Origin of the sequence: Corynebacterium testudinoris, from assembly GCF_001021045.1 — a bacterium.
Taxonomy (GTDB): domain Bacteria; phylum Actinomycetota; class Actinomycetes; order Mycobacteriales; family Mycobacteriaceae; genus Corynebacterium; species Corynebacterium testudinoris.
Genome location: NZ_CP011545.1, coordinates 1,832,299 through 1,889,969, shown reverse-complemented (window position 1 = coordinate 1,889,969; position 57,671 = coordinate 1,832,299). Strand labels below are relative to the sequence as shown.

Below are 57,671 nucleotides of genomic sequence, written 5' to 3'. Positions count from 1 at the left end.
GATTCAAACGTCGCGTCATCCATGAAGTGAAGCCTCCATCAAGCAGGTAGGGAGAAAAGGGTTAAGGCTGATCGCCGATAGACAAACGCGGCTTCGGCGTACGCCACTTCCGCGGCTGCGTCGCCCGAGAATAAGCGTAGAACCCCATGCCCAAGCCCGCAGCGGACGTACCCGGGAACTTCGCCCGAACCGCACGATTGACCTTCGAACCCAGCCACACGCCCTCGATGAAGAAGAAGATCATCAACACCATCGCAAACATCGACATAATGTTCGCTACCTGCGGCATCCACGTGCCAATGAACAAAATGACCAGCAAGCCAATAGCCACCGGCATCACGTAATTGTTGAGGAAGCGACGCGAATCAATCCAATCGCGCACAAAACGACGCTCCTCACCCCGGTCGCGAGCCATGAGATAACGCTCATCACCACGATCCATCGCCGCCTGCATGTCACGCTGATGCTTACGCGACTCCTCGCGCTCCTTCGCCTTATACGCCTTCCACTCGTCCTTAGACATGGACTTCTTCAATTCCTTCCGCTTCGCATTGCGCTGGGCGGGGGAACGAGGCGTAGATGGATCACGGATAACACCGCGCTCAATCTCTACCTCACGGCGCTTCGGAGTCGGACGGCCCTTCGGCGGCGTATAGCCCTTAGGACGCTGCTCCGACTCCACAGCAGTCTGCTCAGCACTCGTCGTCGACTCAGGATCAGTAGAAGGATTCTCGGATTTCTGCCAGGGGAGTTTCACGAATCCCAGGCTACAAGGCTAGGGCAAAGAAACGGGAATATGGGTCCACCGATCAACGTTGACGTTGAATAAGCGGAGTACCAACCACCCTCAATCCTGCACAGGCAGCCCTGACAACCAAGTGGCCGAATTTTCCACTGCCAGGGTAGGGTGGTCGGCTATACGCCGCATACCGGCAGCACAACAATTTCAAGGAGACCCCCATGACCGCCCCTACCTCCAGCACTGGCGTGATCCTCACCGACGCTGCGGCCGTCAAGGCCAAAGCCCTCCTGGACCAGGAAGGCCGAGATGACCTCGCCCTCCGCATCGCAGTTCAGCCCGGTGGTTGCGCAGGCCTGCGCTACCAGCTCTACTTCGACGACCGCACCCTCGACGGCGACAAAGCCGATGAGGTCGGCGGCGTTCGCCTCGTCGTAGACAAGATGTCCGTCCCCTACCTCTCCGGCGCCCGCATCGATTTCGCCGACACCATCGAGTCCCAGGGCTTCACCATCGACAACCCCAACGCCGGCGGCTCCTGCGCCTGCGGTGACTCCTTCAACTGATCTTTTAACGCGCAGCTGATCCTGCTGCACGGTAGTGGCCGGCTCCCCCTCGCATACGTGGGGGAGCCGGCCACTGCTGATTTCTGGGGGCTGTGTTCTGGCCTGTGTTCTGGCCTGTGTTCTGGACTGGGCGATCGCGACGGGCTGATCGCGACCCGAACCTTGCTCGGGTGCTGAAACCCCAGGTCGCTTGGCGTGGGGGTGGCGGAAATGGGCTAAAAGTCGGGAGGAGGGGTGATCGCGACGGGCTGATCGCGACCCGAGCCTCGCCCGGGTGCTAAAACCCCAGGTGGGATGGTGCGGGGGTGGCGGAAATGGGCTAAAAGTCGGGAGGAGTACTGATCGCGACGGGCTGATCGCGACCCGAACCTCGCCCGGGTGCTAAAACCCCAGGTGGGATGGTGCGGGGGTGGCGGAAATGGGCTAAAAGTCGGGAGGAGTACTGATCGCGACGGGCTGATCGCGACCCGAACCTCGCCCGGGTGCTAAATCCCCAGGTCGCTTGGCGCGGGGGTGGTGGAAATGGGCTAAAAGTCGGGAGGAGGGCGTCGCGATTAAGCGAGGGAGACCACCAAGTTGATCGTGGTAGCCATGATGGCCGTGCCAAAGATAAAGGCGTAGAAGCTGTGGATGAGCACAGTCGTCCTGATCTTGGTGGTGGTGATCGCGGTATCGGACACCTGGTAGGTCATGCCCGTGGAGAATGCCATGTACGCGAAATCGAGATAGCGCGGGGGATCATCCTGGTTGAAGTCGATGCCCTGGGGTGGATCGTTCTCGAAGTATTCGGCTGCGTAGCGCAGGGTGAACACGGTGTGGATGAGCATCCAGCTGGCCACGATGACGGTCAGGGCTACTACTGAGCCGATGGCTCTTTGCAGGTCGGCGGCTCGGGAGGCGTCCATGAGCAGGAGAACGACTGTTGCTAGGGAGAGCACTGTGGCCAGGATGAGTAGGAGGCGGCGGGCGGCGCTGGAGGGAACTTCGCCGCCGGCGTGGGCGGCGGTTCCGGCGGCGTCGAGGTGCGCGAATGATCTCCAGGGGGAGATGTTGAAGGCTATTGCTGCCGCACCCCAGGCGTAGGCCGGGGCGCGGAGCCACTGGCCGGAGAACCCAACGATGAGGAAGACAATGAGGCCCACGCCGAGCATGAGCCAGGCTCGGCGGGTGGCCTGAGTGCGGGCCGTGGGGCCGTGATAGGGGGATCCTGAAGGCATGCTTCTCACTGTAGAGGGAGCACTTTAGAGGGAGACGGGGTAGTCCTTTTCTTCGATCTGCGGGTCGATGCGATGCTCGACGAAGATGCCGTGCCACACCATGAACGCGAGGACGGTCCAGAGGCGACGGGAGTGATCGGAGACGCCGTCGCGGTGTTCTTTGAGCATTTCCAGCACGGCTGCGCGGTTGAAGATGTCGTCGGTCTGGGATTCGTTGATGGTCTCTAGTGCCCAGCCGAAGAGTTCGTCGCCGGCCAGCCAGTGGCGCATGGGTACGGGGAAGCCGAGCTTCTTGCGGTGCAACACGTGCGGGGGCACGATCTGCTCCATGGCTTTGCGCAGTGCGTATTTGGTGGTGCCGTTGGAGATCTTGAGGTCGTGGGGGATGGTTTGCGCCACGGCGAATACTTCTTTGTCCAGGAAGGGGACGCGCAGTTCGAGCGAGTTGGCCATGTTGATTTTGTCGGCTTTGACCAGGATGTCGCCGCGCATCCACGTGAACAAGTCGAGGTGTTGCATCCGCGCGACGGGGTCCATGTCGCGGGATTGGGCGTAGATGGGAGCGGTGACTTCCTTGTGGTCCCATTCTTCCTTGGCCCAGGGGATGACTCGTTGCATTTGTTCGAAGTTGAAGGAGCGGGCGTTGCCGTAGTAGCGCTCTTCCATGGTCTGGGAGCCGCGTTCGAGGAGCGATTTGCCCTTCATGCCGTCGGGTAGGACTCGCGAGAGGTGGCGCAGTCCCTTGCGTAGGGGAGTGGGGATTTTTTCAAAGGGCGCGAGTGACAGTGGTTCCTTGTAGATGGTGTAGCCGCCGAAGAGTTCGTCGGCGCCTTCGCCCGAGAGCACGACTTTGACGTGTTTGCGGGCTTCTTGGGCCACGAAGTAGAGCGGCACGAGCGAGGGGTCGGCTACCGGATCGTCGAGGTACCACATGATTTTCGGGATGGCGTTGGCGTATTCCTCGGGGGAGACGACCTTGACGATGTGTTCGACGCCGATTGCAGCCGCCGATTCCGCCGCCACGTCAACCTCGGAGTAGCCTTCGCGCTCGAAGCCGGTGGTGAAGGTCAGCAGGTTGGGGTTGTGGCGCTTGGCTAGCGTGGCAATGGCGGTCGAGTCGATGCCGCCTGACAGGAATGATCCGACGGTCACGTCGGCGCGCATGTGCTTTTCTACGCTGTCCTCGAGCACTCGGGCAATGCGATCGAATAGGTCTTGCTCTTGTCCCTTCGGGACAGTCTGCACAGGGAAGGTGGGTTTGAAATACCGCTTATCGACGACCTCCCCTCCCGGACGCAGCGTCACCGTGCAACCGGACTCCACCCGGCGAATAGCCGTGTGGAGGGACTCCGGCTCGGGCACGTATTGCAGGTCGACGTAGTGTTCGATGGCCCGCTGGTCAAGGCTGAGGTCGAGACCCAGTTCGGGCGCCATCTCGAGAATTGATTTCTTTTCCGAGGCGAAGACGGTGCCAACCTCAGTGGTGGCGTAGTACAGCGGCTTGATGCCAAACTGATCGCGAGCGTTGAACATCACCTGCTCTTGGGTGTCCCAGATGCTGAAGGCGAACATGCCGCGCAGGTGCTCCACGACCTCTTCGCCCCAGTGGTGGTAGCCCACGACGATTGTCTCGGAGTCGCCATTGGTGTTGAACTGCCATCCGGCGGCGCCAAGTTCTTCGTGCAATTCGAGGTAGTTGTAGATCTCGCCGTTGAAGATAAGGGCGTAGCGCTCGGGGGATTCCGGGGGTCCCCACACGAGCGGCTGGTGGGAGTGCTCTAGGTCCACAATGGACAGGCGGTTGAATCCGAACACCGCGTGCTCGTCGTTCCAGGTGCCGGCTTCGTCGGGTCCGCGATGCCGCACGCACGGTAACGCGCGGGTAACCGCAGCAACATAGTCGTCAGCGTTGCCGCCGCTAGTGAGCAAGCCAATAAAGCCACACATCTAAGAAATTCTCCTCATATATAAGAAGTGGATGGCCCTACGATACGGCCGAAGGGGGAGTCGGCGCTAAATCACCGTGTTGTGATGCGTCGCGGCGCGAGGGTGCAGGGCTGGGAAAATGGGGAAAGGGGTGAACTCGCACCCTAACGGAGGGATACTTTCGGATGATGGGGGCAATTCGTCAATGTGAGTTGGGTTACACCAGTGAAGGAGCCTGTCCAGCTGCTTTCGGAGGTTATCCCACATGGGCTGTAACATCCTGAGTGGTTTATGTGACGTTGGTGGGCAATTGCCCTGCCCGGAGGAAGTGAAACCACTCGGATGAGGTCCGTTGATGAACTATCCTCCTGAGATAGGAATGCTTCACCAGTGTTCAAGGATTTAGTGTGGACAGGAAGGCAGACACACGTGGAACAGCGTAAAAAACGCGGTCTCGCTCGTAAGGCGGGTCTCGGCGGTGTGATGGCTCTCGGCGGCTTGACGCTTGCCGGTTGTGACGTCGCGCCCCCAGAGAGCGTCGGCAAGATTCTAGGCATGGGCTGGCCGACGGGTATCACCCCGGAAGCTACCGCCATGTACAACTTCTGGGTCTGGGTCTGGGCTACCGCCTGGATCATTGGCATCATCATGTGGATTCTCATGCTGGTGGCCGTTTTCAGCTGGAGCGCTAAGAAGGCTGAGAAGAAGGGCAAGGGCGAGTTCCCGAAGCAGCTGCAGTACAACATTCCGCTTGAGCTGGTGCTGACCATCATGCCGATCTTCATCGTCATGGTGCTGTTCTTCTTCACCATTCAGACTCAGCACAAGGTTGTGGCCCTGGATAAGGATCCGCAGGTGACGGTCGACGTGACCGCATTCCAGTGGAACTGGAAGTTCGGCTACCAAAACGTCGCAGCTGAGCTGAGCCCGACCGGCTCTGAGTACAACGGTGCAGACGCTGAGCGCCAGGCCCTCGCGGACCTGTCGAAGGTGGATGATCCGGAGACGGTGAAGAACCCGAACCCGATCCACGGCATGTCGAAGGGCGACCAGTCCTACCTCCACTTCAACCAGATTGAGACTCTGGGCACCACGGAGGAAGTTCCGGTTCTGGTCCTCCCGACCAACACTGCCATTGAGTTCCAGCTGGCTTCCGGCGACGTCGCCCACTCCTTCTGGATCCCGGAGTTCCTCTTCAAGCGTGATGCTTACGCTCACCCGGAGGCCAACCAGCAGCAGCGTGCCTTCCAGATTGAAGCCATCGAAGAGGAAGGCGCCTTCGTCGGGCGCTGTGCCGAGATGTGTGGCACCTACCACTCGATGATGAACTTCGAGCTGCGTGCCGTTTCTCCGGCCGACTTCCGTGCGTACATGCAGTACCGCATCGACAACCCTGATGCCCCGAACTCTGCGGCACTTGAGTCGATCGGCCAGGCCCCGTACGCAGTCTCCACCCACCCGTTCAACTCGTCCCGTCAGACCTGGGACGGCGACAACGTGGTCGACAACAACGCCAACCTCTAAGCGGGGAGAAAAGCAATGAATCCTAGCTCAAAACTGCTGTACGGAATCTCCGCGTTCCTCGGCCTCATGGCTTTGATCTACATCTTCGCCACGGTCAACGTCCAAGATGACGCGTACCTCTACGGTGCAGAGTGGGTCGGCATCGTCGCCCTCGTGCTCTCCTTCGGTCTGGCCATCATGCTCGCTGGTTACATCCAGTTCACCGAGCGTCGCACGGACATCGTTCCCGAGGACTGGGAAGAGGCAGAGGTCGCTGACAAGGCTGGCATCCTCGGTTTCTTCTCGCCGAGCTCCATTTGGCCCGCCGCAATGGCAGGCTCCATCGCGGTCCTCGGTCTCGGCATCGCGTTCTGGCACTTCTGGATGATCGGCCTGGGTGCTGTGCTCCTCGTCTGGTCCGGAACGATGCTCAACCTTCAGTACGGCCTGCCCAAGGAAAAGCACTAACTTCTTAGCCAGTCTGTCTTCATTCCACGCAATCCTTGACGGCGCCTCCCCTCTAGCGGGGGAGGTGCCGTTTTGTGCTGTCCCTACGATGCGCGGCCCAAGGGAGGTTCTGGGCGTCACCAGCTCAGCTCCCGCGCACGAAATGAGGGCGCCCAAGCGCCGAATTTCCCGGGGTTGACGCAGTTCAGAGGGGGTCAACCGAAAGTTGGAAACCGCCCAAAACCGGCGACAACTGTTGTGATTTAGATCTCTTTGGGCGAATATGCGGTTCTCGAGACCGGGACCGAATCATCGGGTATCGTTGCCGGAAACAAGTGTCCCTGAGGGGTCAGGGGCACGAGTGGGGGAGATGACCTGCAGGAATACCTCGTCGGTTCGCAGGGTGCAAAAGTTCCCGGGGGTACGCAGAAAACTTGAAGAAATTTGGCGCATTGCAAAACCGCTGGTCGCGTTCCTAAAGCTGCTTTACGGACGGGGGGATATGAAGTGACTTCCACCTTGTGACCCGTCATACTTACATACGTGACGAGCGCAGTTTCAAACCCAGGTATGGCAGCACCACAGCGTGTTCCGGCACTGAACCGACCCAACATGGTCAGTGTCGGCACCATTGTGTTCCTGTCGCAGGAATTGATGTTCTTCGCCGGACTGTTCGCGATGTACTTCACATCGCGTGCGAATGGCTTGGCAGGAGACTGGGAGTATCAGACTTCCCACCTCAACGTGACTTATGGATTCATCATTACGACGATCCTTGTTGTCTCCTCCTTCACCGCACAGTTCGGCGTCTTCGCAGCTGAAAGGGGTGACGTATACGGTCTTCGACGCTGGTTTGCCATCACCGTGGCATTGGCAGTGGCCTTCCTCGGCTTCCTGTCCTTCGAGTACTACGAGATGATCCACCACGGTGTGACCATCCAGTCCAGCGTCTTTGGCTCTGTTTTCTACATCATTACGGGCTTCCACGCAGCCCACGTGACGGCCGGTGTGATCGCGTTCGTCGTGATCCTCCTCCGTCTCCAAAAGTCCAAGTTCACGCCGGCACAGGCCACTGCGGCCATGGTGGTGTCGTACTACTGGCACTTCGTCGACGTTATCTGGATCGGCGTCTTCATCACTTTGTACCTAGTCCAGTAGGCCGTAGTCAGCCGAGCTACTCGGCCTACAGCCCTTCACTTTCCGTTCACGATTTTCAAAAGGGAAACTGATGGAAAACACTCCTAATACCGCAGCCGCGGACGACAACACGTCGACTTCCTCGGCCAAGAAGGTCCGCAGTCGGCGCAAAGCGCGCCGACTGATCGCGGGCGCCTTCGCTTTGACCCTGGGCCTGACCGGCGCGGGTCTTCTCGCGACCGCGCTCACCCCGGACGCTCAGGTGGCAACCGCACAGCGTGATGATCAGGCTCTGATCCAAGAGGGCAAGGACCTCTACAATCTGGCTTGCATCACCTGCCATGGCGCAAACCTGCAGGGCGTCCCGGATCGCGGACCGTCTCTTATCGGCACCGGCGAAGGTGCCGTTTACTTCCAGGTTCACTCCGGCCGCATGCCGATGATGTCGAACGACGCTCAGGCAGAGCGTAAGACTCCTCGTTACACCGAGCAGCAGACCCTCGCTATGGCGGCCTACGTGGCAGCCAACGGTGGTGGCCCTGAGCTCGTGTACAACGCGGACGGCACCATCGCCATGGAGGATCTCCGTGGAGCCAACTACAACGGCCAAATTGATGCGCAGGATATCGCCCGTGGTGGCGAGCTCTTCCGCCTCAACTGCGCTTCGTGCCACAACTTCACCGGTCGTGGCGGCGCGCTGTCCTCCGGTAAGTACGCTCCGACCCTGGATCCTGCGAATGAGCAGGAGATCTACCAGGCGATGCTGACCGGCCCGCAGAACATGCCTAAGTTCTCTGATCGTCAGCTCTCTGCCGACGAGAAGAAGGACATCATTGCCTTCATCAAGGCCTCCAAGGAGACCCCGTCTCCCGGTGGCTGGAGCCTCGGCGGCCTCGGCCCCGTCTCTGAAGGTATGGCTATGTGGTTCATCGGCATCACCCTCGTCGGTGCAGCCGCTATGTGGATTGGATCGCGCTCATGAGCAACGACAAAAAGAAGTACACCAAGCAGGAACTCAACGCGATGAGCAACGACGAGCTGGCCCGCCTGGGCACTGAGCTCGACGGCGTTACCGTTGCGTACCGCAAGGCGCGCTTCCCGGTACCAAACGACCCGGCCGAAAAGCGCGCATCTCGCAGCGTCGCTATTTGGCTCGGCATCGCCATTGTGGCGGCTATCGCCTTCCTCGGCGTTTACATCTTCTGGCCGTGGGAGTTTAAGAACCTCGGCGAGGAGGGTCACCTCTTCCATACCTTCTACACGCCGCTGCTGGGCTTGACCTCCGGTCTGTCCATCATTGCGCTGGGTATGGCGGTCGTTCTCTACGTGAAGAAGATTGTCCCCGAAGAGATTTCGGTGCAGCGCCGTCATGACGGCCCCTCGGAAGAGGTTGATCGTCGCACCATCACGGCATTGCTGAATGACTCGTGGGAGACCTCCACCCTCGGACGTCGTAAAGCGCTGCAGGGCCTGTTCGGCGGAGCCGCTGTCCTTTTCGGTCTGGTCGTTGCCGCTCCGCTGGGTGGCATGATCAAGAACCCGTGGAAGCGGGGCGAGCTGGGCATCATGGGTGACGGCACCCTGTGGACCTCGGGTTGGACCCTGCACGACGAGGGCGTCAAGCTCTACCTCGCCCGCGACACTGGAGCCATCGCCGAGGAGCACAAGGGGGACTCCGGTACTCACTGGGTCACCGCTGGTGTGTCCCGCCTGGTCCGTGTTCGCCCGGAGGACCTCGACGCTGGTGGCATGGAAACCGTCTACCCGCTCACCGAGGGCGACTGCAACGACGGCGATATCTACGATCCGACCCGCGACGTGTACGAGAACCAAATGCACTCGATCCACGGGCCTCGTAACTCCGTCATGCTCATTCGCCTGCGTTCCGCTGATGCTGAGCGTGCAATCGAGCGCGAGGGCCAGGAGTCCTTCCACTACGGCGACTACTACGCCTACTCGAAGATCTGTACTCACATCGGTTGCCCGACCTCTCTCTACGAGGCTCAGACCAACCGCATTCTTTGCCCCTGCCACCAGTCGCAGTTCGACGCACTGCAGTACGGAAAGCCGGTCTTCGGTCCGGCCGCCCGTGCACTTCCGCAGCTGCCGATCACTGTCGATGAAGACGGCTACTTGGTGGCAAAGGGTAACTTCATTGAGCCCGTCGGCCCGGCATTCTGGGAGCGTAAGTCATAATGAGCAACAAACTTGCCCAAGCTGGCAATAACATCGATTCCCGATACACCATCTCGGGCCTCATTCGCCCGCAGCTGAACAAGGTGTTCCCGACCCACTGGTCGTTCATGCTCGGAGAGATGGCGCTGTACAGCTTCATCATTCTGCTGCTGACCGGTGTGTACCTGGCGCTCTTCTTCGATCCGTCGATCACCAAGGTGATCTACGACGGCGCGTACCTGCCGCTCAACGGTGTGGAAATGTCTCGCGCCTACGCAACCGCGTTGGACATCTCCTTCGAGGTCCGCGGTGGACTCTTCGTCCGCCAGATGCACCACTGGGCTGCACTGATGTTCATGATGTCCATGGTCGTGCACATGTTGCGCGTCTTCTTCACCGGTGCTTTCCGACGCCCGCGTGAGGCCAACTGGATCATCGGCTGCACCCTCATCATCCTCGGCATGGCCGAAGGCTTCATGGGTTACTCCCTCCCGGACGACCTGCTCTCCGGTGTCGGCCTGCGCATCATGTCCGCCATCATCGTTGGTCTCCCGATCATCGGTACGTGGCTGCACTGGCTGATCTTCGGCGGTGACTTCCCGTCGGACCTCATGCTCGACCGTTTCTACATCGCGCACGTGCTCATCATCCCGGGCATCATCCTCGGCTTGATTGCTGCTCACTTGGCGCTGGTCTGGTACCAGAAGCACACCCAGTTCCCGGGCGCTGGCCGCACCGAGAACAACGTTGTGGGCATCCGTATCATGCCGCTGTTCGCCACCAAGGCCATTGGCTTCGGCCTCCTGACCGCTGGCGTCCTGGCCCTCATGTCTGGTCTGACCACCATCAACGCCATCTGGACGATCGGCCCGTACAACCCCTCGCAGGTCTCTGCAGGCTCGCAGCCTGACGTGTACATGCTGTGGACGGACGGAGTCGCCCGTGTCATGCCGGCGTGGGAGCTCTACCTCGGCAACTACACCATTCCTTCCGCCTTCTGGGTTGCCCTGGTCTGTGGTCTGATGGTCGTGGCACTGTTCGCTTACCCGTGGATTGAGAAGAAGGCCACCGGCGATGACGCTCACCACAACTTGCTGCAGCGTCCGCGCGATGTTCCGGTCCGCACCGGCATCGGCGTCATGTCGATCGTGTTCTTCATGCTGGTGACCATCTCTGGTGGTAACGACCATGTGGCTCACTTCTTCCAGATCTCGCTGAACGCAATGACCTGGGTTGGCCGAATCGGCATCATCATCCTGCCGCCGTTGGCTTACTACATCACCCACCGCATCTGTGTTGGTCTGCAGCGCTCCGACCGTGAGGTCCTGGAGCACGGTATCGAAACCGGTGTCATCAAGCAGATGCCGAACGGTGCCTTCGTTGAGATCCACCAGCCGCTCGGCCCGGTCGACTCTCACGGACACCCGGTGCCGTTGCCGTACGCCGGCGCCCGCGTCCCGAAGCAGATGAACGAGCTCGGCTTCGCCGATGTCGTCTCCCGCGGCGGTGCCTTCAGCCCCGACCCGCAGGACGTCACGGATCGTCTCGACTCCATTCACCACGAGAATGAAGCTGAAGAGAAGGCCATGTTCGAGAAGCTGCAGGAGGCCAATCGAGAGGCTGACCGCGACAAGGGTCTGCACGACTAGTAGTTCCTGAACAACCCTGCGCTCACAAGAGGAGCCCGGCACCCAAATACCTGGGGGTGCCGGGCTCCTTCTTTGCGTCCCTCAGGCCCACTGGGTCGATGAAAACCCGCACTTCCTAACAACTTGTTGGGGTGGGAGAGGAGATTGACCCCGGAATTGTTAGGAAGTGCGGGTTTTGGAGTCCCGGCATGGCACCGGGACTCTGCAGCTCTCCAAGATGAGTGCTCGTGGCAGTAGTGGTGATGTGCGGATGGAGGTCGGCCTCTTTAGTCCCCTGACTGATGCGTCACCCCTAGGGGTGAAGGCGACAAAGGTCCGTTATATTTGTGACTCGCGGGACGCATGGGGCCAACCCCCTAGGGGTGTGAGCGGGATCACAATAATCGTTTGCACTGTGTTGCCGGTAGGTGCTTTCGGGGTGGAACGATAGTCGATCGCCAGGGTTGATCGGGCGGGTTGTGCCAGGTAGTGGCAATATCGACCGGCCGCTCCGAGCTCCTTGTTGGCCGGTATCCGTGAGATGACAGCGAGGGGAGATTGTCTCGACAGCTTGATAACGGCTTCATAACATCCCCAGATCGGGCCGCGGGTTGGACAACTTTCGTTGTTGTTTCGTAACCTGATTGAGACATTGAGGTGCTTCACCATGAAGCAGCCACATGATGTGAACTGAAAACACCAAGCCTAATCCGATCCACGGGCAATCCTCTAGGGGAGTTCATGGAAAGGAGCCGGGGAACCACCAGCATTCATCTGGGGTGAATTCCCGCAAGAGCGGCGATCTGATCGCCGTGGAGTGGGGTAGGGAAGCTTCCGTCTCCCAACCCGACAGCTAACCCGGTAGGCGCACAGGAAGATTTGGAGAAATATCCATGGCAAAGCACCGCCGTATCAGCAAGACCGCCACCCGTCGCGCAGCGACCGCATCTGCCGTCGTGATGGGCGCAACCCTTCTGTCCCCCGGCGCTGCTAACGCAGTCGAGGTCGCGATCCCGAACACGGACATCCGTTTCAACGTTCAGGGTCTCGACGCCGTGCCTGGCATTCAGGCCAACCCCGTTGCACAGCAGTTCATCCCGAACCTGCAGGCCGAGGTTGATAACTTCACCGCTAACGTTCCCAACCCGATCGCTGCATCCTCCTCGAATTCCGCAGGCGAAGCCATCGTTGCCGCTGCCCGTTCGAAGATTGGCGCTCCCTATAGCTGGGGTGCTGTCGGCCCGAACGCCTTCGACTGCTCCGGCCTGACCTCCTGGGCCTACCAGCAGGTCGGCAAGTCCATCCCGCGCACCTCTCAGGCTCAGGCTTCTGCCGGCCAGCAGGTCTCCTTGGACTCCCTGCAGCCCGGCGATGTCATCGCCTACTACGGTGGCGCTTCGCACGTCGGCATCTACGCCGGCAACGGAATGATCATCGACGCCCTCGGCTCCGGCACCCCGGTCTCCGAGCGTCCCCTGAACTACATGCCGATCCACTCGGCAGTGCGCTTCTAAGTCGCACCGCACGACGCCGCTCCCGAGCCTGTTCTCTGGGGCGGCGTTGTTGATTCTGAGGTCCATCCGGCAGAGCACATTGGTCACATTCGTCGCTAGAGTCACTACTTACTTGGCAGGTAGCAATGCATCCTCAGGGAGGGCTTATAGTGGGAACGTCCTTTGTGTTTAACCCCGTGGTAGAAAGCGTTCCCTTGTCTCTTCGTCTGCACGTCAATCGTCGTTTCCGCACCGTCGCTGCCAGCGTTATGGCGGTCACGTTGCTGACCTCGGGAGTGGCATTGTCGTCGATGGCGCCGACCGCGTGGGGCGACGACGTCGATACGCTTATCGCTGCGATGGATGAGATTTCCCACGAGGCCACCAGCCAAAGCGAAGAGGTGAAGCAGCTCGAGGTCGACATCGAGGAGAGCCAGCAGCACCTCGATGCCCTCCGGGGCGACGCGGACGCGGCCCACGAACGGGCGCGAGTGGCTCAGGAAGCCGAGCAGGCGTACCAAGGTCAGGTCAATGATATTGCGGGCGCTAAGTACCGCGGTGCGATGATTGATCCGGTAACGAATGCGATCGCGGCGCGCAGCCCCCAAAATGCTATTGACCGTTCGGCTTATTTGGCTACGTTGACGCGTAACACTGAGCGGGCCGTCGAGAAGCTCTCTGACGCCACCGCTAAGGCCGGCAAGGCGCACACTGACGCCTCGCGGGCGTTGGCGGAGGCTGGGTTCCAGCAGTCCCTGTTGGAGCAGCAAAAGCGCGAGCTCGAACAGCAACAGGAAGAGTTGAAGGCGCGGGTGCAGGAGATTGAGGCCAAGGTCAATGGCCTGAGCCCCGAGGATCGAGCCCGGTGGATGGCGAAGAATAACCCGCTCACCGGTTTGGACATCGCATCCTTCGCGGGCAGTGGTGCCGTGTCCGCGGCGCTGAGCAAGCTTGGTTCGCCCTACGGTTGGGGTGCGGCTGGCCCGAGCCAGTTCGATTGCTCGGGTCTGATGTACTGGGCTTATCAGCAGCAGGGCAAGTCCATCCCGCGGACGTCGCAGGCCCAGCTGGCTGGTGGCACTCCTGTGTCACGGTCGGAATTGCAGCCAGGTGACATCGTTGGTTACTACCCGGGCGTGACTCACGTCGGGATGTACATCGGCAACGGGCAGCTCGTCCATGCCTCGGATTACGGCATCCCGGTCCAGGTCGTGTCGGTTGATTCCATGCCGTGGGCCGGCGCCGCGCGTTTCTAGCTCGATGGCGCGCACCCTTGTAGTCACCAATGATTTTCCCCCCACGGTCGGGGGAATCCAGTCTTATGTGCGGGACTTTGTCGCGACGCTAGACCCAGCCGAGGTCGTGGTGTTCGCGTCCACGCAGGAGGCGTCTTTGGCGGCTGCCTACGACGAGGAAGCGGCCTTCACCGTCATCCGGTGGCCCCGGAAGGTCATGCTGCCCACCCCGGCGACAGCCAAGCGCATGGAAGAGATCATCGCGGAAGAAAACATCGATACCGTGTGGTTCGGTGCGGCGGCCCCCCTGGCCGTCATGGCCAACAATGCCCGACGGGCCGGTGCCCGGAGAATCATCGCGTCGACTCATGGCCACGAAGTGGGGTGGTCGATGATCCCGGGGGCGCGCCAGGTGTTGCGGCGGATTGGCAACACGGTCGATGTTGTCACCTATATCTCTGATTACACGTTGCGCCGCTTTCGCTCCGCCTTTGGCAGCCGCCCCCTCTTCGCGCATCTGCCCTCCGGCGTCGATAGTGACTTGTTCACCCCTGCCACGCCGGATGAGCGTGCTGCCACCCGAACAGAATTCAACCTCACAGCCGAGCAGCCCGTCGTGGTGTGTATCTCTCGGCTGGTGCCACGTAAAGGGCAAGACCAGCTCATTCGAGTTCTTCCCCGGCTGCGCCCTCGCTTTCCGACGATGCGATTGCTCATCGTCGGCCGAGGGCGCGACGAACGCCGCCTGCGGCGGCTGGCCAAGGCCAGCGGGGTAGAAGACCTCGTCGTTTTCACCGGGTCGCTGCCCTTCGCCCGCATGCGCGCAGTCCTAGCGGCGGCAGATGTGTTTGCTATGCCCGCCCGCACCCGAGGCAAAGGCCTCGATGTGGAGGGCCTGGGGATCGTCTACCTGGAGGCGCAAGCCAGCGGGGTGCCCGTGGTGGCGGGCACCTCCGGCGGGGCACCGGAGACCGTGACTCCGGACACCGGAATCGTTGTCGATGGCCGAGACCTGACCGCCGTGGCGGGCGCCCTGCAGGATCTCCTGGGGGACGCTGAGCGCCGGGAGGGAATGGGGGCGGCGGGCCGCGCGAACGTCGAAAAGCACTGGACATGGCAGATCATGGGCCAGCGCCTACGCCGCGTGATCCAACCAATGTGACTGTCTTCTGCTCACCCCGATATACTTTCCTGACTGCACTAGTGTGCGTCCAACCAGCTTCCCGTTTGATGAAGGTGCCCCGATGAATTCCACCCCGCCCCGCGTGACGGTCGGCTTCGATATCGGAGGAACCAACATCCGGGCGGGAGTGGTTGATGAGCAGGGGACAATCACCGACATTCGGGTAGCCGCCACGCCAATGGTGGCCTCCGAGCTGGAAGACACCATCGTCGCCATCGTGGCAGATCTGCGCCGCGATCATGACATCGCGGCGGTGGGTCTGGCGGTGGCTGGCTTCCTGGATCCCGAATGCGAAGTTGTCAGGTTCGCCCCGCACCTGCCCTGGCGGGACGCCCCCGTCCGACACATCCTGTCCGATCGCCTGGGGCTGCCGGTGCGCCTCGAGCACGATGCCAACTCCGCCGCCTGGGGGGAATATCGCTTCGGCGCGGCACAGGGCGCCGGGATCTGGGTGTTCTTCGCTCTGGGCACCGGCATTGGGGCAGCCTTGATGATCAACGGCACTTTGTTCCGCGGGGCGTTTGGCACCGCACCCGAATTCGGCCACCTCACCGTCGTCCAGGGCGGGCGGGAATGCTCCTGCGGGAAACATGGATGTTTGGAGCGCTACGCCTCCGGCACCGCTTTGGTTGATACCGCAGTAGATTTAGCCGGAACGGTCAACGCCGAGGACAGCCCGCTTTACCAGGCGATCCTCGCCGATCGGGACAAGGTCAGCGGCCACATGGTGATGGAGGCGGCCCGCCTTGGCGATCCACTAGGCGCCGCCACGGTGGAAAACTTCGCCCGGTGGGTGGGGGAAGGGTTGGCCATCGTCCAAGATGTGCTCGACCCGGCCATGATCATCGTCGGTGGGGGCGTATCCCGTGACGCCGACCTCTACCTCGACCAGGCTGCCTCACACATGGCGGGCAAGATCGTCGGCGCTGGACACCGCCCACTGCCTACCGTTTCGCGGGCAGAGCTCGGAGCGGATGCGGGTATGATTGGCGTGGCTGACCTGGCCCGCCAGCTGGAACAATACTAATTATCAGGCGACAAACCCGGGAGTAGATATGAGCAACAAGTGGTACTGGATGTTTCGGAACGTGCTGATCGGCCCGGCACTGAAGGTCTGGAACCGCGTGGAGGTCACCGGCCTGGAGAACATTCCGGCCACCGGCCCCGTCGTCATCGCCTCCAACCACCAGTCCGTGATGGACTCCTTTTACTTCCCCGCGGTGTGCCCCCGTGAGGTGACGTTCCCCGCCAAGTCGGAGTACTTCACCAACACCGGCGTGCTCGGAGCGGTCCAGCGTTGGTTCTTCAAAGCCACCGCCCAGGTGCCCGTGGACCGCAAGGCCTCGAATGCGGGTGATGCCACCCTGGAGGCGGCGACCCGCATTCTGGACAAGGGTGAGATCTTCGCTATCTATCCCGAGGGCACGCGGTCGCCCGATGGCCGGATTTACAAGGGCCGCACGGGCATGGCGCGCATCGCACTGGCCAATCACGTCGACATCGTTCCCGTCGCCATGATCGGGGCCCGCAATGCCAATCCCATTGGCACGTGGGTCCCCCGTCCGGCGAAGGTGCGGATGAAAGTTGGCGAGCCTATCGACGCCCGCGGCTACGTCGCCTCCCTCGGCATCGACCCCGATTCGCGCGAGGCCAGCCGCCCTCTCACCGATCACGTCATGGCGATTTTGTCCGACATGGCCGGCGAACCCTATGTGGATGTTTACGCCTCCGACGTCAAAGAATCCCTGGCAGCGGGCCATGGATACCCCTACGGAGCCGAACCTAACTCGCGCTAACCTGTTTGTGCGCCGCCACCACCCCGGATAGAGTAGATCGGTGAATTGTTAAGAGCTACTCTAGTGAATTTAGTTATCAACGTGGGGTGATGGGTATGACATCGAGCGCCCAGCAACGCCTCGACTGGCCAGACATCGCCAAAGGACTCTCCATCCTTGGCGTTGTCGTCTTGCACGTCAGCCTCACCATCCCCGGCGGCATGGACACCTTGCTGGCCCACGCCAACCGCATCCTCGATCCCCTGCGCATGCCCCTGTTCTTCTTGGTCAGTGGCTTCTTTTCCGCGAGAGTCTTGCGGATGTCTTTTCTTGACCTCGTAGTCAAACGGCTGTGGTTCTTCCTCGTGCCCTACGTCCTGTGGGGGCCGATCGAGCTGTGGGTGAAATTCCGCGAATACCACATGTTCGATGATGCGCCGATGCCCGGCCCAGGCACCTACGTTGAGTACCTGAGCCAAGGTCGGAGCATGTATTGGTTCCTCCTGGCGCTGGTGGTGTTCAACCTCATCCTGTGGGCGACGCGCAAGCTCAACAAGGGCTTACTCATCCTTGCCTTGGCGGCCGCGTTGCTATTGGTTCCTTTCCAATCGGAGCAGCTCATCGTCGGCCGAGTGCTGTTGTACCTGCCACCATTTCTCATTGGCGCTTACTTCCGGGACCGGGTTGCTAGTTTCGCGGCCGAAGGGGCATCGATCCGCAACATCATGGTCAGCTCCGCCCTCTACGTCGCGGCATATCTGGGCACCCTGTGGTTTGCCATTTACCACGCCACCCATGACCTCGAGCTGCCGTGGATCTTCCCCGGTGCGGATCACGTCACCCTCAGTGAACTCCGGGTCCTCGTTTTGTCGCTAGGCCAAATTGCGATGATTCCGATGGCCCTCGTGGTGGCCGTGCTGCTGGCCAAGCTAGCGCCGATCGCCCGGGCCCTAAAATTCCTGGGCCAGCACACCCTGGTCATCTACCTTGGGCACCCCATTGCCCTGACCATGTTGTACAACTACAACGTCCGCAACACCGACCTCGATATTGCCCGGGACGCCTCGGTGTTCTGGGAGCACACCGCCTTCTGGATGGTCATCGGCCTCATCATCTCAGCGATCGGGGCCTACGGCATGTGGCTGGTGTCAATCGTTCCGGTCCTGGGCTGGACCGTGAAACCACCGGCCTTGAGGAAAGCGCCCTCTTCGGCCCAACCTGCGCCCGTGCGCTCCGATGCCCAGGAACCCTCCCACGCCGGCGGCGGCACGCCCCGACATTCCTAAGCAACCCGGGATGGGACTAGAGTCTGTGAGCAGTACCTAACATTCCACCCAACATTTTCGTCGAAAGGACCAGTGTGAGAAGTCTGTGGCTGTGGAAGATCATTGCCGTCACCGCGCTGATCATTGCTTACTTGGTCGTGGAGGCGCTCGACATGAACGTCTCCATCATCGCCCCGGTGATCGTTGCCGCCATCGCGTTGATCCTGTTCCTGCCGTTCCGTCCCGCCGGTAAGCGCCAGCACGACGCTGAGGTGTGACTATTGGCGCCCCGCGCCTTGATGGACACTAGGCCACAAGCGCGGGGACGATTATCACCAGCGACACCAGGGTTACGAACGTCGCCCAGGCCCGCAGCACAGCCGCTGGGATGGCGGGGGCGGGAAATGGCTCATTGCGCGGGGGCTGCGGCAGCAGGATCTGGGGGACAAGGATCACCGTGACCAGAACCAGCAGGGCTACCACGACGTACGAATTGCCCATCGGCTGTGCCCACCACGGCCAGAGGTATTCCATGTCGCGAGGAACGTCGACGCGCCAGTGGGACCCCAACAGCCCAACGAGGGTGATCACGACGGTGAGCAACCCGGTCAGGGTGCGGAGGATGCCTGGGGCCATGCGGTAGGCGCTGACCCCCATGGTGACGGCGAGCGGCACCAGCCACGTCCAGTGATGTGACCACGACACCGGCGAGCACAGCAGGGCGACGAAAGCGGTCACCAACACTATCGCCAGGGTGGGATCGACGCCGAGGGCGGCTGCGGTGCGCTCGATCTTGAGCAGGGCGACGATGATGATGGTGAGCGCAATAATGACCAGGGCTACCCACCACAGACGGGGCGGTTCCTCTGCCGTCCCGACCACGCGGGAGAGCACCCCCTGGAGTGACTGGTTGGCGGAAAAATACAATTTGCCAATGCGCGTGGGATCAGACAGCGTGTGGAACCAGTAGGTGAGGGAGTTCTGCGGGCTGACCAGTGCTGCGAGCAGCGTGAACCCAATGCCGGAAGCGGTGGTCACGGCGGCGTCTTTCCACTGCCGCCGCACGAGGAAAACGAGGCCAAACACGGCGGGTGTCAGCTTGATTGCGGCAGCCAGGCCGATGAGAACGCCACGGGGCAGCCACGACCGGCGGGTGAGGGTATCCGCCAGGACCAACGCCATGAGGAAGACGTTGATCTGCCCGAAGTAGAGGGTCTGGCTCAGCGGCTCGAACTGCAACGCGAGGGGAAGGATGAACAGTGCCAGCAGCCGCAGGTCAGAGGCGGCAAAGGTGGGCAGGCACGTGCGCAGGACGATGACAATGCACCACCACGTCACCACCGCGGAGGCCACCGTCATGGCGGCCGAGCCGATGGAATAGGGGATGACCGCCAGAGGGGAGAATAGAATTGCCGCGAGCGGGGGATAGGTAAAGGGCAGGTCAATGCCAACCACGGAATACCACTGGGTATACAGATTATCGCCGTCGAGGAATGCCTGTCCGCCAGCCCGGTAAACGTCATAGTCGGTGTGATAGAACCAGCGGGGTCCCGAATCAACAATCCAGATAACGGTGCCGCGGATGCTCAGCAGTAGTGCCACGATGGCGAAGAAAAGGGAGCGGCGGCCCGTCAAACGCGGGGGAGCCAGGACGGGGTCGCCCCCCTGGTTGTTGTCATGCACACGAAGACTATAGCCCTAAACAGCACCGGGACCCTACGCGAAGCCGCAGCATGTGACGGGTTACTCTGTATTTCGTTCCCGCGATGCCCGCGGGGAGGGTGAAGGAAGGAAATCACGGTGCGCTACTTCTATGACACGGAGTTCATCGAGGATGGACGCACCATCGATTTGGTTTCCATCGGAATCGTCGCCGAAGACGGCCGCGAATACTATGCAGTGTCTACCGAGTTTAATTCTGCGCGGGCTAATTCCTGGGTTCGCGATAACGTTCTCAATCAATTGCCCAGCCCATCGTCGGAGGTGTGGCGCAATCGGGCACGAATCCGGCGCGACGTCGTGGACTTTGTCAATGCCGGAAAAGGTCGTCCCGAGTTGTGGGCGTGGGTTGGCGCCTACGATCATGTCGTCTTGGCCCAGCTCTGGGGCGATATGACCGCCCTGCCGAGGGAGCTACCGCGCTACACCCGCGAACTGCGACAGTATTGGGAATTTGCCGGAAAGCCTGCGTTGCCGGAAATTCCCAGTGGTAATCATGATGCGCTGGTCGACGCCCGCCATAACCTCGCAAAGTATCGCGTCTGCGCGGCTGCACTCCCCCTGGGGCGCAACAACAACGTCCTGCGCTAGCAGCAGCGGTCACCCCGGGGTGACCAGCCTGTCCTCCCTGCGCTTTAGCGTGCTATGAATAGGGGGTGAGTTGGACTGTTGACATCCCCAAAGAAGCCCTCCCCGATTTGCCGCCGTTGCCGGCCGGACTGCACGAGCGATTCCAGGACGTCGTGTCCCGGGACGCCCATCAGCAGCCAGGCTGGGATCGCGCCCAGGCGGAGAATGTTCGCAAAATCCTCGAGTCGGTGCCGCCGATCATCGTCGCGCCGGAGGTAGCCACGCTGAGAAAGCAGCTTGCCGACGTCGCCAACGGCAAGGCTTTCCTGTTGCAGGGCGGCGACTGCGCCGAGACGTTTGAATCCAACACCGAGCCGCACATCCGCGCCAACGTCAAGACGTTGCTGCAGATGGCGGTCGTCTTGACCTACGGCGCGTCGACGCCGGTGGTCAAGCTGGCCCGCATCGCCGGCCAATACGCCAAGCCCCGTTCGCAGGACCTCGATGAAAACGGCCTGCCGAACTACCGCGGCGATATTGTCAACGGCGTGGAGCCGACCCCGGAAGCCCGTCGGCATGACCCGGCCCGCATGGTCCGCGCCTACGCCAACTCCTCTGCCGCCATGAACCTCGTGCGTTCCTTGGTGTCATCGGGTACGGCCGATCTCAAGCGAGTTCACGAGTGGAACCGTGAGTTCGTTGCTAACTCCTCCGCCGGTGCCCGCTACCAGGCCCTAGCTGATGAAATTGAGCGTGGCCTGAGCTTCATGGATGCCTGCGGCGTCCACGATGATTCCCTGCGGACCTCGGACATCTACTGCTCGCATGAGGCCCTCTTGGTCGATTATGAGCGCGCGATGCTGCGCCTGCATGAAGACGAAGACGGGGAGACCCGCCTGTATGATCTGTCCGCCCACCAGCTGTGGATCGGCGAGCGCACCCGCGGCATCGATGACTTCCATGTCAACTTCGCCGCGCTCATCGCTAACCCCGTCGGTATCAAGATCGGCCCGAGCATCACCCCGGAAGAAGCTGTCGCCTACGCCGCGAAGCTGGACCCGAATCGGGAGCCCGGCCGTCTGACTATGGTCGCCCGCATGGGATACGACAAGGTCCGCACCGTGCTGCCTGCTGTCATTGAGGCCGTCGAGGCCTCGGGGCACAAGGTCATCTGGCAGTCCGATCCGATGCACGGCAACACCTTCACGGCCTCCACCGGCTACAAGACCCGCCACTTTGACAAGGTCATCGACGAGGTCCAGGGCTTCTTCGAGGTCCACCGTGAGCTGGGCACCCATCCGGGTGGTATCCACATCGAGCTCACCGGTGAAGATGTCACTGAGTGCCTCGGTGGCGCTGAGGACATCACCGATCTGGATCTGCCAGGTCGCTACGAGTCCGCCTGCGACCCGCGTCTGAACACTCAGCAGTCGCTGGAGCTGGCCTTCCTCGTCGCGGAAATGCTACGCAACTAGGAATTAGCGCAGGGTCAGCCGCACGGTTGATTCAACCCGGGCGTCATCCCCGGCGGCGGGACGCTGGCGGGTGACCACCCGGGCATCGTCACGTTCTGAGGCATTGACCTCGAAGCCCGCGTTAGCCAGGGCCGCCCGGGCCTCGCGCACCGTTGACCCGGTGACGTCGGGGACGGTGACCCGGCCGGGGAGGACCAGGTCGATCGACGTATCGTCGGGGCGAACCATTGTGCCGGCGGTCGGAGACGTGCCAATCACCGTGGACGGGGAGGATCGGACCTCCGAGTTGTTCCGGCGAGTGCGGTCGACGCTGAAGCCAGCCTGCTCGAGGGCAGCCGTGGCGGCGTCGAGATCCATGCCCGACACATCGGGGACGGCAAGGGCACTGGACACCTGCAAGGTGACCTCGCCGCCGCGGTTGACCGTCACTCCCACCGACGGGGTGACGCCAAGAACCTCATCAGCCTTCGCGCCTGAACGGTACTCACGCTCGACCTGTGCGACGGTGAGGTCGAGCGCCGAGAGTTTGGCTTCCGCGTCCGCGAGGCTCAGCCCCACGACGTCGGGCACTTGAACCGGCTCCGGCCCACGGGACATGTGGACGGTCACGGTAGAACCGATGGGAACAGCCTCACCTTCGGCAGGCTCGGTGCGGGCGATGCGGCCTTCGTCGACGTCGCTGGAGTAGACCGGTTCACCAGTGGAGATGGTGAGGGTCCGTTCGGAGGCGACCTGCTGAAATTCGAGGATGTCCATTCCCGCGGCCGCCGGAATCGTGGGGCGTCCCTGTGAGACAAGGACGGTCACCTCGTCGCCGCGCACCAGTCGTTCGCCCCCGTTCGGTTCAGTCCCGGCGATGGCATCCGCCGGAACGTCATCGCTGTAGACGATGCGGGTGGCGGCGGCGAAGCCAGCCTGCTCGACGGTGGAGACCGCCTGCACCCGATCCATACCCAGGACCTGTGGGATCTCCCCGTAGCGACCAGATCCGAACCACCAGGCGCCCACGGCCACGGCGATGGTGATGATGACCACGACCGTTAGCCACACGATGAGACCCACGCGGGAGCGATTGCTTACCGGCGCAGGAGTGTCGGGCTCTGGCTCGGGCGGGAGAGAGGACGGGAGGGAGGAGGGAATAACGTCGGGAACCGGTGCCGGACCGGCCACCTCAGCCAGGGGAGGTTCGGCGGGAAGGACCCGAGGGGTGTCCATGCGGGTCTCTGTTCCCAAAACCGCGGTGTCGTCGATGGGGGCTGGGTCGATGAAGCCAGTGGCTGGGCCCATGAGGTCGGTGATGTCGGTGGGTACGGCCGCCGCGCGGTTGGCTGCGGAGTTGGTGGGGACGGGGACGGTGAACGCTGGCAGGGCCAGCTCGGCGGCGACATCGTCGAGGGCGGCGAGGAACTCGCCGGCATCGGCGAAACGATCGGCCGGTTCCTGCGCGGTGGCGGTGGCCACGAGGGCGTCGATAAGCGGTGGAACGCCCGCGATCCGGGAGCTGGGCGCGGGAACTACCTCATCGAGCCGCTGGTAGGCGTGCGCCAGTGCGGTGTCGCCGGCAAAGGGAGTGGTGCCGGTGAGTAGTTCGAAGAGCACGATGCCAGCGGAGTAGACGTCGGAGGCGGTCGTGATGTCCGATCCATCGACCTGCTCGGGGGAGAGGTAGGCGACGGTTCCCACGATCTGCGCGTTCGTCGCCGTGGCGGCGTTCACCGCCCGGACCAGGCCGAAGTCGGCGAGCTTGACGCGGTGATCGGCGCTGATGAGAACGTTGTCGGGCTTGATGTCGCGGTGGACCAACCCGGCAGCGTGGGCGACGGACAGCCCCGTCAGCACCGAACGCATGACCGCGGCGGCGGCGTGCGGCGGCATGGGACCCCGCTCGGCGATCAGCTCCCGCAGGGTGCCGCCGGTAATCAGCTCCATGACCAAGAACAAGTGATCGCCGTCTGAGCCGAAGTCGTAGACGTTGACCAAGTTGGGGTGAGTCAGCTGGGCCATGGCGCGGGCTTCGCGGCGGAAGCGCTGGCGGAACACCGGGTCGGAGAGGTATTTCTCATCCAGGACCTTGGCGGCCACTGCCCGCCCCAGCCGCAGGTCGACGCAGCGATACACCGTCGACATGCCGCCCCGCGCGATCGGATGATCGATACGGTAGCGGTCGTCGAAAACGTCTCCTACTGCCAGTTGAGCCATGTCAACAGTATGGAGCACCGAACGCTCCTCATGCCAACGCAGCGCACGGAGAGCAGTAGAGTGGGGGCCGTGAATGCGAATAACGACCTGGAAACTCTGCTCGCCGATGAGACTCTGCTGAGCTTGCCGGAGGTGTCAGAAAACCTCGGCGTGGTGATCACCCGAGTGCATGATCTGCTCAACGACAACAAGCTCATCGCCTATGTCCAGGATGGCAAGCGCGTCATCCCCGCCGCACTGTTCGGCCCGGACGGCACGACGGGCAAGTTCGTCCCCGGCGTGATCACGTTGTTGACCGATGGTGGGTACTCGGACGAGGAGATTTTGACCTACCTGTTCACTCCGGACGAGACCCTGCCGGGACGTCCGGTTGAGGCTCTCCACGGCCACCTGGCTCGTGAGGTGCTGCGCCGCGCGCAGGCGATGGCTCTGTAGCGGGCGGTGTAGCGGGCGGTGTAGCGCGTAGTCGCCGCCCGATCGCCCCGTCGCGGTAGATGAAGTCGGTGAGGGTCCAGGCGAGCACCGTCATGGGCACCATCCACCACGGATTGAACAACACGTGGTTACCGCTGCCGGTAAATGCCACGGTGATGATGATTGAGGCCCCGGTGCCCAGCCGCAGCACCCAACCCGGCGGCCGGAACGTGCCCAACAGGGAGATGACGGAGGCGTAGTACCAGGGCAACGTCACGGAGTTGAAGACGAAGGCGACCTGGTAGGCGGCGGTCGTGCCCATGATATTGCGGCGGTCATTCTGCCGGAATAGCCACCAGACGATGACCAGCCCGATGAGCATGACGAGCATGGAGGCTGGCCGAAGTATGGCGAGCACCGTGTTGTATTCGATGTCCTCGTTGATCACCTGCAGATAAGGGGTAAACAGGCTCGCCATGAGGGAGGGGAAGGCGAGGGGGTTGATCACTTTGGAGTTGCCAGAGATCTCTGACAGCCAGCCCCACGAGGAGCCGGAGGCCCACGTCACCGCTGCAACGACCGCGAGAGTCTCGAGGACGGCAACCGCGCCCGAGGCCACGAAAATCGCCAGTCGGCGTCCGAGGGAGGCGGCCTCGCCCGCGTAGTGATTGAGCATGAGCCAGACTACGAACGGCAGCGCGATCGCCGCCGTCGCCTTGAGTGATACGGCAACCGCGATGAGCGCGATGCCGATGAAGAACCTGCGGTTGAGGCATGCGAGCAGACCAATGCTCACCAGCCCGACCATGACTGATTCGTTGTGCATGCCGCCGATCATGTGGAGGATCATGACCGGATTGGCCACACCGAGCCACAGTGCCAGCGCCGGGTCGCCGCCGAGCCGCCGGGCAATTTTGGGAATGGCCCACGCAATGCCCGCGAAACCAATAACGGAGACAATCTTGTACACGATGACTCCGGCGGTGACATTGTCGCCCACCAGCCGCGTGATGCCTTCGCCCAGCCACAAGTGCAACGGCCCATACGGGGTGGTGGTGTTGCGCCAGTCGTGGGAGACTTCCAGCAGGTAGGGGCCCGGATTAACCGCCGCCCCTTGGGTGTACGGGTCAAAGCCATCGCGCAGCATCGCACCCTGCATGAGGTAGGAATACACATCGCGCGACATCATCGGCGCCGCGAACAACAACGGCACGATCCACATCCACAGTGCCCGGCGCACCGTCCCCGTTCGCTTATCGACGTCCCCGTCATCACCGTAGGGACGTCCGTCCCGGTTGATCACGGTGCGATACCCCAACAAGACCCACGCTGCTAGCAGGCTGAGCAATCCGACCCACAGGGTCGCATTGGAAATGGCTTGCCCGTGGCCAAAGGCGAAGAAGTTCAGCCCCAACGAGTCAAGAATGCCGCCCCGGTTGCGCGTCGCCCCGCCACCGAAGGACGCGAGGGCGAGAACGACCGTGCCGAAGGCCCCGAGGGGAATCGCGCTGGGCAACGCGGAGACAGTGAGGCGCATGTCAGCTCCGCCGGAACGTGGAGCGGATCGCGAGGTCGCGCAGGGTGTCGGTGACCTCGGGGGAGGTGCCTGCCGCATCCAAATACGCCAAACCGGACGCCGTGAGGGCGTCGATACGCTTCTCCATGGCTTCGACCGCGCCGGTGGAGGCGATGATCTCCGTCAACCGGGCCACCTCCGCCAGGTCGGTGGTGGTACCGATCTTGGTGCGGAGCTCAGCGGCGGCGGACGGGTCATGCTCATCGGCCAGCTGCAATGCCGTGGCCAGCAACACCGTGCGCTTACCTTCCCGCAGATCATCGCCCGCTGGCTTCCCGGTGACCCCAGGGTCACCAAAGACGCCGAGATAGTCATCGCGCAGCTGGTAGGCGATACCAATGTCCCGGCCGTAGCCGCGGAAAGCCGCGATGGTGGCCTCGTCCGCCCCGGCCACCGCCGCCCCCAGGTGCAGCGGGCGTTCAATGGTGTACGCGGCAGTTTTGTACCGGTTGACGGCGTCAGCGGCCTCGATGCTTTCACTGCCCGAGGCTTCCAAATAAATATCGAGGAGTTGGCCACCAATGACCTCGGTGCGCATCGCCCGCCACGGGTCGCGGGCACGAGCCTTGGCGTCATCTGAGAGACCCGAGTCCTGCAGCATGTCTTCGGCCCACACCAGGGCCAGGTCACCGACGAGGATGGCGACTGACTCACCAAAGTGTGCGGACTCCTTCACCCACTGTGCTGAGCTGTGACGTGCCTCCACCGCGCGATGAACCGTCGGTTGCCCGCGCCGGGTATCCGAGGCATCAATGATGTCATCATGGATCAATGCGCACGCCTGGATGAACTCGAGAGAGGCAGCGGCCTTCAACATCGCATAGGGATCCTCCTTGCCGTTTGTCAGACCACCTCCTCCCACAAACCCGGCCCAGGCGTAGAGAGGTCGAATGCGCTTGCCGCCCCCCACCACGAAAGCCTCGAGGTGGGACACCGCCTCCGTGACAGGCTGTCCGATCGCGGAGATCTGTTGCTCACGGGAACGAAGGAACTCCACGAGGACGTCCTGGGTGGCACCAGGAATCTGATCAAGCGTGAGCGATCGGGGGTCAGGAAAGTTCAACGCGTCGGGCCCTTCGAAGTGGAGGAATTGATGCCCCTTAGGATACCCAGTCAGGTGCCTGGATAGACGAAGCCGAGGGGTGTTAGCGGGGTGAAGAATCCGTAGCTGGCTTTTCCACCATGCCCGGTAGCGGGAGGGGAGCGGCGAGAACAGCGAACGGGCGCGCATCCCCGTCGAAGGTGAAATGGCGCAGGACGTCATGGAAGCCCATCGAGCGATAGAGGCCAAAAGCGTTGTTGGCCTCATGCTCCACTTCGGGGGTGGACAGCAGGGCATGCCGGCCCGGAGCGTTCCACAGCAGTTGCGACAACAGGTTGCGCCCCAGCCCCTGGCCCTGACTATCCGGCGCGACGTGAATCTCGGCCACCTCGAAATAGTCCCGCATGAGAAGGACCTGCTCTGTCGTCGGCCCGCCCGCCTCGCGCAGTCCACGCCGGACCTGCCGATCCCACCACAGGTCTTGGGAGCCCAAGTAGCCGTAGGCAACGCCGAGGGCCCGATCGCCCTCCACAGCTGCCAACGCAGTAAAGCCAGGTTGGACGACTTCCCGCCGCCATGACTCGGTACGGCGGTGGTGGATCGAGGCATCGTATCCCATGGCCTGGATATAGATGTCGACCAACCGGGGGGCCAGCACGGAGAACTCTGGGCCGGTCAGGCGTCGGATTTCTACAGTCACCCCTCCACTGAACCACGAACTCCCTGCCTGGTAGGCGAGCGCCACGATTCTCCAAGGAGTGAAATTTCATCGAAAGTCTTGCCGAGTTCGAAACTGCGTTCTATACTTTAGTTAACATGTTCGGACCGGCTTCTATGGTTGGTCCAACAGCTACAACGAACAGTGAACAACAAGGTGAAAGGAGTTGGTCCCGATGGCACCCGTCGTCTCAGCAACCACCAGGTTTACCCGAACCGGTCGAGGAACCCGTCGGGCAGACTTCCTCAGCAAAGCCAGTGCTTTGCTCGCACAGGCCGTGTCCTACCGCGAGGAAGGGAACTGGGAGCAGGCCTTGGAGTCTGCCTACCAGGCGGCACTGCGCACTGCGGGGGCGTGGATCTCAGAGACTTCGGTGGCCGGCCGTCGACGCCGCCCGACGAGCGCATGGGATCAGCTCCGCCTCATGGGAGGCGGGGGAGAGGAATGGGCCGATACCTTTGGCCAATATTCTCGCCTGCGATCCCGCGTGGTTTCCGGCCTTGAGCGGGACGTGGATCATGCGACCGTCGATCACATCATGGCCTTGGCTGCGGAGTTTTTGGCAGTGGTGGAAGGCGACGCGAGCGGTTTCCCGGCCGCCGCCTAGCTGGGACAGCATAGTAGTTTTGTAGGCATTGGCACTCTTGGGAACAATCCCATTAGGCTGGACGTTGGTTCTATATAGAGCTCCACCCAGTAAGTTAAGAGAACCCAGTCAATCCGGGAGGAACCAGTGTCTCTTTCAGAGCAGGAACAGCGAGCGTTGCGTGAGATCGAGCAGTCGCTTCTCGCTGAAGACCCCAAGTTCGGGGCATCCGTGTCTGGTGATCACCTTTTCGGAGGTGGTGGCAACGGCGGATTAACTCTGCGTGGAATCGCCATCGCCGTGGTGGGGCTTCTCATGCTCATCGGCGGCGTCGCCCTTGCTTCCCAAAGCCTGTGGTTTATTGCCCTGAGCGTGGTTGGTTTCCTCGTCATGTTTGGTGCGGGTGTGTGGATGTTGCGGGGTAGCGGATCCCGTTCCAAGAGTGCATCATCCCCGAAGCGCACGAAGAAGGCCGCCGCGGCTAACAGTTCCTCGCTGGGTAACAAGATGGAAGAGAACTTCCGTCGCCGCTTCGAAGATCAGTAGCCAAGCGTTGCTGGCCGCATAGTTGGCCACCGCACCCTAACGTCATTGCCCGTCCCACCCTCGTGGTGGGGCGGGATTTTTGTGTCCTTGAGTCCTGGGTATCCAACATCTCCCACTTTGCCCCACCTTCCCCGCTCGCGATATGTCCGCCGTCGCCGAGGGGGCTGGCTCATGTGGTTTCCCTGTGGATTGCTTCAATATTGTCCCAGGATAGCGGCAACTGAAGTGTCGAACGAGGGCAATTGGGACGAAAGTAGGCAATTGGGCCAATGTTGCCAAAGTGGCTGTTGGGGCGTGTGTTGTGGCCGATTCTGTTGATTGCGGGCACGTGCCCCACGCAATTTTCCTACCTATGACATGCTGAAATGCTCACACCATCGGCGTGGCTGGTGTTAATTGGTGTTGATTGTGGGGCGAAGTGGGGTATTGTGGGGCGCAGCGGTGGAGAAGAGGTGTCCCGAGGGGCACATCGGATCCATGGCGAGAACCCATCCGATCGGCGGAATTGAGACAAGGAAGGTGGCCCCGGGATGTTTCTCGGTACCTACACTCCGAAGCTCGATGACAAAGGTCGACTGACTCTGCCGGCCAAGTTCCGTGAGGATCTAGCTGGTGGGTTGATGATCACGAAGGGGCAAGACCACAGCCTTGCGGTCTATCCCCGGGAAGAGTTCGCGGCACGTGCCCGAAAGGCCGCTGCCGTGTCCCGCACCAACCCGGAGGCTCGCGCCTTCATCCGTAACCTGGCTGCCAGCGCGGATGAACAGCGACCCGATGGAAATGGGCGCATCACCTTGTCAGCCGGGCACCGGGAGTACGCGAACCTTTCTAAGGAATGCGTGGTCATTGGCTCGGTGGACTTTCTCGAGATCTGGGATGCCGAATCCTGGGCCGCGTACCAGAAGGAAACGGAAGCCGCTTTCTCGGCGGCTGACACAGATGACGTCCTCGGCGGACTGCTCTGACCTGTTGACAGGGTCGGGCGGAGCGCGTGTAAGGACTCTGCCCGAGGTGATGCTCTGGTGTACTTCCCCGACATCAGATGAACACATCGGGCAGGGCTCTATACGCACCCCGCGCGGTCCGCGACGTCGGGCACACATCGGGACACGATGAGCACTCGAAGGGGGCGGGCAACCGTGACAGATCACCTAAGCGACATGGACTTTGACATCGCGAGAAATCACGGCCACGTTCCCGTCTTGCGAGATCGCGTGACCGAATTGCTCGCCCCGGCAGTCGAAGCGATGGGGGACAACGCCATCCTGGTGGATGGCACCCTCGGAGCTGGCGGACACAGCGAACACTTCCTGCGAACCTTTCCTCAGGTCAAGGTCATTGGCGTTGACCGTGACGCGGCCTCTTTGGGTCAAGCCAGTGAGCGGCTGGCTCCCTTTGGCTCCCGTTTCGTCGGCGTCCAGGTTCGGTTTGATGATATCGGCGATGCCATTGCGCAGGGCGAAGATGCGGACGGCATCTTTGACAGCGCGCGTAACCACGGCATCGCCGGCGCTCTCTTTGATCTCGGCGTGTCCTCGATGCAGCTAGACCAGCCGGAGCGGGGATTTGCCTATCGCATCGACGCCCCCTTGGACATGCGCATGGATCCCACTCAGGGGATCACCGCCGCCGAGGTGCTCAATACTTATTCCCACGGCGATCTCGCGCGCATTCTCAAAAACTATGGGGATGAGAGGTTTGCCGGGAAGATCGCCTCGGCGGTGCTCAAGGAGCGGGAGAAGGAGCCTTTTAGCAGCTCCGGGCGGCTTGTCGAGCTGCTGTATGCCACCATCCCAGCCGCGACGCGGCGCACCGGCGGACACCCGGCCAAGCGCACCTTCCAGGCCTTGCGGGTTGAGGTGAACAAAGAGCTCGAGGCGATAGAAAACGTCATTCCGGTGATCACGCAGTCACTCGCTGTGGGAGGGCGAGTCGTGTTCATGAGCTACCAATCGCTGGAAGACCGCATCGTCAAACTGGCCTTCAACGAACTAACCACATCCACCACCCCACCCGGCCTGCCCATGGATCTGCCGGGCACCGCCCCCCGTTTCGCCACCGTCACCCGCGGGGCGGAAAAAGCCACCGAAGCTGAGATCGAGGAGAACCAGCGGGCCGCACCCGTACGAGTACGGGCCCTGGAAAAGCTCCCTGACCCCGAGGAGAACCGATCGTGAGCAGCACCGACAGGTACGACCGCCGGAAGGATCGACACACCATGGGCGCCAGCCGTGACTTCAGCACCGGGAACGGCTCCACTGCGGTGCTCGACCGGGACCAGCGGGTTCGCAGCTATGCGCAGCCGGGTAGTCCGCCAGCGGCGCCGGGATACCTTCCCGGCCGGGATCCGCGAGCCCCGCTGCCGCAGCGGCGGCGCCCCTACCAAAAGCGTCTGGGCTCCCAGCAGGTCGTGTCCGTGCGTGGTCGCCGGGTGGCACCATCGAAGCAGACGCCGCTGTTGGCCAAACTGTCCGTGCTGGCCATCATCCTCTTCGTCGGTGGTGTAGCCGCAGCGATGGCTCTGTCGGGTATGTCTACTCAGCAGACGTTCCACATGCAGCAGCTGGTGTCCCAGGAGAAGCAGCTTAACAACCAGATTGAGACCCTCAACCGCGATCTGGCCAATGCCAGCTCGTCCGCTGAACTGGCTCGCCGTGCCGGTGAGCTGGGCATGGCCGTGCCCACGCAGCCGGGAATCTTGGCCGTGGCAGAAAATGGCGACATCGTCGAGCAGCGCCCAGCAGATCCAGCAACCCGGCCTATTATGAACATCAATGGAGCGCCCGTCCGCCCGGGACAGGCGTCCACGGATCCGGAGGCCATCAACGAACTGGGAAACAACCTCCAAGCGGTACCGCAGGGGCATCAGCTTCCCAGCAACTCCACTGGAGCGGCATCGGCTGGGGCCACCCAGGCCGAGCCGGGGGTGGCGCCGTACATGCCGAATGTTCCGGCCACGGGCACTGACAACAACTAGGCAGGTGAGGACCGGTAGTGAAACCACCGAACGCTGGAGGCGGAAGGCGTGATGCGGGGCGGGGCGACTCGTCCCGTCGTTCGTCCACCCGTGCGTATGCCGGCGCGCGTCCCGCCGTGGGACGTAGAGAAGCATCGTTACCACCACGCCCCGGAAAGCCGGAGCCCGCTCGTGGCCGAAAGCTGACCGAGCGGCGCGTCACCCTCATCATGTCCTTGTTCGTGGTGATGTCTCTTCTGCTCGTGGGGCGTCTTGCCTGGGTGCAGGGGGTGTGGGGTCCGGAGCTGGCAGCGCAAGCCCAGGAACAGCGAGCCCGGGTCTATGTTGATCCGGCCCGTCGCGGTGAAATCACTGACCGGGAGGGAAACCGACTGGCTTACACCATGCAGGCCCGCAGCCTCACCGTGTCCCCACGTCTGTTGCGCAGTGAGCTGCGTGAACAGCAGGATCTGCAGATGCGGATCGACGGGGACAACGTCGGCAAGTCCGACGACCAGATCAATGAGGAATTGAATAGTCGCGTGGATGCGGTGCTGGAACGCATGTCGCGGGAGATTCCCGACATGATTAAACGGACGGGTGCGTCGGGGGAAGATCTCAAGGACAAGGAGATCCTCAACAAGCTCAAGGCCGACACCACCTACGAAGTTCTGGTCCGCAACGTCGATCCCGATGTCGCGACGGAGATCGCCGCAACCTTCCATGGTGTGGCTGCAGACCATCAAGATATTCGGCAGTACCCCAATGGCGCTATCGCGGAGAATATCGTCGGCAAAGTGTCGATGGATGGCCAGGGCCAGTTCGGTTTCGAGGTCTCCGGCGATGCCATGTTGTCGGGTATTAATGGCCGCTCGACCGAGGACGTCTCCACCGATGGTCAGGTCATCCCCGGCACGCTGCGCGATGTCGTTCCGGCCGTCAATGGCTCCAGCGTCGAGTTGACCCTCGATCTGGATTTGCAGACTTACGTGCAGCAGCTTTTGCAGCAGGCGAAAGACAACTCCATGGCGAAGTCGGCGGAAGCCGTCGTGCTCGATGTTGCTACGGGCCATGTGTTGGCAATGGCGAATACGGACACGATTGATCCCAACGGCGATATTGGCAAGCAGTTGGAGCAGGGCAAGGATTTTGAGAACCAGACCATCTCGTATCCCTTCGAGCCGGGTTCAGTAGCCAAGTCGATCACTGCTGCCGCGACCTTGGAGGAGGGCCTCACCACTCCCGATGAGGTGCACCAGGTGCCGGGCTCGATCCACATGGCCGGTGTCACGGTCAAGGATGCGTGGGAGCACGGCGTGGTGCCGTACACCACGACCGGCATCTTCGGTAAGTCCTCCAACGTGGGCACGCTCATGCTCGCGGACCGGCTCGGTGAGGAGCGCTATAACGACTATCTCAAGCGTTTTGGCATTGGCCAGCCCACTGGGGTGGAGTTGCCCAACGAGTCTGCCGGTCAGCTTCCCCCGCTGGAGCAGTGGTCGGGTGGTACTTTTGCCAACCTGCCGATCGGGCAGGGCATGTCCATGACGACCCTGCAGATGGCGGGTATTTATCAGGCGTTGGCCAATGATGGTGAGCGTATTCAGCCGCGCATCGTTGACAGCATCACTGGCCCCGATGGCAAGGTTCAGGATTTGCCGGAGCCCCAGCGTGTCCAGGTTGTCAGCCCGGAGACAGCTAAGACCACGGTGGATATGTTCCGTGCGGTGACGCAGTCCGATCCGACGGGCGTCCAATCGGGTACCGGCGTCGGTGGTGCCATCCCCGGTTACCAAACCTCGGGCAAGACCGGTACGGCGCAGAAGGTTAACCCCGACACCGGCGCCTATTCCTCCAGTGCCTATTGGATTACCTTCGCGGGCATCGCGCCCGCGGATGATCCTCGGTTCGTGGTGGCGATTATGGTGGATGAACCGGGTCGCGGCGTGGAACCCGGGGGAGCGGGCGGCCAATCTGCCGCGCCAATCTTCCGGGATATCGCGTCTTGGTTGCTCAACCGAGACAACATTCCGACGTCCCCGCCCATCGAGGAACAACTCATCCTGCAGGCCCCCTAGTCCGACCTACACCAAGGAGGAACCACCATGGCATCACAGGCACCCACCCTGTCGCACCTGGTTAACCTGGCGAATCAATCATCGGAGCCCGCGCAGGCCGTTCTCGTGCAGGCTGGCGATACGGACCCCGCTATCACGTCGATGAGTCTTGATTCCACTGCTTTGGAACCGTCCGGGGCATTGTTTGCCGCGCTGCCGGGTACGAGGCGCCATGGTGCAGAGTTCGCGGCGGGAACCACCGCGGCCGCCATCCTCACCGACGGTGCCGGCCGGGACATCCTTCTCGCCGCGGGGGAGTCGCGGCCAATCATCGTGGTTACCGATGTTCGGGCTGTGCTCGGTGCATTGGCAGCCGAGGTGTACGGCCACCCTTCCCGGGATCTCACGATCATCGGCGTGACGGGTACGTCCGGCAAGACGACGACGAGCTACCTGCTGGAGGTAGGACTCATCAATGCGGGCCACAAGGTGGGCCTCATCGGCACTACCGGCACGCGTATCGACGGCGTGCCGGTCCCCACCAAGCTCACTACTCCGGAGGCCCCCACGCTGCAGGCCCTCTTTGCTCGCATGCGCGATGAGGGTGTCACCCACGTGGTCATGGAAGTGTCCTCCCACGCGCTATCGCTGGGACGTGTGGACGGAACGCTTTTCGATGTTGCCGGGTTTACCAACCTCTCCCAAGATCACCTGGATTTCCATCCGACGATGGAGGACTACTTCGCCGCCAAGGCACGATTCTTCGACCCAGCCTCTCCGCTGGCCGCGCGCCAATCGGTTATCTGCATCGACGACGAGTGGGGCGAGCGCATGGCCGAGCTTGCCGCCGATCCGCTGACCGTGGGCACACGAGGTGAAGCAGCCGACGTCAATGCCCGGCAGATTGAACTCGCCCCCACCGGGGCCCAGACCATCGAACTCACCCTTCCTCAGCACGCCCCGATCACCTTCGATCTTCCCCTGCCCGGCGATTTCAACATTGCCAACGCCGCTTTGGCCACCGCCTGTGCTCTGGCTGCGGGAGTTGACCCGGAGAAGTTCACCCCGGGCCTGGCCGCTGTCGCCGTCCCGGGACGCATGGAGCGCATCGACGCGGGGCAAGATTTCCTCGCTGTCGTCGACTACGCCCACAAGCCGGCGGCCGTCGCCGCGGTGCTGGACACCTTGCGGGGACAGATCACCGGTCGGCTCGGGGTCGTCGTTGGCGCTGGTGGGGATCGAGACCCCTCCAAGCGACCGCTCATGGGTGCGGAGGCGGCCCGCCGGGCGGACCTGGTCATCATCACCGATGACAACCCCCGCAGCGAGGAACCCGCCACGATCCGTGCCGCTGTTCTCGCCGGTGCAGAGGAAGCCGGGACGACGGCAGAGATCCGGGAGGTCGGTGATCGTGCCCGCGCGATCGACGCCCTCATTCAGTGGGCGCAGCCGGGCGATGGCGTCGTCGTCGCCGGTAAGGGCCACGAGGTCGGCCAGCTGATCGCCGGGGTCGACCACCATTTTGATGATCGCGAAGAAGTCCGCCGCGCCCTCGAGGAGAGGTCACAATGATTGATTTTTCGCTCGCTGAAATCGCCGAGATTGTCGGCGGTGAGCTCCACGACGTTCCCGACCCGCAAGCGCGGGTTACCGGGTTCGTCGAGTTTGATTCCCGCAAAGTGACCCCGGGTGGGCTCTTCCTTGCCCTTCCCGGTGCCCGCGTGGACGGACATGATTTCGCGGAGACCGCCATCGCCGCTGGGGCGGTGGCGGTGTTGGCGGCGCGTCCGCTGGGGGTACCGGCGATCGTCGTTAAGCCGCAGGGACGGTCGGATTCGAACGCGGATATCTACGCCCACGATGAGGACGGCTCCGCCGCGGCGGTGGTTGGCGCGCTGTCGGCGCTGGCGCGGGCAGTGGTCACTCGGCTGGAAGCCGAGGATGAGCTTATCGTCGTGGGTATCACGGGGTCGGCGGGCAAGACCTCGACCAAGGACCTTGTGGCATCTGTGCTGCGGGGGAGCGGCGATACCGTGGCCCCGCCTGGGTCGTTCAACAATGAAATCGGCCATCCTTACACGGCGCTGCGCTGCGATGCTGATACTCGTTTCCTTGTCGCAGAGATGTCGGCGAGGGGGATTGGCCACATTCGTCAGTTGGCCGAGATCGCCCCGCCACAGATCGGCGCTGTCCTCAACGTCGGTTCCGCGCACCTGGGGGAATTTGGGTCCCGGGAGAACATTGCTCAGGCCAAGGGCGAACTCGTCGAGGCGCTGCCCGTGGACGGAACCGCGATCCTCAACGCCGATGATCCTTTCGTCGCCGCGATGGCCGATCGCACTGAGGCTCAGGTGGTTTTTTACTCCGCAGCCCAGCCCCCGGCCCCGGGCGCAGACCTGTGGGCCGAGGACATCGAACTCGATGATGTTGCCCGCCCCAGCTTTACCCTGCGCACGCCGACCGACTCCGTCCGCATCAGTCTGCAGGTGTTCGGTGAGCACCAGGTCTCCAACGCGCTTGCCGCCGCGGCCGTCGGGCTGGCGGTGGGGCTGAGCTTGGAGCAGATCGCGGAGGGACTGAGCCACCACAAGAATGCCTCCGCCCACCGAATGGACGTGCAGACCCGGGGCGACGGCGTCACCGTGATCAATGACTCCTACAATGCCAACCCCGATTCAATGAAGGCCGGAATCGCCGCCCTGGCGTACACCGCCGCCGCGCGGCCGAACGCCCGCGCCGTGGCGGTCTTGGGCGAGATGGGGGAGCTGGGCCCTGATGCGGAGCAGTCTCACCGGGAGCTCGGCGAGGAGCTGGATCGCTATCGCATCACCCATCTCATTGCGGTTGGGTCGAGCGCGAACAGTCGCGCCATGGCCACCGAGGCTGAGAACCGGGGTATAACTACGTCAGTTGCTCAGACGATTGATGAGGCAATTACTCTTGTCGATACCGTGCTGCGGACCCGTCCGAGCGACTACAGCGGACCTGGTGGCACCAACCCTGGGGATGTTGTCCTCGTGAAGGCGTCCAACTCTCAGGGGTTGTGGCGTGTCGCTGAGGGTCTGCTTCACCGCAGTGCCAGCAATGAGAAAACGTATGAGACAGACAAGTAGGGACAATTAGCCGTGACACAGATCATCATCGCAGGAGTCCTCAGCTTCTTAATCGCCATTTTCCTCACCCCGGTGCTCATCCGGCGATTTTCCGCTGAGGGCCTGGGGCAGGAGATCCGCGAGGATGGTCCGAAGTCCCACCTGCGTAAGCGCGGCACCCCGACGATGGGTGGCATTGCCATCCTCGCGGGCATCACTATCTCGTACTTGGCGGTCGGTTTCTACGGGATGATCACCAAGACCGGCGGGTTCACGGTCTCCGGCCTGCTCATCCTGGGGCTCACCCTGGGCTTAGGTGGATTGGGCTTCGCCGACGACTTCATCAAGCTCTACCGCGCCCGCAACCTTGGCTTGAACAAGACCGCTAAGCTCGTCGGCCAGCTGGTCTTGGCCATCGCCTTCGGCCTGCTCATCCTGCAATTCCCCGATGATCAGGGCCTCACTCCGGGGTCGACGCACCTGTCGTTCTTCCGCGACATCAACACCTTCGATATCGCCCTGGGCGGCGGGATCCTGGGCACGATCGTGTTCCTCATCTTCATCTACATCCTCATCGCCGCCTGGTCGAATGCCGTCAACCTCACCGACGGGCTGGACGGGCTTGCGGCTGGCACCACGGCGTTCGTGATGGGCGCCTACGCCCTCATTACCTTCTGGCAGTTCCGCAACTCGTGCTCCGTCGCCGTCGAGCCGGGCTGCTACTCGGTGCGCGACCCCCTGGACCTGGCTATCCTCGCCGCCGCTGGCTTGGGTGCGAGCCTTGGTTTCCTCTGGTGGAACGCGGCCCCCGCGAAGATCTTCATGGGTGACACCGGTTCCTTGGCCCTCGGCGGACTCGTCGCCGGCTTGTCCGTCGCCTCCCGCACGGAGCTGCTCATGGTGATCGTCGGTGCCCTCTTCGTCATGGAGGCCGCGTCGGTGGTTATCCAGATCGTCGTCTTCCGCACCACCGGCCGCCGATTCTTCCGCATGGCGCCGTTCCACCATCACTTTGAAAACGGCGGTTGGGCCGAAACTACAGTCGTCATTCGCTTCTGGCTCATCGCCGCGATGGCCGTCATGCTCGGCGTCAGCCTCTTCTACGCGGAGTGGTTGACAGCCACGGGAGTGAGCTTGCGATGATCCCCGCAGAGCTTCTCGATGGTCGCGTCCTCGTCGCCGGTGCCGGAGTTTCCGGGCGCGGCTGCGCGCGGTTGCTCGCCGACGCCGGGGTGGACACCATCGTCGCCGACGATAATGCCCAGGCTTTGTCGCTTATCGACGTCCCCGGCATCACCGTCGCCGAGGCGCGTGCGCGCCTCGCGGAGTTCTCCCTCGTCGTCACCTCGCCGGGCTGGCGGCCCAGCTCACCATTGCTTGTCGACGTCGCCGCGGCAGGCATCGAGGTCATCGGCGACGTCGAGCTGGCCTATCGCCTCGACCGCACCGGGGCATTCGGTGCTCCCCGCACCTGGCTGGTCGTCACCGGGACCAATGGCAAAACCACCACCACCGCCATGCTGGCGGCGATGATGGACCAAGCCTCGGCCCGGACGGACCGACGGGCCGAGGCCGTCGGGAACATTGGGGTGTCGGTGGCTGACGCGATCGTCGATAAGCAAAGAATCGACGTGCTGGTAGCCGAACTGTCCAGCTTCCAACTGCACTGGTCCAGCCAGTTCACCCCGGATGCGGGCGTGCTACTCAACCTCGCCGAGGACCACATCGATTGGCACGGCAGCTTCGATGCCTATGCCAACGACAAAGCGCGTGCCCTCACCGGGCCCATCGCCGTGGCGGGCATCGACGACCCCCACGTGCGATCGCTCACGGCAGGCATCAGCGGGCTCATCGGCTTCACCCTCGAGAAACCCGGCGCCGGGCAATTCGGCGTGGTCGACGGCCAACTGGTCGACAACACTGGAACCATCCCCATCGCCCTTGCCCCCATCGAGGGCATCGAACCCGCCGGACCGGCCGGCATCCTCGACGCCCTCGCTGCGGCCGCGCTCGCACGCAGCCAAGGGGTCAGCCCAGCCGAGATCGCCGCCGCCCTGGCCCAATTCCAGGTGGCGGACCACCGCGGGCAAGTCGTCGCCAGCGGGGGAGGGGTGCGCTGGATTGACAATTCCAAAGCCACCAACCCGCATGCGGCCGAAGCCGCCCTCGGCGGGCTGGCAAACGTCATCTGGATTGCTGGCGGACAACTCAAAGGCGCGGATGTCTCCGACCTCGTGCGCCACCACGGTGAGGCCCTCACCGCCGCCGGGCTACTCGGCGCAGATGCCGCCCTCATCGCCCAAGCGCTAGCAGAACATGCACCTCACGTCGACGTCTTCATCAGCGACTCCACCGACCCGGTTATCGCCATGGACGAACTCGTCGACTGGGCCGCCGCGCGCTCACACCCGGGTGACACGGTGCTGCTCGCCCCGGCGGCAGCCTCCCTCGACATGTACACCGGCATGGGCCAACGCGGAGACCTCTTCACAGCGGCCGCCAACAGGCACGCACCACGAGCCCCCAAGGAGACCACATGAGTACTCCCACCAGGCCCCGGCCCACCAGCACGGGCGGCGGCCGACTCGGACAGACCTGGGCGGCCATGCAACGCTGGCTCGATGCCCACCCGGGTGCCGATTACCTCATCATCCGTTCCGTCATCTTCCTGCTCACCGGCATCGGCGTGGTCATGGTGATGTCCTCGTCGATGACGTGGTCAGTCATCGAAGGCTCCACCGTGTGGGGGCAATCCATCAAGCAGGGAGTCATGGTCGTCCTCGGCCTCGTCGCCTTCTGGATGGCGCTGCGGATACGCCCACGGACAGTGCGCAGACTCGCCCCCTGGCTCGTCGTGATCGCCGTGGTCTTGCTCATCGCCGTGCTCATTCCCGGCATTGGTACCGGCCGCGAATCAGTCGGCTCCCAGTCGTGGATCATCCTCGGCCCCGCCACCCTGCAGCCCTCCGAGTTCGCCAAAGTCGCCGTCGCCGTCTGGGGCGCGCAGCTTCTCTCCGAGCCGCCCGCCACCCGCGCATTCCACAACTACCGCTTCCAATTTTTCGCCGGTGTCGCCGCCGCGATGACCATCCTCATCGCCCTCCAGGGCGACCTGGGCATGGCCGTCTCCTTCAGCATCGTTTGGGTCTTTCTCATCTTCTTCGCCGGGGTGGACTACCGCTGGATTGCCGCCGCCGGTGTGGCGGCCTTCGCCGGGCTCATCGCCGTCTTCCTGTCCGGCGGCTTCCGCTCCCACCGCTTCCACGTCTACTTCGACGCCCTCTTCGGTCGCTTCGAAGACACCCGCGGCACCGCCTTCCAGTCCTACCAAGGCTTTTTGTCCCTGGCCGACGGCTCAGCCACGGGAGTGGGCCTGGGTCAGTCCCGCGCCAAGTGGTTCTACCTGCCGGAAGCCAAGAACGACTTCATCTTCGCTGTCATCGGCGAGGAACTGGGATGGTTCGGCGGAGCCCTGGTCATCATCCTCTTCGCCCTGCTCGGCATCTTTGGCCTGCGGGCCGCGATGCGCGCCCAGGACCGCTTCCAATCCCTCATGGCCGCCACCCTCACCGCCGGAGTGGTGTCGCAGGCGTTCATCAACATCGGCTACGTCGTCGGCCTGCTGCCCGTCACCGGTATTCAGCTGCCAATGATCTCGGCCGGCGGTACCTCCGCGATTATCACGCTCGGGTCCATGGGCCTGCTGGCCTCGGTCGCCCGACACGAGCCCGAAGCCGTCTCCGCGATGCAGTCCTATGGCCGTCCCCTCTTTGATCGGGCGCTGTTCCTCCCGGAACCCACGGTGCTCAGCGGGGCGGACGGTTCCACCGCTCGATCCCGGCGGGCCGCTAGTCGCCCATCACCGGAACAGCGAGAGCGGTTCGGCAGCCCTGTCACTGGTAGCGTCAAGGGGAGAAATCCCGCCCCGCCCGCACCCACGCGTCGCCGTGGGGCACCGCAAGCTCCCCACCACGACAGGAGACGCTAAGACATGTCCGCAGGCAACACCGGCCTCACCATTGTCGTCGCCGGAGGCGGCACAGCCGGGCACATCGAACCCGCCCTCGCCGTCGCCGAAGCACTCGTGGACGGGCACGGGGCTAAGGTGAGCGCCATCGGCACCCGCCGTGGGCTTGAGGCAGATCTCATCCCCGCCCGAGGTTTCGAGCTGGACTACATCGACCCGGTGCCCGTACCCCGCCGCCCCAATGCCGACCTGGTGAAGCTTCCGTGGCGCCTCGTGACGGCGGTCCGCCAAGCCCGCAAGGTCCTCAAAGACCGGAAAGCCGACGCGCTCATCGGCTTCGGTGGCTACGTCTCCGCTCCGGCCTACCTGGCGGCACGGTCGCTGCGCATTCCCTTCTTCGTCCACGAGGCCAACGCGCGAGCCGGCCTGGCCAACAAACTCGGCCAGCGGCTCGGCGGCACCGGATTCAACGCCTTCGCCGGTTCCGGCATGCCTGGCCGTATCGTCGGCATCCCCGTCCGCGCGCAGCTGCGCACCGGCGATACCGCCGAGGCCGCCGAGCGCGCTCGCCAGCAGTGGGTACTCGATCCCGCTAAGAAGACACTGCTGGTCACTGGTGGTTCCCAAGGTGCAGTCAACATCAACAAGGCGGTCGCCGGGGCCGTGGATACGTTGACCGCGGCCGCTGGTTTCCAGGTGCTCCACGCCTATGGCCGCCGCAACACCGCACCCGCCGAGTATGACAACTACGTGGCCGTGCCCTACATCGATGACATGGCCGCGGCCTACGCGGTCGCTGACCTCATCGTCTGCCGCTCCGGCGCGATGACCGTCGCCGAGGTCACCGCCTCGGGGCTGCCGGCCATCTACATTCCTTTGCCCCACGGCAATGGCGAACAAGCCCTCAACGCCCTCGACGTCGTCTCCGCCGGGGCAGCCCGAATGATCGACGACGCTGACCTCACCTCCGACCGGCTGGTCAGCGAGGTCACCGAGATTCTCGGTGACGATGAGAAGTTGGCAGCCATGCGCGCGGAAGCCCGCGGCCATGCCGCAGGCGACGCGGCGGGGCTCCTGGCCGATTCGGTCGTGGAGGCGCTGCGCACCGCAGGCGCCGACAAGAACACCAACTAGCCACCCTTTGGAACAGCCCCCATCCCTTTCACCAGCCTGCAGGAGGCCCCCCATGACTGACGGCACCGTCGACCTTTCCCGTGTCCATCTCGTCGGAATTGGCGGGGCCGGTATGTCCGGGGTGGCCCGCATTCTCCTGTCCCGGGGTGCGACCGTCACCGGTTCCGACGTCAAAGCGTCCCGGCCCGTCCGCGCTCTCACCTCGATGGGAGCGCACATCGCCATCGGCCATGCTGCAGAAAACCTCACGCTCTCCGGCGAGCTGCCCACCGTGGTTGTCGTTTCTTTCGCCGCGATCCCGCAGGATAATCCTGAGCTCATCGCGGCGCAGGAACACGGTATTCCCGTGATCCGTCGCTCCGATCTTTTGGGTGAGCTGATGGACGGCTACCGGCAGGTGCTCATCGCTGGAACCCACGGCAAGACGTCGACGACGTCCATGGCCGTTGCCGCGCTCCAGGCAGCGGGGCTGGACCCCAGTTTCGCCATTGGTGGTCAGCTCAATCGCTCCGGCACCAACGCCCACCACGGCACCGGTGATGCCTTCGTCGCCGAGGCGGACGAATCGGATGCCTCGCTGTTGCGCTACCGCCCCGATGTCGCGGTGGTAACCAATATTGAGCCCGATCATCTCGACTACTTTGGCACCGCCAAGGCCTACTACCAAGTATTTGATGACTTCGCCGAGCGACTCACCCCGACCGGCACGCTCGTCGTCTGCCTGGACGATATCCACGCCGCCGCCCTCGGCGAGCGCTGCCTGGACAAGGGCATCCAGGTTCTTGGTTATGGCACGACCGAGGCCGCCGCTTTGCATTCGGACATCCCGCTCGGCGCGGAAATCGTGTCCACCACCTTCGAAGAGGTGGGCACCGTGGCTCATCTGCGTATCGACGACCGCGACATCACCGTCACCCTACAAATTCCCGGTCAGCACATGGTCCTCAACGGCGCCGGCGCGCTGCTGGCGGGCCTGCTCGTCGGAGGTGACCTCGACCAGCTGGTCAGCGGGCTCAGCGATTTCAATGGCGTACGGCGCCGCTTTGAATACCGGGGTACGGTCACCAGCGGCGAGTTCGCCGGCCTGCGGGTCTTCGACGACTACGCCCATCATCCGACCGAGGTGACGGCGGTGCTGCAGGCCGCGCGCCAAAAGGTGGAGGCCGAAGGCGAGGGAGCCCGCGTTGTCGTGGTGTTCCAACCGCACCTGTATTCGCGCACGATCGAATTCTCGGAGGAGTTCGCCGCCGCCCTGTCGCTGGCTGATTCCGTCATCGTGTTGGAAATTTTTGGCGCCCGGGAAAAGCCTGTGGAAGGTGTCACCTCGCGCATCATCACCGACTCTGTCACCTGTGACGTTGCTTATGAGCCGGACTTTTCCGAGGCCGTGGATACCTTGCGTTCCCGCATCCGGCCGGGTGACCTCGTGCTCACCATGGGCGCGGGCAACGTCACGCTGTTGGCGGGGGAGATCCTTACTCAGCTGGAAGAGTCCTGACTCCGATGAGCCGCAAGAAGATTGTCCTCGCCGTCGCCGCGGTGGTGGCGGTGATCGTGGTGGCCTTCGGGGCGGTGTGGGCCTTTCCGGTGTTCACGATCAAAGACTACGACGTGACCGGCAATGTGCACACCACCACCGAGGACATCATCGAGGTGGCTGGGGTGGCTCAGGGGCACAACCTCGCCCGCGTGGATGCCAGTTCAGCGGCTGCCAACGTTGTCACCTTGCCGTGGGTGAAGTCCGCCACGGTGAATCGGCAGTGGCCGTCCACCCTCGGGGTGGACGTGGTGGAGCGCCAGGCGGTGCTCTACTCCGTTGAGGGGGACGGCGACCACCTCATCGACGACGCCGGAACGCCGTTCGTCATTGATACACCCCCCGACGACGCCGTCGAGGTCACGGGATCCCAGCGCCAAGAACCAGCCGTGCTCACGTCAGTCGCCCAGGTGGTGGCGCAGCTACCCGCTTCGGTGCGCCTGGCGGTTGCCCGGATCGATGTCCCGGCCCAACACGATCTGACCTTCTACCTGCACGATGGCCGCACCGTGTACTGGGGTTCGACCGAAAGTGCCCACGATAAGGCGCTGGCGATGGAGGACATCTTAGGGCGCGAGGGACAGTCCTGGAATGTGTCCAATCCTTCGCTGGTGACGGTGCGCTAGCTCCCCGGTGGCGGGCTAAAACTGCACGTCAACAACCCTAAAGTAAAGGTTGAGGGTGCCGACACGCCGCCGAAATGAACGACATAATTTCTCCTCGGTCGCTCATGATGGAAACACAACTCGTTGAATGCACCTCCTCACCTTAGAAAGGCGAGACCAGAACCCATGACCTCACCTAATAACTACCTCGCCGTCATCAAGGTCGTAGGCGTCGGCGGCGGCGGAGTCAACGCCGTTAACCGCATGATCGAGGAGGGCCTCAAGGGTGTCGAGTTCGTTGCGATCAACACCGATTCCCAGGCGCTGCTCTTCTCCGACGCGGACACCAAGCTCGACATCGGCCGCGAGGCCACCCGAGGCTTGGGTGCCGGGGCGAACCCGGAAGTGGGCCGCACCTCCGCCGAGGATCACAAGAACGAGATCGAGGAGACCCTCAAGGGGGCTGACATGGTCTTCGTTACCGCCGGTGAGGGTGGCGGCACCGGTACCGGCGCGGCCCCCGTCGTCGCCGGGGTGGCAAAGAAGCTCGGCGCCCTCACCGTTGGCGTGGTAACCAAGCCTTTCAAGTTCGAAGGCCCGGCCCGTAACCGCAAGGCCGAAGAAGGCATCGAGGAGCTGCGCGCAGTCTGCGACACCCTCATCGTCATCCCCAACGACCGCCTCCTGCAGCTTGGCGACGCCACCTTGTCCATGATGGATGCCTTCCGCGCGGCCGATGAGGTCCTGCACAACGGCGTGCAGGGCATCACCAATCTCATCGTCACCCCCGGCGTCATCAACGTCGACTTCGCCGACGTCCGCTCCGTCATGTCCGATGCCGGTTCCGCCCTCATGGGTGTCGGTTCCGCCCGCGGCGACGATCGCGTTATGAACGCCACCCTTCAGGCCATCAACTCCCCGCTGCTCGAATCCACCATGGAAGGCGCGAAGGGCCTGCTGCTCTCCGTTGCTGGCGCATCCGATCTGGGCCTCATGGAGGTCAACGAAGCGATGACCACCGTCCAGGAGCAGTCGGACGAGGACGCGAACATCATCTTCGGCACCATCATTGATGACAACCTCGGCGACGAGGTCCGCGTCACCATCGTGGCCACCGGCTTTGATGCCAACCGCAACAGCCCGCCCGCCGCCGTCACCCGCGACGAGGCCGCCGAGTCCGTCACCCCTGCCCCCGCCACGGAGGAGCGCGGTCGACTGTTCGGCGGAAGCGATCGGGACCGCGGCTCCGAGTCTGCTGACGACGGCCGCCACCACTACCGCAGTGAGCCGAGCAACGGTGGGTTGTTCACCTCCGGCCGGGATACCCGCAGCAACGGCTCCTCCGACGACGATCTCGATGTGCCCGACTTCTTGCGCTAAGCCACTGCGCTAACCTCTAGGGCATGTCCCAGAGTTCCCCGCAAGGCACCGAGATTCACCGCCCCGTCCGCATGGTTTTTACTACCCGTGCTGGCGGGGTCTCGTCGTCTCCTTATGATTCCTTCAACTTAGGCGACCACGTGGGAGATGATCCCGCCCACGTTGCTGCTAATCGGGAGCGGCTGGCGTCCGTTCTCGGCCTGGATCCGGCCAACGTCGTGTGGATGGAGCAGATCCATTCCCCCAACGTCACCGTCGTCGACGGCCCCGTGTTTGAGCCGGTCGAGGCATCCGACGCGCTGGTGACCACCGCGAGGGGCTTGGCTTTGGCGGTCCTCGTGGCCGACTGCGTGCCCGTCCTCCTGGCGGATCATGTCAACGGTGTTGTCGCGGCCGCACACGCCGGTCGCCTCGGAGCCCGCAACGGCATCGTCGCCCGCACCGTAGAGACGATGTTGTCGCTGGGGGCGACCCCGGCGACCATTCAGGTGCTGCTCGGCCCAGCCGCTGCGGGCCGTGACTATGAAGTGCCTGCGGCGATGGCCGCGGACGTCGACAAGCATCTGCCAGGATCGCTGACCCGGACGGCGAAGGGCACCACCGGCCTGGATATCCGGGCCGGGCTAGTCCGACAGCTGATGGGCCTTGGCGTGACCGCCATCGAGGCCGACCCGCGCTCCACCATCGCCGACACCGACTTCTTCTCCTACCGCCGTGACGGTGTCACCGGGCGCCAAGCGGGCTTGGTGTGGCTGCCATGACCGTCGACGCCCGAACCGAAGAACTCCGCGGTAATCTGGCCGCCCTCCACGAGCGTATCGATGCAGCCGTTGCTGCCGCCGGGCGCCAACCCGGCGACGTGCGCCTGCTGCCCGTGACCAAGTTTCACCCCGCCGAAGACGTCGCCCGCCTGGCCACGTTGGGAGTGACGGACGTCGGAGAAAACCGCGAGCAAGAGGCCCGGGAGAAGGCGGTCGAGGTTCCACACGTCCGCTTCCACATGATCGGCCAGATTCAGACGAAGAAAGCCAACGCCGTCGCCCGCTGGGCCGCCGGCGTGCAGTCGCTGGATTCGGTGCGCCTGGCCGAAGCCCTCGATCGCGGCATGGCGTTGGCGCTCGAACGCGGTGACCGCGACGCTACGATTCTGCCGTGTCACCTGCAGCTGTCCGCGGACGGGGACACGGCGCGCGGGGGAGTGAGGGAAGAGGACCTGGCGGAGCTGGCCGCCGTCGTTGAAAAGGCAGAATACTTGCACCTCAGTGGCATCATGGTGGTTCCTCCGCTGGGTTCCTCCGCCGCCGACGTCTTCGCCCGAACCAAGCAGCTGTGCGATGAACTAGCCCAGCGCTATGGGCGAACGATGGAGCTGTCCGCGGGCATGTCAGCGGACATGGATGAGGCGATTGCAGCAGGGACAAATATCGTGCGTGTCGGAACCGGAGTGCTGGGAAATCGGCCAGTAGCGTAACGGATAGTTGCACCGCAATCACACAACTTTTAAAGCCCTGCCAGCTGCATTAATGGGTTGCTGACCCCGGGAGGATACCCCCTATGTCGATTATCAAAAACGCGAAGGAATTCTTCGGCCTCACTCCGTACGAGATGGAGCACGACGACGCCTACTACGACGACGAGCCGCGCTACCGCTCCAACGGTTCCTCCGCCTACGCTCCGGCCCCGGCCTACGAGCGTGATTCCTACTCGCGTGAGTACACCCCTTCCCGCACGGAGCGCCCCTACGTCGCCCCGCGCGCCGAGGTTGAGTTCGTCGAACTTTCCTCCTACGGCCAGGCTGCCTCCATCGGAGAGCCGTTCCGCGACGGTGACGCCGTGGTCTTCGACCTCACCCGCATGGAAAACGGCGAGAACAAGCGCGTCGTCGACTTCGCCGCTGGCCTGTGCTACGCAGCCCGCGGCCGCATGGTCAATGTGACCAAGCACCTCGACTCACACCGCACCGTCTTCGCCATCATTCCGGAGACCGCGGATGTGTCCACCTCTGAGCTCGAGCGGGCCGCCGGTCTGCGCTAAGAACCTGCGTTAGCTGGCAAGCTCAGGCGCTTTTTGCAGCACCCCATTCGTCCCTTCCTGGGACGGGCGGGGTGCTGTGGTGATTCGGCGGTGATTAGCTGGGATGGCACGGGGAGCAGAGGTCATCGGCCTCTGAGGGTGCAAGAAGGCTATTCACAGGTAGATCTATTAGGATTTGTTGGCGTGACTCTAATCGGAACCATCCTTTACCTTCTGCTGAGGCTCTACTCACTCATTCTCATTGCCCGGATCGTCATCGAGATGATTCGTTCCTTCTCGCGTGAGTTTCAGCCGCCCCAATGGTTCTACTACGTCGCCGAGCCAATTTTCCAGGTGACCGATCCTCCGGTGAAGGCGTTGCGGAGGATCATTCCGCCGCTGCGACTGGGCGGAGTTGCCTTAGATATGTCGGTGATTGTGCTGTTCATCGCCCTGGCGATCCTGCAAATGGTAGTGCTGTCTATCTTTTAACACCCCACCTAGATGGGGCGGAATAGCCAAGAGTGTCAACGTCCGGTAAAGATTTATAGTGTCTGTCGGGCCGTGGACCACCTAGGGGGACTACACTCGAACAGGACCGCAAAGTACCATTATTGGAATAAGCATCGTGTGGGTCCCCCGCACGGCCCTACGGGGCTTCACAAAACTCGAAGGGAACGCCAATGCCGCTGACACCAGCTGACGTGCACAATGTCGCTTTCAGTAAGCCGCCGATCGGCAAGCGTGGTTACAACGAAGATGAGGTAGATCAGTTCCTCGACCTCGTTGAAGATACTCTTGCCCAGCTGCAGGATGAGAACGACGACCTCCGCGCACGCGTCGAGGAGCTCAGCTCCAACGGCGGCAGTGCCCCGGTTGCCTCCGCCGCCCCGGCCTCCTCCTCCGTTGATGAAGCTGGCCTGCGCAAGGACATTGAGGCGAAGCTCCGCAATGAGTACGAAGCGAAGCTCAATGATGCCCGCCGCGCCACCGAGAAGGCTCAGGCTGACGCCAAGGCCGCGAAGGATGCAGCCGCTAAGGCTCGCTCCGAGGCGGATTCTGCGAAGAAGCAGGCATCCAGTGCTCCTGTCGCCGCCGCCGCTGCGCCCGTCGCAGCAGCCGCCGCCGCGGGTGGCGCTGTTGGAGCCGAGACCCACATGCAGGCCGCGAAGGTCCTCGGGCTGGCTCAGGAGATGGCTGATCGCCTGACCTCTGACGCTCAGCTCGAATCCAAGGCCATGCTCGATGAGGCTCGTGCCGCTGCCGAGAAGCAGCTGACCGACGCGGACAACCAGTCCCGTTACCAGCTGGCTGACGCCGCTAAGAAGGCGGAGACCCAGCTGGCTGGCGCTAACAGCCAGGCCACCGCCCTCATCGCCGACGCAGAGAAGAAGGCTGAGGAGACCACCTCGCAGGCCAACGCTCGTGCCGAAGCCCAGATCCGTCAGGCCGAGGAGAAGGCCAACGCCCTCCAGGCTGACGCTGAGCGCAAGCACACCGAGATCATGGCCACCGTGAAGCAGCAGCAGTCGGTGCTGGAGACTCGCATCTCCGAGCTGCGCACCTACGAGCGTGAGTACCGCACTCGCCTCAAAACCTTGCTGCAGTCTCAGCTCGAGGAGTTGGAGTCCCGCGGTTCCTCTGCCCCGACCGGCGGCGGGAACAACGGCAACAACTAAGCCCACAACTTATCCCAGCTGCTCCCCGCTCGGCCCTCTTCGGAGGGTTCGGGCGGGGAGCAGCTGCCTGTGACTGGATAGGGTCTGAATAGGGTATAGTGTGGATTTATCGCCGCCGAGAGGTGGCACAGTGTTTTTTAGACGACTGGAGTACAACGCTGAGATCCGGCTATCACCGGGGAGCATCCGGAAGAACGGCACCACCACGTGGGGCTCAGTAGAACCGGACGGGTGGGACCGTGATTGACCTTCACCACGAAACGAAGTGGGACGCCTGAGACTGAAGTCTCTGGCGTCCAAGCAGGGTGGTACCGCGCGATTGCATCGCGTCCCTGGGCCCTGTGAGTAGTTTTTCGTGAGTGAAGGAAGAGTGACTAGCGCAATGAGCGAAGCCAACGGCACCGACAATCAGCCCGGCAATAATTCCGGCAAGACCGGCGTGGGTGGGGTCTACCCGCGCGTGGATATGACCGGGGGATCGACCAAGTTCCCGGAGATGGAAGAAAACGTCCTGAAGTATTGGCAGGACGATGAGACCTTCCAGGCCTCCTTAGCCAATCGGCAGGGCTCGCCCGAGTACATCTTCTACGATGGACCGCCCTTCGCCAATGGCCTGCCGCACTACGGCCACCTGCTCACCGGCTACGTCAAGGACATCATCCCGCGCTATCGCACCATGGCCGGCAATCACGTTCCGCGCGTGTTTGGCTGGGACTGCCATGGCCTGCCCGCGGAGCTGGAGGTCGAGAAGCAGCTGGGCATCACCAACAAGGGCCAGATCGAAGAGATGGGCCTGGCGAAGTTCAATGACTACTGCGCCACGTCCGTGCTGGAGTACACCAACGAGTGGGAAGAGTACGTCACCCGCCAGGCTCGGTGGGTTGACTTTGACAATGGCTACAAAACCATGGACCCCGACTTCATGGAGTCGGTCATGTGGGCGTTCAAGGAACTCTATGACAAGGGCTTGATCTACCAGGGTTTCCGCGTCCTTCCGTACTCGTGGGCCGAGCACACGTCGCTGTCAAACCATGAGACCCGACTCGACGATTCCTACAAGATGCGCCAGGATCCGACCCTCACCGTGACCTTCCCGGTCACCGGTGCCGTCGAGGGGTCTTCCGCTGCCGCAACGCTCTCCGCTCACCCCGAGCTGGCTAGCGCCGCCGCCCTTGCCTGGACGACCACTCCCTGGACCCTGCCGTCCAACTTGGCGCTCGCCGTCCACCCGGATGTGGAGTACTCGCTCGTGCGGGTGGGGGCAGATGGCCTCGCCGAGTTCGCTGGCCAGACCTTCCTCCTGGCCACCAACCTCGTCGGTGCGTATGCCAAGGAACTCGGCGAGGACCGCGAGGTCGTTTCCACCTTCCTCGGCTCCGAGCTGGAAGGACTGAACTACCAGCCGATCTTCACCTACTTCGAGGATCAGCCCAACGCCTTCCAATTCCTCAACGCTGACTACGTCACCACTGAGGACGGCACCGGCATCGTCCACCAGGCGCCCGCCTTCGGTGAAGACGATATGGCCACCTGCCAGAAGTACGGGATCGACGTGGTCATCCCCGTCGACATGGACGGTGAGTTCACCTCCCTGGCTCCTGACTACGAAGGCCAGCTCGTCTTCGACGCCAACAAGGACATCATCCGTGATCTCAAGGCCGCCGGGCGGGTCGTGCGCCACCAGACCATCGAGCACTCCTACCCCCACTCCTGGCGTTCGGGCCAGCCGCTGATCTACATGGCACTGCCGTCATGGTTCGTTGCTGTGACCAAGTTCCGCGACCGCATGGTCGAGCTCAACCACAATGACATCGAGTGGATGCCGGAGCACATGCGCGACGGCCAGTTTGGCAAGTGGCTCGAGGGTGCCCGCGATTGGAACATCTCTCGGTCCCGCTACTGGGGTTCTCCGATCCCGGTGTGGGTCTCTGACAATGACGCCTACCCGCGCGTCGATGTTTACGGTTCCCTCGCGGAACTGGAGGCTGATTTCGGCGTGCGACCGAAGTCGCTGCACCGCCCCGACATCGACGAGCTCGTGCGCCCCAACCCGGATGACCCGACGGGGCAGTCGATGATGCGCCGCGTCCCGGAGGTCCTGGACTGCTGGTTCGAGTCGGGTTCCATGCCCTTCGCCCAGAAGCATTACCCCTTTGAGAACAAGGAGTGGTTTGAGACCCATTCCCCGGCGGACTTCATCGTCGAGTACTCCGGTCAGACCCGCGGGTGGTTCTACACCCTCCACGTGCTGTCGACGGCGCTGTTCGACCGCCCGGCGTTTACCAAGGTTGTCGCCCACGGTATCGTTTTGGGCAACGATGGGTTGAAGATGTCCAAGTCTAAGGGCAATTACCCCAGCGTCAATGAGGTGTTTGATCGCGATGGTTCTGATGCCATGCGGTGGTTCCTCATGTCGTCGCCGATCCTGCGCGGCGGCAATCTCATTGTCACTGAGCAGGGTATCCGCGATGGTGTGCGCCAGGCACTGCTGCCGATCTGGAATGCCTATTCCTTCCTGCAGCTGTACTCGTCGAAGCCGGCGGAGTGGTCGGTTGATTCCCAGGATGTGCTCGATCGCTACATCCTGGCCAAGCTCCACGACCTGGTTGACAATGTTGATACGGCCCTGGCGAATACCGATATCGCTGACGCCACGGATGCGGTCCGCCAGTTCGCTGATGTGTTGACCAACTGGTACGTCCGCCGTTCGCGGGATCGTTTCTGGGCGGGCGACACCGAGAACCCGGAGGCTTTCAACACCCTCTACACGGTGCTGGAGGTCCTCGCTCGGGTCACGGCCCCGCTGCTGCCGTTCATCTCGGAGGTCATCTGGCGCGGCCTGACCGGTGAGCGTTCGGTTCACCTGGCCGACTACCCGTCCGCGGAGCAGATCCCGGCAGATCCGGCTCTTGTGGAGGCAATGGATGCTACCCGCGGGGTCTGCTCAGCAGCCTCCTCGGTCCGCAAGTCGCACAAGCTGCGCAACCGTCTGCCGCTGCCGGCTCTGACCGTGGCATTGCCGGATTCCGGCAAGCTGGAGGCGTTTGCTCCGATCGTCCGCGATGAGGTCAACGTCAAGGAAGTGATCCTCACAAGCGACGTCGATTCGGTTGGCACCTTCGAGGTAGTGGTCAACGCCAAGGTGGCAGGTCCGCGTCTAGGTAAGGACGTTCAGCGCGTGATCAAGGCGGTGAAGTCGGGCAACTACGAACGCTCCGGCGACAATGTTATCGCCGATGGCATCGAGTTGACCCCGGCGGAGTACACCGAGCGGCTCGTCGCGGCGAACCCGGAGTCCACCGCGCGTATCGACGGTCTCGATGGACTGGTCGTCCTCGACCTCACGGTCACCGACGAGCTGGAGGCCGAAGGGTGGGCCGCTGACGTCATCCGCGGCCTGCAGGATGCTCGCAAGGCCACCGGGCTGGAGGTCTCCGATCGCATCGCGGTGGAGCTGTCGGTGCCGGAGGACAAGCTGGAGTGGGCTGCTCGCCACCAGGAGCTCATCGCCCGGGAAGTCCTGGCAGTGGCCTTCGATGTCACCACCGATGACCTGTCGGCGGAGACCATCCACGACGTGGTTAAGGGAGTCACTGCCACCGTGGAAAAGGTTTCCCAGTAATCTAGCTCGCATGAGTAGGTTTCCTCGCCCCGGGACGGGCATCGCAGCTCCAGCCGTGATGATCGCCTCGGGGCTTAGCCTTTATGCTGGTGCTGCCGTCGCGGTGGGGCTTTTTGATGTCCTGCCGCCCATCGTCGTCGCTTGGTTCCGCATCTCCTCGGCTGCCGTTATCTTGTTGGTGTTGGTCCGCCCCGGCGTCCGGGCTTTCCTCGGCCGCGACGGCGCCCAGGCGGCGATTTATGGCATCGCGACCATGGGCATGAACATGAGTTTCTATGAGGCCATTGCCCGGTTGCCGTTGGGCACCGCCGTGGCGGTGGAGTTCCTCGGCCCGATTCTCGTTGCGGCCATCGGCTCGCGCAGCATCCGAGATTGGTTGGGCCTGGTTTTGGCCACCGTCGGTGTCGTCGTTATTTCCGGCGCGGTGTGGTCGACCTCGGCGTTGGGTCTGTTCTTCGCCCTGTTGGCCGGTGGCTTGTGGGCGGTGTACATCGTCGTCGGTTCCCGCATCGTGGGCGGCACGGCCAATCCGCGCAAGTCGATGACGGTTGGTTTTTCCATTGCTGCCGTTGTGGCGTTGCCCCTCATTGTTGCCATGTGGCCCGAGGATGTCGCCATGCCGGGCACCCAGCTGCTGGGCCTGGCGCTCGGCTTGGGTGTGCTCTCCGCCATCATCCCGTATTCCCTGGATCAGGTCGTGATGAAGATGGCTGGCCCGTCCTACTTTGCCCTGCTGCAAGCACTCTTGCCGGTGGTGGCGGCGCTGCTCGGGGCGATCGCGTTGCAGCAGTGGTTGAGCGGCGCGGAGCTCATCGGTATCGCGTTGGTGGTTGCCGCCGTCGCGATCGTGCGGCAGCCGGTGGCTAAGCCGGACGATCCACTGGTGTGACATGCAACGTTGGGTCCTGCACATCGACATGGATGCCTTTTTCGCCTCCGTCGAGCAGTTGACCCGTCCCACTCTCCGCGGCCGGCCGGTCCTCGTCGCTGGGGTGAGCGGCCGGGGAGTGGTGGCCGGGGCAAGCTACGAGGCGCGGAAATTTGGTGTCCGTTCGGCCATGCCGACGCAGCGGGCCGCGCGGCTCGTTGGCTATTCTGCCGTGTTGGTCAGCCCGCGCCATGCGGTGTATTCGGCGGCGTCGAGACGCGTGTTTGAACTCATCTCCACCCACGTGGACGTGGTGGAACAACTCTCCATCGACGAGGCCTTCATGGAGCCCGCGGAGCTGGTCGGAGCCACCGCGGATGAGGTTCGCCGGTGGGCCGATGACCTGCGGGCACTCATCCTGGAAGAGACTGGCCTGCCCAGCTCCATCGGAGCGGGGACGGGGAAGCAGTTCGCCAAAATTGGCTCCGGGGAGGCGAAGCCGGATGGCACGTTTGTCATCCCCGCTGAGAGGGAACTGGAGATTTTGCACCCGATGGCGGTGGGAAAGCTCTGGGGAGTGGGCCCGGTGACGCAGGCGAAGCTCTCCCAGATCGGCATTGAGACGATCGGTGATCTGGCCGCGTTGAGCGAGAAGGAGGTCGCCATTTCCTTGGGCGGGACGATGGGACCGATGCTGTGGACCCTGGCGCGCGGCATCGATGACCGGCCCGTCGAGCCCCGCGCGGAGGCGAAGCAGATCTCCGCCGAACATACCTATCCGCGCGATCTCACCACCCGCGCCGATGTCGATGCCGCAGCACGTCGCGCCTTCGACCAAGCTCATCGCCGTTTGCTTATCGACGGTCGCAGTGCCCGGACCGTCTCCGTCAAACTCAAGATGGCGGACTTCCACACCGAGTCGCGTTCCGCGACCATGGGCTACGCCACTGATGATGAGGAGTCATTGCGGGCCACCGCTTTTCGGCTCCTGCGTTACCCCAACGAGGTGGGGCCTATTCGCTTAGTCGGCGTCGGGTTTTCCGGCCTCGAGCTGGCCCGCCAGGACATTTTGTTTCCCGAGCTCGATCGCCACCTCGCCGTGTCTCAGTCCAGCGACGTCGATGATGACTTCGAGGCGGGTGTGAGCGATAACGCCGCCCCAGCCACGGAGCTGGTCACCGATTTCGCCGTCGACGAGCCGGGATGGCGGGCGACCCAGGACGTCCACCACCCCGAGTTTGGTCATGGGTGGGTCCAGGGTTCCGGGCATGGGATCGTGTCGGTGCGTTTTGAAACCCGAGCCACCGGTCCGGGCACCACCCGCACTTTCGACGTCGATGACCCCGCCCTCACAGCAGCTGACCCGTTGGACAGCCTCGCGTGGGAGGAATGGCTCGCCGCAGAAGACCGCTAAAGGATCTCGGCGATTGGGTACCCGCCCGCCAGTGCCACAGCGAGGATGATGCGGGATTGTCCGGCGCGCAGAAAGCCTGAACCATGAGCGCCACGCGAGGCGAGGGTGGCCCCGCCGCCCGCGCCACCATAAGCAAGCGCCACCTCGCCCGCCGGCACCCGGGTGGTGATCACCACCGGGATTCCCGATTCCGCAGCGGCAGCAACGCCCTCACCCATCTCCGGTCCCATGTTGCCGGAGCCCAGGGCTTCGACGACGATGCCCTGGGCGCCGGCGGTCACCGCGGCGTCGATAAGCTCTCGACCGGACCCGGGCCACGCGGTGACGATGGGCACGACCGTGCCGGCGAGGGGCACGACGGGAAGAGCCGGCGGGCGGCGATCCTCCCGCGGCGTGGTGGAAATGAAGGCGTCGAGCTCACTGGTGTGGCGCTTGGAAGCGCCGCGGGCGGGAATGGTCCAGCCGCCGAACGCGATGAGCACCCCCTGGCGGCGGGAGAGGGGATCGGCGGCCAGCCGGATGGCATCGACGAGATTGCCCACCCCATCGGAGGAGGGATGATCGAAGGAGCGCTGCGCGCCGGTGAGCACCACGGGACGGTCATCGTCGTGGAAGATATCGAGGGCGATGGCCGTTTCCTCCATCGAGTCCGTCCCATGAGTAATGACGATGCCGTCGACGTCCGGATCAGCCAAGTCCGCGTGGACCGCCGCGATGATCCCATCGAGCTCGCTCAACGTGATCGCCGAGGAGTCCAACCGGGTGAGGTCGCGCACCGTGACAGAAATATCTTCCGGGAGTGCCGCCCCGGCGGACGCGAGAAGCTCGCGGCCACTGATGGTGGGGACCAACGCCCCAGAATCGTCGGCCGTGGTGGCGATAGTTCCGCCGGTGGTCAGCAGCATGATGCGGGTCATCCCACCACCATGCCACAGGATTCACAGCCGCGGAATGGGGATGAGACGGTTTATGCCGTGTACGATTTATGCCGATAAGGGCATCTGAAAAGTTCTGACCGATCGTGCCCAGACTAAGGAGAGTTATTTCCGTGAAGCTGACCAAAATCACCGCCGTGGCCGCCGCTGTCGGCGCCGCCCTGGCCCTGACCGCCTGCAGCAGCGACGATGGAGGCTCCGCCACCACGTCCGCCAAGACCTCGGCCAGCGAATCAGCCGTCGCCGCCCCGACCCTGCCCACCGCCGACGAGCTCAACGAGGTCCTGGCCCGCGCCACCGACCCGAACGTGCCGCTCGAAGGCAAGGTCTCCACGGTCCAGGGCGGCGAAACCGCCCCGGAGCTTTTTGAGACGATGGCCGCCTCCCAGGCCGAATCCGGCGCCCAGTTCCAGGTAGTCAACCCCGTCCTGCCGGGCTACACCCCGGATTCCGTCCTCGCCTCCGTGAACTTCACCCTGCCGGATCAGCCCGCGCAGCCGGCCGAAAACGTCGAGTTCATCTTCGAAAACGGTGAGTGGAAGCTCTCCCAGTCCTGGGCCTGCACCCTGATCACCAACACCGTTGCGCCGGACCAGGTCCCGGCGATGTGCCAGGAGTTCGCTCCGGCACCGGCCCCGGCGGAGGAAGCTCCGGCCGAGGCACCGGCTGACGCGCCAGCACCCGCACCGGCGTCTTAGCCTTCGCGGTCCTCGCCATCCAAGGTGAGGATCTTGCCGCGGCCGTCCGTACGGACGGCCCAGCGGCGGCGAATCCACCGGTCATGGGTAGCCATGAGCACCGTGCCGGGGAATTGCGACAACGCCTCCTCCAGCTCCTCCGCTAAGGCGAGGGAGAGGTGGTTGGTGGGCTCGTCGAGCAGCAGGATATCTGGCGGAGACGCCAGGATAATGCCCAGCGATACCCGTCGCCTCTGACCCAGGGAGAGTTCTCCCAAGGGCCGGGCGGCGGTTTCTTCGTTCATCAGGCCCATGTCCATGAGGCTGGGCGAGCCGGTGGGCACACGAGCAGTGAAGATATCGATAGCGGGGGTATCGAGGTCGATCCACTCATCGTCCTGGCTCAGGCGCGTGATGCGAACGTCCTCGGGGATGCGCAGCAAGCCCTCATCGACGGGCACCCGGCCCTGGATGACCGATAGGAACGTCGATTTTCCGGCGCCGTTGGGGCCCTCGATGAGCCAATGATCACCGGGTTGCACGGTGATATCGAGGGGGCCGAGGCGGTCGGTAACCACCAGATCGCGAGCAACGACGGCCG

General features: G+C 63.1%; 52 protein-coding genes and 1 riboswitch (2 of these 53 only partly in view). Of the genes, 41 read left to right on the top strand and 11 right to left on the bottom strand.

Annotated elements, in window-relative coordinates:
- Positions 1-23 carry the 5' portion of a nicotinate-nucleotide--dimethylbenzimidazole phosphoribosyltransferase gene (locus CTEST_RS09030; protein WP_052844352.1) on the bottom strand. It extends 985 nt beyond the left edge of the window, so only the first 23 of its 1,008 coding nucleotides appear in the window; it begins with the start codon at positions 21-23; its stop codon lies off the left edge, out of view.
- Positions 24-61: 38 nt separating this feature from the next.
- Positions 62-757: a DUF3043 domain-containing protein gene (locus tag CTEST_RS09025; protein ID WP_047253462.1), complete on the bottom strand. Its 696-nt coding sequence runs from the start codon at positions 755-757 to the stop codon at positions 62-64.
- A 203-nt stretch (positions 758-960) separates the two neighbouring features.
- On the opposite strand from CTEST_RS09025, the gene CTEST_RS09020 reads away from it, so the two are divergent.
- The gene (locus tag CTEST_RS09020) at positions 961-1,305 is read left to right on the top strand and encodes a HesB/IscA family protein (RefSeq protein ID WP_047253461.1); all 345 of its coding nucleotides are present in this window, start codon (positions 961-963) and stop codon (positions 1,303-1,305) included.
- A gap of 554 nt (positions 1,306-1,859) precedes the next feature.
- Here the strand turns inward: CTEST_RS09020 and CTEST_RS09015 are convergent.
- Positions 1,860-2,522 carry a DUF1345 domain-containing protein gene (locus tag CTEST_RS09015; protein ID WP_201774803.1) on the bottom strand — a complete coding sequence of 221 codons (663 nt, stop codon included), beginning with the start codon at positions 2,520-2,522 and terminating at the stop codon, positions 1,860-1,862.
- Between the two features lie 24 nt (positions 2,523-2,546).
- A complete protein-coding gene (asnB, locus tag CTEST_RS09010; RefSeq protein WP_047253460.1) occupies positions 2,547-4,469 on the bottom strand; it encodes an asparagine synthase (glutamine-hydrolyzing) in 1,923 nt (640 codons plus the stop codon).
- 408 nt (positions 4,470-4,877) lie between these two features.
- Between asnB and ctaC the strand changes: the two genes are divergently transcribed.
- The 13 genes from ctaC to CTEST_RS08945 all read left to right on the top strand — a co-directional run bounded on the left by ctaC (position 4,878) and on the right by CTEST_RS08945 (position 18,567).
- Positions 4,878-5,972: an aa3-type cytochrome oxidase subunit II gene (gene ctaC, locus CTEST_RS13995; protein ID WP_047253459.1), complete on the top strand. Its 1,095-nt coding sequence runs from the start codon at positions 4,878-4,880 to the stop codon at positions 5,970-5,972.
- 15 nt (positions 5,973-5,987) lie between these two features.
- Positions 5,988-6,419 carry an aa3-type cytochrome oxidase subunit IV gene (gene ctaF, locus CTEST_RS09000; protein ID WP_047253458.1) on the top strand — a complete coding sequence of 144 codons (432 nt, stop codon included), beginning with the start codon at positions 5,988-5,990 and terminating at the stop codon, positions 6,417-6,419.
- 522 nt (positions 6,420-6,941) lie between these two features.
- A complete protein-coding gene (gene ctaE / locus CTEST_RS08995; RefSeq protein WP_201774802.1) occupies positions 6,942-7,556 on the top strand; it encodes an aa3-type cytochrome oxidase subunit III in 615 nt (204 codons plus the stop codon).
- A gap of 70 nt (positions 7,557-7,626) precedes the next feature.
- Positions 7,627-8,517 carry a cytochrome bc1 complex diheme cytochrome c subunit gene (gene qcrC, locus CTEST_RS08990; RefSeq protein WP_047253456.1) on the top strand — a complete coding sequence of 297 codons (891 nt, stop codon included), beginning with the start codon at positions 7,627-7,629 and terminating at the stop codon, positions 8,515-8,517.
- Positions 8,514-9,731 carry a cytochrome bc1 complex Rieske iron-sulfur subunit gene (gene qcrA, locus CTEST_RS08985; protein ID WP_047253455.1) on the top strand — a complete coding sequence of 406 codons (1,218 nt, stop codon included), beginning with the start codon at positions 8,514-8,516 and terminating at the stop codon, positions 9,729-9,731. The genes qcrC and qcrA overlap by 4 nt, the downstream gene beginning before the upstream one ends.
- Positions 9,731-11,359: a cytochrome bc1 complex cytochrome b subunit gene (gene qcrB, locus CTEST_RS08980; RefSeq protein WP_047253454.1), complete on the top strand. Its 1,629-nt coding sequence runs from the start codon at positions 9,731-9,733 to the stop codon at positions 11,357-11,359. The genes qcrA and qcrB overlap by 1 nt, the downstream gene beginning before the upstream one ends.
- A 671-nt stretch (positions 11,360-12,030) precedes the next feature.
- Positions 12,031-12,220, top strand: a riboswitch (cyclic di-AMP (ydaO/yuaA leader).
- An 11-nt stretch (positions 12,221-12,231) separates the two neighbouring features.
- Positions 12,232-12,852, top strand: a complete 621-nt coding sequence (locus tag CTEST_RS08975; RefSeq protein ID WP_047253453.1) for an NlpC/P60 family protein — start codon at positions 12,232-12,234, stop codon at positions 12,850-12,852.
- 248 nt (positions 12,853-13,100) lie between these two features.
- Positions 13,101-14,087: a C40 family peptidase gene (locus CTEST_RS08970; protein ID WP_047254355.1), complete on the top strand. Its 987-nt coding sequence runs from the start codon at positions 13,101-13,103 to the stop codon at positions 14,085-14,087.
- Positions 14,088-14,091: 4 nt separating this feature from the next.
- On the top strand, positions 14,092-15,228 hold the full coding sequence (locus CTEST_RS08965; protein WP_047253452.1) for a glycosyltransferase family 4 protein: 1,137 nt from the start codon (positions 14,092-14,094) through the stop codon (positions 15,226-15,228).
- Between the two features lie 82 nt (positions 15,229-15,310).
- Entirely contained in the window at positions 15,311-16,276 is a 966-nt protein-coding gene (locus CTEST_RS08960) for an ROK family protein (RefSeq protein WP_047253451.1), read from the top strand.
- Positions 16,277-16,304: 28 nt separating this feature from the next.
- Positions 16,305-17,045 (top strand): lysophospholipid acyltransferase family protein, encoded by a 741-nt coding sequence (locus tag CTEST_RS08955; protein WP_047253450.1) that lies wholly within the window; start codon positions 16,305-16,307, stop codon positions 17,043-17,045.
- Positions 17,046-17,140: 95 nt separating this feature from the next.
- Positions 17,141-18,310 (top strand): acyltransferase family protein, encoded by a 1,170-nt coding sequence (locus CTEST_RS08950; protein WP_052844351.1) that lies wholly within the window; start codon positions 17,141-17,143, stop codon positions 18,308-18,310.
- Between the two features lie 74 nt (positions 18,311-18,384).
- Positions 18,385-18,567 carry a hypothetical protein gene (locus tag CTEST_RS08945; RefSeq protein WP_047253448.1) on the top strand — a complete coding sequence of 61 codons (183 nt, stop codon included), beginning with the start codon at positions 18,385-18,387 and terminating at the stop codon, positions 18,565-18,567.
- Between the two features lie 28 nt (positions 18,568-18,595).
- Here CTEST_RS08945 and CTEST_RS08940 read toward each other — a convergent pair whose 3' ends face one another.
- Positions 18,596-19,972: a glycosyltransferase 87 family protein gene (locus CTEST_RS08940; RefSeq protein ID WP_052844350.1), complete on the bottom strand. Its 1,377-nt coding sequence runs from the start codon at positions 19,970-19,972 to the stop codon at positions 18,596-18,598.
- Between the two features lie 117 nt (positions 19,973-20,089).
- Here CTEST_RS08940 and CTEST_RS08935 point away from each other — a divergent pair, with 117 nt between their 5' ends.
- The gene (locus CTEST_RS08935; protein WP_047253447.1) at positions 20,090-20,599 is read left to right on the top strand and encodes a polyadenylate-specific 3'-exoribonuclease AS; all 510 of its coding nucleotides are present in this window, start codon (positions 20,090-20,092) and stop codon (positions 20,597-20,599) included.
- Between the two features lie 65 nt (positions 20,600-20,664).
- Positions 20,665-22,053: a class II 3-deoxy-7-phosphoheptulonate synthase gene (locus CTEST_RS08930; protein WP_047253446.1), complete on the top strand. Its 1,389-nt coding sequence runs from the start codon at positions 20,665-20,667 to the stop codon at positions 22,051-22,053.
- Between the two features lie 3 nt (positions 22,054-22,056).
- Here CTEST_RS08930 and pknB read toward each other — a convergent pair whose 3' ends face one another.
- Positions 22,057-24,252 carry a Stk1 family PASTA domain-containing Ser/Thr kinase gene (pknB, locus tag CTEST_RS08925; RefSeq protein ID WP_047253445.1) on the bottom strand — a complete coding sequence of 732 codons (2,196 nt, stop codon included), beginning with the start codon at positions 24,250-24,252 and terminating at the stop codon, positions 22,057-22,059.
- A 30-nt stretch (positions 24,253-24,282) separates the two neighbouring features.
- On the opposite strand from pknB, the gene CTEST_RS13385 reads away from it, so the two are divergent.
- Positions 24,283-24,687 carry an Rv2175c family DNA-binding protein gene (locus CTEST_RS13385; RefSeq protein ID WP_201774845.1) on the top strand — a complete coding sequence of 135 codons (405 nt, stop codon included), beginning with the start codon at positions 24,283-24,285 and terminating at the stop codon, positions 24,685-24,687.
- Here CTEST_RS13385 and CTEST_RS08915 read toward each other — a convergent pair.
- The 3 genes from CTEST_RS08915 to CTEST_RS08905 form a co-directional block, all read right to left on the bottom strand.
- Positions 24,590-26,203 carry an alpha-(1->6)-mannopyranosyltransferase A gene (locus CTEST_RS08915; protein ID WP_083985530.1) on the bottom strand — a complete coding sequence of 538 codons (1,614 nt, stop codon included), beginning with the start codon at positions 26,201-26,203 and terminating at the stop codon, positions 24,590-24,592. The two genes, CTEST_RS13385 and CTEST_RS08915, sit on opposite strands and share 98 nt — an antisense overlap.
- 1 nt (position 26,204) lies before the next feature.
- On the bottom strand, positions 26,205-27,305 hold the full coding sequence (locus CTEST_RS08910) for a polyprenyl synthetase family protein (RefSeq protein WP_047253443.1): 1,101 nt from the start codon (positions 27,303-27,305) through the stop codon (positions 26,205-26,207).
- Between the two features lie 82 nt (positions 27,306-27,387).
- Positions 27,388-27,984: a GNAT family N-acetyltransferase gene (locus CTEST_RS08905; protein WP_047253442.1), complete on the bottom strand. Its 597-nt coding sequence runs from the start codon at positions 27,982-27,984 to the stop codon at positions 27,388-27,390.
- Between the two features lie 193 nt (positions 27,985-28,177).
- Here CTEST_RS08905 and CTEST_RS08900 point away from each other — a divergent pair, with 193 nt between their 5' ends.
- The 23 genes from CTEST_RS08900 (at position 28,178) to CTEST_RS08790 (ending at position 55,458) form a co-directional block, all read left to right on the top strand.
- The gene (locus tag CTEST_RS08900; protein ID WP_047253441.1) at positions 28,178-28,609 is read left to right on the top strand and encodes an SAV_6107 family HEPN domain-containing protein; all 432 of its coding nucleotides are present in this window, start codon (positions 28,178-28,180) and stop codon (positions 28,607-28,609) included.
- A gap of 126 nt (positions 28,610-28,735) precedes the next feature.
- Entirely contained in the window at positions 28,736-29,134 is a 399-nt protein-coding gene (locus CTEST_RS08895) for a DUF3040 domain-containing protein (RefSeq protein ID WP_047253440.1), read from the top strand.
- 530 nt (positions 29,135-29,664) lie between these two features.
- Positions 29,665-30,099: a division/cell wall cluster transcriptional repressor MraZ gene (gene mraZ / locus CTEST_RS08890; protein WP_047253439.1), complete on the top strand. Its 435-nt coding sequence runs from the start codon at positions 29,665-29,667 to the stop codon at positions 30,097-30,099.
- A 195-nt stretch (positions 30,100-30,294) separates the two neighbouring features.
- Positions 30,295-31,311 carry a 16S rRNA (cytosine(1402)-N(4))-methyltransferase RsmH gene (gene rsmH / locus CTEST_RS08885; protein WP_083985526.1) on the top strand — a complete coding sequence of 339 codons (1,017 nt, stop codon included), beginning with the start codon at positions 30,295-30,297 and terminating at the stop codon, positions 31,309-31,311.
- Positions 31,308-32,111 (top strand): hypothetical protein, encoded by an 804-nt coding sequence (locus CTEST_RS08880; RefSeq protein ID WP_236686069.1) that lies wholly within the window; start codon positions 31,308-31,310, stop codon positions 32,109-32,111. The genes rsmH and CTEST_RS08880 overlap by 4 nt, the downstream gene beginning before the upstream one ends.
- 209 nt (positions 32,112-32,320) lie before the next feature.
- Positions 32,321-34,168, top strand: coding sequence for a peptidoglycan D,D-transpeptidase FtsI family protein (locus CTEST_RS08875; protein WP_047253437.1), 1,848 nt, complete (start codon positions 32,321-32,323; stop codon positions 34,166-34,168).
- A 27-nt stretch (positions 34,169-34,195) separates the two neighbouring features.
- Positions 34,196-35,719, top strand: coding sequence for a UDP-N-acetylmuramoyl-L-alanyl-D-glutamate--2,6-diaminopimelate ligase (locus tag CTEST_RS08870; RefSeq protein WP_047253436.1), 1,524 nt, complete (start codon positions 34,196-34,198; stop codon positions 35,717-35,719).
- On the top strand, positions 35,716-37,260 hold the full coding sequence (locus CTEST_RS08865; protein WP_047253435.1) for a UDP-N-acetylmuramoyl-tripeptide--D-alanyl-D-alanine ligase: 1,545 nt from the start codon (positions 35,716-35,718) through the stop codon (positions 37,258-37,260). The genes CTEST_RS08870 and CTEST_RS08865 overlap by 4 nt, the downstream gene beginning before the upstream one ends.
- A gap of 12 nt (positions 37,261-37,272) precedes the next feature.
- On the top strand, positions 37,273-38,382 hold the full coding sequence (gene mraY / locus CTEST_RS08860; RefSeq protein WP_047253434.1) for a phospho-N-acetylmuramoyl-pentapeptide-transferase: 1,110 nt from the start codon (positions 37,273-37,275) through the stop codon (positions 38,380-38,382).
- Positions 38,379-39,779 carry a UDP-N-acetylmuramoyl-L-alanine--D-glutamate ligase gene (gene murD, locus CTEST_RS08855; protein WP_047253433.1) on the top strand — a complete coding sequence of 467 codons (1,401 nt, stop codon included), beginning with the start codon at positions 38,379-38,381 and terminating at the stop codon, positions 39,777-39,779. The genes mraY and murD overlap by 4 nt, the downstream gene beginning before the upstream one ends.
- Positions 39,776-41,227 carry an FtsW/RodA/SpoVE family cell cycle protein gene (locus CTEST_RS08850; RefSeq protein WP_052844348.1) on the top strand — a complete coding sequence of 484 codons (1,452 nt, stop codon included), beginning with the start codon at positions 39,776-39,778 and terminating at the stop codon, positions 41,225-41,227. The genes murD and CTEST_RS08850 overlap by 4 nt, the downstream gene beginning before the upstream one ends.
- Before the next feature lie 3 nt (positions 41,228-41,230).
- The gene (murG, locus tag CTEST_RS08845; RefSeq protein WP_047253432.1) at positions 41,231-42,340 is read left to right on the top strand and encodes an undecaprenyldiphospho-muramoylpentapeptide beta-N-acetylglucosaminyltransferase; all 1,110 of its coding nucleotides are present in this window, start codon (positions 41,231-41,233) and stop codon (positions 42,338-42,340) included.
- Between the two features lie 52 nt (positions 42,341-42,392).
- The gene (gene murC / locus CTEST_RS08840; protein WP_047253431.1) at positions 42,393-43,838 is read left to right on the top strand and encodes a UDP-N-acetylmuramate--L-alanine ligase; all 1,446 of its coding nucleotides are present in this window, start codon (positions 42,393-42,395) and stop codon (positions 43,836-43,838) included.
- Positions 43,839-43,843: 5 nt separating this feature from the next.
- Positions 43,844-44,503 (top strand): cell division protein FtsQ/DivIB, encoded by a 660-nt coding sequence (locus CTEST_RS08835; RefSeq protein WP_047253430.1) that lies wholly within the window; start codon positions 43,844-43,846, stop codon positions 44,501-44,503.
- A gap of 165 nt (positions 44,504-44,668) precedes the next feature.
- The gene (ftsZ, locus tag CTEST_RS08830; RefSeq protein ID WP_047253429.1) at positions 44,669-45,862 is read left to right on the top strand and encodes a cell division protein FtsZ; all 1,194 of its coding nucleotides are present in this window, start codon (positions 44,669-44,671) and stop codon (positions 45,860-45,862) included.
- A 23-nt stretch (positions 45,863-45,885) separates the two neighbouring features.
- Positions 45,886-46,623, top strand: coding sequence for a peptidoglycan editing factor PgeF (pgeF, locus tag CTEST_RS08825; protein WP_047253428.1), 738 nt, complete (start codon positions 45,886-45,888; stop codon positions 46,621-46,623).
- Positions 46,620-47,333 (top strand): YggS family pyridoxal phosphate-dependent enzyme, encoded by a 714-nt coding sequence (locus CTEST_RS08820; protein WP_047253427.1) that lies wholly within the window; start codon positions 46,620-46,622, stop codon positions 47,331-47,333. Before pgeF ends, CTEST_RS08820 begins: the two co-directional genes overlap by 4 nt.
- Before the next feature lie 83 nt (positions 47,334-47,416).
- Positions 47,417-47,896 carry a cell division protein SepF gene (locus CTEST_RS08815; protein WP_047253426.1) on the top strand — a complete coding sequence of 160 codons (480 nt, stop codon included), beginning with the start codon at positions 47,417-47,419 and terminating at the stop codon, positions 47,894-47,896.
- 183 nt (positions 47,897-48,079) lie between these two features.
- Positions 48,080-48,367: a YggT family protein gene (locus tag CTEST_RS08810; protein WP_047253425.1), complete on the top strand. Its 288-nt coding sequence runs from the start codon at positions 48,080-48,082 to the stop codon at positions 48,365-48,367.
- A gap of 191 nt (positions 48,368-48,558) precedes the next feature.
- A complete protein-coding gene (locus tag CTEST_RS08805; RefSeq protein ID WP_047253424.1) occupies positions 48,559-49,554 on the top strand; it encodes a DivIVA domain-containing protein in 996 nt (331 codons plus the stop codon).
- Positions 49,555-49,936: 382 nt separating this feature from the next.
- Positions 49,937-53,176 (top strand): isoleucine--tRNA ligase, encoded by a 3,240-nt coding sequence (gene ileS, locus CTEST_RS08800; protein WP_047253423.1) that lies wholly within the window; start codon positions 49,937-49,939, stop codon positions 53,174-53,176.
- A 10-nt stretch (positions 53,177-53,186) separates the two neighbouring features.
- A complete protein-coding gene (locus tag CTEST_RS08795) occupies positions 53,187-54,065 on the top strand; it encodes an EamA family transporter (protein WP_047253422.1) in 879 nt (292 codons plus the stop codon).
- Position 54,066: 1 nt separating this feature from the next.
- Positions 54,067-55,458: a DNA polymerase IV gene (locus CTEST_RS08790; RefSeq protein WP_047253421.1), complete on the top strand. Its 1,392-nt coding sequence runs from the start codon at positions 54,067-54,069 to the stop codon at positions 55,456-55,458.
- On the opposite strand, the gene CTEST_RS08785 is transcribed toward CTEST_RS08790, so the two are convergent.
- Positions 55,455-56,375, bottom strand: a complete 921-nt coding sequence (locus CTEST_RS08785; RefSeq protein WP_047253420.1) for an asparaginase — start codon at positions 56,373-56,375, stop codon at positions 55,455-55,457. The two genes, CTEST_RS08790 and CTEST_RS08785, sit on opposite strands and share 4 nt — an antisense overlap.
- 131 nt (positions 56,376-56,506) lie before the next feature.
- On the opposite strand from CTEST_RS08785, the gene CTEST_RS08780 reads away from it, so the two are divergent.
- Positions 56,507-57,091, top strand: coding sequence for a hypothetical protein (locus CTEST_RS08780; RefSeq protein ID WP_047253419.1), 585 nt, complete (start codon positions 56,507-56,509; stop codon positions 57,089-57,091).
- On the opposite strand, the gene CTEST_RS08775 is transcribed toward CTEST_RS08780, so the two are convergent.
- On the bottom strand, positions 57,088-57,671 hold the final stretch of the coding sequence (locus CTEST_RS08775; protein WP_047253418.1) for an ABC-F family ATP-binding cassette domain-containing protein. It continues 1,090 nt past the right edge of the window; 584 of the gene's 1,674 nt are visible here — the last part of the coding sequence; its start codon lies off the right edge, out of view; its stop codon occupies positions 57,088-57,090. The two genes, CTEST_RS08780 and CTEST_RS08775, sit on opposite strands and share 4 nt — an antisense overlap.

Coding starts and splice junctions, on each gene's coding strand:
- pgeF (WP_047253428.1), top strand. CDS start 45,886: ATGTCCCAGAGTTCCCCGCAAGGCACCGAGATTCACCGCCCCGTCCGC.
- CTEST_RS08815 (WP_047253426.1), top strand. CDS start 47,417: ATGTCGATTATCAAAAACGCGAAGGAATTCTTCGGCCTCACTCCGTAC.
- asnB (WP_047253460.1), bottom strand. CDS start 4,469: ATGTGTGGCTTTATTGGCTTGCTCACTAGCGGCGGCAACGCTGACGAC.
- qcrB (WP_047253454.1), top strand. CDS start 9,731: ATGAGCAACAAACTTGCCCAAGCTGGCAATAACATCGATTCCCGATAC.
- CTEST_RS08820 (WP_047253427.1), top strand. CDS start 46,620: ATGACCGTCGACGCCCGAACCGAAGAACTCCGCGGTAATCTGGCCGCC.
- CTEST_RS08870 (WP_047253436.1), top strand. CDS start 34,196: ATGGCATCACAGGCACCCACCCTGTCGCACCTGGTTAACCTGGCGAAT.
- mraZ (WP_047253439.1), top strand. CDS start 29,665: ATGTTTCTCGGTACCTACACTCCGAAGCTCGATGACAAAGGTCGACTG.
- murD (WP_047253433.1), top strand. CDS start 38,379: ATGATCCCCGCAGAGCTTCTCGATGGTCGCGTCCTCGTCGCCGGTGCC.
- murC (WP_047253431.1), top strand. CDS start 42,393: ATGACTGACGGCACCGTCGACCTTTCCCGTGTCCATCTCGTCGGAATT.
- CTEST_RS09015 (WP_201774803.1), bottom strand. CDS start 2,522: ATGCCTTCAGGATCCCCCTATCACGGCCCCACGGCCCGCACTCAGGCC.
- CTEST_RS08960 (WP_047253451.1), top strand. CDS start 15,311: ATGAATTCCACCCCGCCCCGCGTGACGGTCGGCTTCGATATCGGAGGA.
- CTEST_RS08850 (WP_052844348.1), top strand. CDS start 39,776: ATGAGTACTCCCACCAGGCCCCGGCCCACCAGCACGGGCGGCGGCCGA.
- CTEST_RS08915 (WP_083985530.1), bottom strand. CDS start 26,203: ATGCGCCTCACTGTCTCCGCGTTGCCCAGCGCGATTCCCCTCGGGGCC.
- rsmH (WP_083985526.1), top strand. CDS start 30,295: ATGGACTTTGACATCGCGAGAAATCACGGCCACGTTCCCGTCTTGCGA.
- pknB (WP_047253445.1), bottom strand. CDS start 24,252: ATGGCTCAACTGGCAGTAGGAGACGTTTTCGACGACCGCTACCGTATC.
- CTEST_RS08955 (WP_047253450.1), top strand. CDS start 16,305: ATGAGCAACAAGTGGTACTGGATGTTTCGGAACGTGCTGATCGGCCCG.
- CTEST_RS08965 (WP_047253452.1), top strand. CDS start 14,092: ATGGCGCGCACCCTTGTAGTCACCAATGATTTTCCCCCCACGGTCGGG.
- qcrA (WP_047253455.1), top strand. CDS start 8,514: ATGAGCAACGACAAAAAGAAGTACACCAAGCAGGAACTCAACGCGATG.
- CTEST_RS08865 (WP_047253435.1), top strand. CDS start 35,716: ATGATTGATTTTTCGCTCGCTGAAATCGCCGAGATTGTCGGCGGTGAG.
- CTEST_RS08785 (WP_047253420.1), bottom strand. CDS start 56,375: ATGACCCGCATCATGCTGCTGACCACCGGCGGAACTATCGCCACCACG.
- CTEST_RS08835 (WP_047253430.1), top strand. CDS start 43,844: ATGAGCCGCAAGAAGATTGTCCTCGCCGTCGCCGCGGTGGTGGCGGTG.
- CTEST_RS13385 (WP_201774845.1), top strand. CDS start 24,283: ATGCCAACGCAGCGCACGGAGAGCAGTAGAGTGGGGGCCGTGAATGCG.
- CTEST_RS08900 (WP_047253441.1), top strand. CDS start 28,178: ATGGCACCCGTCGTCTCAGCAACCACCAGGTTTACCCGAACCGGTCGA.
- ftsZ (WP_047253429.1), top strand. CDS start 44,669: ATGACCTCACCTAATAACTACCTCGCCGTCATCAAGGTCGTAGGCGTC.
- CTEST_RS08790 (WP_047253421.1), top strand. CDS start 54,067: ATGCAACGTTGGGTCCTGCACATCGACATGGATGCCTTTTTCGCCTCC.
- murG (WP_047253432.1), top strand. CDS start 41,231: ATGTCCGCAGGCAACACCGGCCTCACCATTGTCGTCGCCGGAGGCGGC.
- CTEST_RS08795 (WP_047253422.1), top strand. CDS start 53,187: ATGAGTAGGTTTCCTCGCCCCGGGACGGGCATCGCAGCTCCAGCCGTG.
- ileS (WP_047253423.1), top strand. CDS start 49,937: ATGAGCGAAGCCAACGGCACCGACAATCAGCCCGGCAATAATTCCGGC.
- CTEST_RS08875 (WP_047253437.1), top strand. CDS start 32,321: ATGTCCTTGTTCGTGGTGATGTCTCTTCTGCTCGTGGGGCGTCTTGCC.
- CTEST_RS08950 (WP_052844351.1), top strand. CDS start 17,141: ATGACATCGAGCGCCCAGCAACGCCTCGACTGGCCAGACATCGCCAAA.
- CTEST_RS08975 (WP_047253453.1), top strand. CDS start 12,232: ATGGCAAAGCACCGCCGTATCAGCAAGACCGCCACCCGTCGCGCAGCG.
- qcrC (WP_047253456.1), top strand. CDS start 7,627: ATGGAAAACACTCCTAATACCGCAGCCGCGGACGACAACACGTCGACT.
- CTEST_RS08970 (WP_047254355.1), top strand. CDS start 13,101: ATGGCGGTCACGTTGCTGACCTCGGGAGTGGCATTGTCGTCGATGGCG.
- CTEST_RS08805 (WP_047253424.1), top strand. CDS start 48,559: ATGCCGCTGACACCAGCTGACGTGCACAATGTCGCTTTCAGTAAGCCG.
- ctaF (WP_047253458.1), top strand. CDS start 5,988: ATGAATCCTAGCTCAAAACTGCTGTACGGAATCTCCGCGTTCCTCGGC.
- CTEST_RS09020 (WP_047253461.1), top strand. CDS start 961: ATGACCGCCCCTACCTCCAGCACTGGCGTGATCCTCACCGACGCTGCG.